We start from the raw sequence: 56627 nt of genomic DNA, 5'->3' as shown, positions 1-56627 counted from the left end.
ACTGGACCCACCGTACCGACGACTCCCGGCCACACGCCGGAACGCGTGAGTACGTTCTGGGGCATGTCGAGCCTCCAGACCTCCCTGCTCATCCTCGGTGCCAGCGGCGACCTGTCCAAGCGACTGCTGCTGCCGGGCCTCGCCACGCTCCTCGAGGTGAAGGACGACTGGGACGTCCAGCTCGTCGGCGCCGGTGTGGAGGACATCTCGGACGCCGACTGGAAGGCGCAGGTCCGGACGTCCTTCGAGAACGCGCAGGCGTCGAAGAACGAGGAGGACGAGGGGGCTGGCGACGGTGGCGAGCACCTCAGCAAGCGACTCCTCGACGTCATCGACGCGTCGAGCTACCGCAAGGCCGACGTCACCGACGCGGACGACCTGCGCGCCCTGCTCGGCGTGTGCGAGCACGACCCCGCGATCTACTTCGCGCTGCCGCCCGCCGTGACCGAGAAGAGCTGCGAGGTGCTGAAGGACCTCGACCTGCCGTCGGGGACTCGCCTGGCGCTCGAGAAGCCGTTCGGCACCGACGCCGAGAGCGCCGAGCACCTGAACGACGTCCTGCACTCGTTCCTCCCGGAGGAGCGGATCCACCGTGTCGACCACTTCCTCGGCCGCTCCACCGTCCTGAACCTGCTCGGCCTGCGGTTCGCGAACCGCATCATCGAACCGCTGCTGTCGTCCGCGCACGTCGCCCGCGTCGACATCGTCTACGACGAGACGCTCGGCCTCGAGGGGCGTGCGCGCTACTACGACAAGGCGGGCGCGCTCGTCGACATGATCCAGAGCCACCTGCTGCAGGTGATGGCCGTGGTCGCGATGGAGGCACCCGCCTCGATCGACGCGGACGACCTGCGCACCCAGAAGGAGCTCGTGCTCCGTGCCGTCCGGCCCTGGGGCGGCGACGTCGTCGCGGCCGGCAAGCGTGCCCGGTACATCGCGGGGACGATCGGCGACCGCTCGCTGCCGTCGTACACCGACGAGGACGGCGTGGACCCGGACCTCGGCACCGAGACGCTCGCACAGCTCACCCTCGAGATCGCGAACTGGCGCTGGGCCGGCGTGCCGTTCACACTCCGCTCCGGCAAGGCCCTCGCCGCGCAGCGCCGCGAGATCGTCATCACCTTCAAGGACTCGCCGCACGTGCCCGTCGGCCTCACCGGCGCCGAACTGCCGGACCGGCTCCGGATCTGGATCGCCCCCGACGAGATGCAGCTCGAGCTGAACGTGAACGGGGCCGGCGACCCGTACTCGATCGACCACACGAGCCTCGACGTCACCTTCAACCCCGGACGGCTGAGCGCCTACGGTGAGGTGCTGGCCGGCGTGCTCGAGGGCGACGCGACCCTCTCCGTCCGCGGGGACAGCGCCGTGCAGGGCTGGAAGGTCGTCGAGCCGTTCCTGCAGGCATGGCGCAGCGGGAAGACACCGCTGGACGACTACGCCGCGGGCTCCGAGGGGCCCGCTTCCTGGGACAACATCGACTGCTGACGGTCCGCGCGGCGTAGGTTCCGAGGCGTGACCACGATCGACGACGTCCTGCAGACCGTTCCCGAACCCGCCGGAGCCGACGTGCGCGTCGACCCCGTCCGCTACGACCACGAGGGCACCGCGCTGCTCGGCGTGCTGGCGAAGGACGCCGCGATCGCGGGCCGACGCCCGGCCGTCCTCGTCGTGCACGACTGGCACGGCGTGAACGAGCACGTCGAGGCCCGCGTGACGATGCTCGCCCGGCTCGGGTACGTGGCGTTCGGCGCCGACGTCTACGGCGAGGGCGTCCGGCCGGGCGACGACACGGCTGCGGAGGTCGCCGGGTCGTACTACCAGGACCTCCCGCTCATGCGCGCCCGCGTGCAGGCCGGCCTCGACCGTCTGCTCGAGGACCCCGACGTCGACCCGACCAAGGTCGTCGTGATGGGGTACTGCTTCGGGGGATCCGCGGCCCTCGAACTCGCACGCACCGGAGCCGACCTCGTCGGCGCGGTGTCGTTCCACGGTGGCCTCATCGTGCACGACCCCTCCGACGCGTCCGCGATCCGCGCGAAGCTGCTGGTGCTCACCGGCGCATCCGACCCGGTCGTCCCCGACGAGACCGTCGTCGCGTGGGAGGACGAGATGCGTGCAGTGCCCGAGGTCGACTGGCAGCTCGTGAGCTACGCCGGCGCCATGCACGCCTTCGCGGTGCCCGGGACGGACGCGCCGGACCACGGTGCCCAGTACCAGGCACGCGCCGACCGCCGCTCGTGGCGTGCGCTCGAGGTGTTCCTCGCCGAGGTCTTCGACGAGGAGCTCGCCGCGCATTGAGGCCGACACGCCGACGGGGGCGCTCGGGCGGCCTCGATTGGCGCCCGAGCCGCAGCTGTTGTAGAGTCTTCCACGGCCGCAAGGCCACGCGCTCGTAGCTCAATGGATAGAGCATCTGACTACGGATCAGAAGGTTGGGGGTTCGAGTCCCTTCGAGCGCACACTGTGTCGAGACACTAAGGGAAGCCCCGTCGTAACCGTCAGGTGACGATGGGGCTTCCCCGTTGTCCGCCACCCGAACGGCACACCCGTCCGCGTCGCGAAGAGGCGCGGCAACGCCAGCCGTGGTTCGTAGATCCCGTTGATCCAACCGCTGACCGAGTTCCGGGACACCCCGAGGTATTTGGCCATCTCGACGTTGCTGACGTTCGAGACGCGCAGCGCCTTCCGCATCCGGTCTGCCAAATCCCAGCCGAGCGGACTTAGCGGCGGCGTGATCAAAATTGACGTCGAGGGCGGCATGTCCGCCGACGTCGTGTACTTCGCCGGCACCGTGTTCCCCGGCGAAGTGCTCGTGAGCTGGGCGGAAGCCGTGGCGCGGGTGTCGTCCATCGTCACCGGCATCGCGATCACGCTCGTCGTCGGGCTGAACGTCGCGCTGCGAATCCGCGAGTTTGTCAACCGCGTCCGGCAGATCGCGTCCAACCTCGGCCTCGTCAAGCACGAGGTGAAGAACAACCACGACACGAACCTGCGCGAAGAGGCCGACGTCCGGCACGCGGAGGACGCCTTCTGGGGGATCACGCTGCCCGCGCAGATCGACCTCTGGTCCGGTCAGTACAACGCCGCGATGAACGTCGCGTCCGGGGCGGGCAAGTGATGGGCGTTCACGAGCGTGCCGTCGCCGTTGGCCCCATCTGGTGCACCGGTCAGCGGGCGATGCGAACCGTGCTGCAGACGCCGCTTGCGATCGCCGTCGGCCTCGGAAGCTCGGTCGCCGTGCTCACCGCCGTCGCGCCGCAAGTGCGCCGCGCGACATCCTGCCGCCGTCGTGGCTCGCGCGCTAACGGGGGCATTCGCGTTCGTGGTCGCGATTGCCACGACCCTGTCGAAGCTCACGGCAATCCCGGTTGTGAATCGGTGGCTGACGCGCGTGCATGTTGGATCGCTCCCGAAGTCGGCTGCGCTGGCGGAATCGGACGATACCGACGACGAGCTGCCCGAATCGAGCAGCGGGGGGGGTATCCCGACGATCGGACGTGGGAACCGTCCGACGCGCTCACCTGACGCAGCGATGCCTGCGACGCGGTCGTGTGTAGTGTCGCAGCGTGAAGCGAAATGCGGGCGTCATTACCACCATCGTGCTCGTCGGCGTGGCCCTCGTGATTTTCCTGACGGCTTTCGTGCCAATCGACACGAAGAGGATCACCGCCGTCGCCGGAGTTGCAACTGCCGTGGCGGCTTTGGCGTCGCTTGGGTCGGCGCTCGTCAGCGGAAGATCGGCGCGTGAGTCCGCATTCGCAGCACGGCAGTCTGTTCGTGCCCTGAGCTACGCAGCCAAACCCGCTTTCAATCTCTACGTCGGCAATCGGAAAGACGAGTGGTTCTTTGTCCTTGAGAACACCTCTATTCACAAGGCCGGCAGTGTGGAGCTGCGATGGCAGCGATCCGGCGTGTGGTCCACCGCGATGCAACTCACACCGATGAATGGCATGACTCTCACCTCTCGAGGGCTGTCTTTCGGGACGAGTGGCGTGCAGCAACGTGTGCCGATGCCCGGAGCGGTCAGGACTCCCGAAGAGATCACTGCACTGAGCGTGACCTATACCGGGGTCACCGGACCGACACGCTGGACGACGGTGGTCCGGGTTCTGCCGGGTGAAGCGGTCTGGGACGCCTTTGTGATGTTGGAGGCGCGTCCAACGGAGATCGTCGAGGACAGCGAGCAGCCCGACTCGCTGTCACGGACCGGACTCGAATAGGCTCGGGCCCGTGCACTGGGACGCGGACTTCATTCGGTGGCTGGTCACCACGCTGATCGCAATCGCCGCTCTGATCATCCCGCAGATTGATAAGCGCCGCGCTTCGCGCTACAAGCCCATCTGGGGTCGGGAGGGCACGATGCGCGGAGAAACACATCGAGTCTTCAACAACACGGGTGAGGATGCCGAGGAGGTGCAGGTGAACCTCGTGTATTGGAGCATGCCGGACGACGACCTGGGAGACACGCTCGCCCGTGCTAACCGAGTCGCCGCTGGTGACAGTCTTGCTTACACCTTCCCAACGGAGGGGGCAATATTCATGCGCGTTCGATGGAAGCGCTCGAGCACACAACATTGGTACACACAGGATCTCGTGGACCCGGATCGGCGGAGTTGGCGGCAGCGACTGGGCGATCGGATTTCCGGCACCTCGAGACCATCGAATGCCGGCCGGAGAATTCACTGACGGAGGTTCTACGAGGCGATTGCGTCGATCGTGCGACGCCGATCCGCATCGTCGGTAGCGACGTATACGCGCGTCGTTACGGGGGATGCGTGCCCGAGCAGGTATCGCACGACGGCAAGATCGCGGTTCACGCGGTTCACGTGGTTCACGCGGTTCACGCGGTTCACGCGGTTCACGCGGTGAGCGCGGGATGCGGAGCGGTGCCGCAGCGAGTGGATCTTAGTCGGCGTCTAAGAGCCCGATAATGAGCTTGCCCACCCAGCGCGGCGACAGGTGCCTGTCCTCATCGCCCGGGAAGAAGAATCCGTGGGGCTGGTCGCGAAGGACGGTGGCAAGCCCCCTCGTCAGCGACACGTTGCGGCGCCTGCCACCCTTGCTGTGCACGACGAGCGTCCACCCGAGTATGTCTCCGTACACGTCGTCGGAGTGCGCGACAGCGATCTCAGCGCGCCGCATTCCGCAGTCGGCCGCGAGGCGCATCATGAGCCGTTCGCGCTCGTCACCGCGGCGCTTGGCGACGTGGAAGACGGTATCGGGGCTGGGGAGCGGCAGCGGTACGGCGGGTTGACCCGGGGCAGCGTTGCAGCCGGGTTCGTCGTCGTGTGACCGGCCTCGCCCGCCCACAACCAGAATCCGCGGAAGGTCGTGCGGCGTCCGCGTCGTGTCTCGCTCGCCCATGGTTGAGAACCGGCCCATGTCACCAGCCTGTCGGCCGTGACGGCCCACGGTGTCGGTGTTCCGATCCTGCGGGCAAGGTGCTCGAGGTGTTGACGGCGGATGTAGATCGTGATGCGGGGGAGTCCGGCCGCCTGCTGCGCGGCCAGGAATCCGAGGATTGCCAGGCCCCAGGATTCGCGGATCGTTCGCATTGCGGGCAACGACTGTTGCATATCTGCAAACGAATCCTGTCCTCGGTGCGCGGATCGCGCTCGGTTCGCGACCCGGCGCGGCGTGGCCCTACGCGACCTTTGGCAGCGGCGCGGCGGCCGGGGGACGACGGCGGATCGGCGTCACATTGGGGTCACTGCGCGGGTTGTGTCGACCGCGAACTACAGAACAGAAGGTTGGGGGTTCGAGTCCCTTCGAGCGCACAGCACCACCGATCCGATCGAAGGCCCCGTCGCACCGCGACGGGGCCTTCGTCGTTCCGCCGCGCGCTCGTCGCGGACGGACGGACGGGAGGCGCGATGCCAGCTGGCACCGCGCCTCCCGTCCGTCACGCAGCCGCGTCGACTACGCGGCCTGCGCGCGCGCCTCGGCCAGCGTCGGGTAGTCGGTGTAGCCCTCGGCCGTCGCGCCGTAGAAGAACTCGGGACGCGGCTCGTTCAGCTCGGTGTCCTGCTCCCAGCGGTACGCGAGGTCCGGGTTCGCGATCGCCGCACGACCGACCCCGACGGCGTCTGCGTGACCGCCCTCGACGAGGGAGATCGCCTCGTCGCGGGTCGTCAGCGCGCTGAAGCCGGAGTTGGCGACGAGCGGAGCGCCCGCCGTGCGACGGATGTGCTGCACGAGGTCGCCGGTCGGCTCGGCGTGCAGGACGTCGACGAAGGCGAGACCGAGCGGTGCGAGGCCCTCGGCGATGGCGGTGTAGACCGCGCGGACGTCCTCGGGGTCGCTCTCGAGGACACCCTGGATCCCGTGCTCGGGCGACAGGCGGATGCCGGTGCGGTCGGCGCCGATGGCCTCGGCGACGGCCGTGGTGACCTCGATCGCGAAGCGCGCGCGGTTCTCGGCCGAGCCGCCGTACTCGTCGGTGCGGGTGTTGGACGCTGCCGACATGAACTCGTGCACGAGGTAGCCGTTCGCCCCGTGCACCTCGACGCCGTCGAGTCCGGCGGCGATCGCGTTGCGGGCGGCGCGGACGAAGCCCTGCACGGCCTCGTGGACCTCGTCGGTGGTCAGGGCGTGCGGGACGGGCATGTCGGCCTTCGAGCCGTCCGGCAGGTGGGTCTGCCCCGGAGCGGCGATCGCCGACGGCGCAACGATGCGCGGGGTGGCGGAGATGGCGGTGTGGGAGACGCGGCCACCGTGCATGAGCTGCATCACGATGCGGCCGCCCTCGGCGTGCACGGCGTCGGCCACGCGGCGCCAGCCGGCGATCTGCTCGTCGGTCTCGATGCCGGGCTGGCCGGGGTAGGAGCGGCCTTCCTGCACGGGCCAGGTGCCCTCGGTGACGATGAGGCCGAGGCCGGCGCGCTGGGCGTAGTGCTCCACGAGCAGGTCGTTCGGGATGCCGTGCTCGCCCGCGCGGGTGCGCGTGAGGGGCGCCATGACGATGCGGTTCGACAGGGGGAGTGCGCCGAGTTCGGCGGGTTCGAAGAGCTTCACGCGGGGATGGAACGAGGTGTTGCCGTGTGCAATTCCCGCTCCGTGCGGATCGTCAGGATCTGGGGCACACGAGCGTCGACGAGCGCACCTGGCCCTCGGGTCGGATCACCTGGTGCAGCGAGAGGGGCTGGCCGCAGATCGGGCAACCGCGGTCGACGGTGCGGTCGTCGATGCCCTCGGGGTGCCCGGCGCCGATCTGCGACGGACCCATCTTGGCGATGAGGGTGCTGTTCCACCGTTCGTACCACTGCCCGAAGCGACCCATGGTCATCCCTTTCGTTCGTACACGAACCATTGTGCCACGAACGGCTGCGGAGCACATCGCCGATCCCGGGATCGGTCACACTGCGTCGACGCGCTCGAGCAGCTCGGTGAGCTCGTCCTTCAGTGCTTCGAGGCGTTCCAGCGGCCAGTCGAGGCGGTCGGCGACTGCGAGGGGGACCGCCCGGGCCTGTTCGCGCAGGGAGCGCCCGGCGACGGTGAGGGAGACCTCGAGCTGGCGCTCGTCCGTGGTGCTCCGGATGCGGCGGACGTACCCGGACGCCTCGAGGCGCTTGAGCAGCGGGCTCAGGGTCGCGGAGTCGAGGCGGAGTTCGCGGGCGATCTCGCGCACCGATCGCGGGTCCTGCTCCCACAGGGTGAGCATCACGAGGTACTGCGGGTGCGTCAGGCCCATGGGCTCGAGCAGGTCGCGGTAGAGCCCGATGACGCTCCGGCTCGTGGCCGCGAGCGCGAAGCAGAGCTGGCGGTCGAGGGCGAGCGGGTCGACGTCGGTCTCGGTCATCCGTCCACTGTACCGTTCGTGCGCGAACGAGTGGGCGGTGCGGGGCTGGTTGCGTGAGAGGGGGGCGCGCGTGCAACCTGCGACATCGTCGGCGTCGTACGACATCGGTCCTGTCGCTCGTGGGCGGACGCAACTGTTGCACGCGCGGAGTGACGACATCGTCGCTGTCGTGCGACATCGGCGATGTCGTTCCGGCTCGGCAGACGGGCGCCGGCCGCGACGCACAGGAGGCGCGGGCCGACCCGTGTGGGTCGACCCGCGCCTCCTGGGTGGTCGCGCCGTGACTAGGCGCGGTGCGCCGGCGGGTGCCCCGACTCGTGCGCGTTCGCATCCGGCTCCACCGGCAGCGCGTGCGAACCGGTGTGGGTGCTCTCGCGCCCGCCGGTCGGGTGCGACCGCTCGAGCTTCGCGCCCTCGACGTCGACGTCCGGCACGATCCGGTCGAGCCACTTCGGGAACCACCACGCGCTCTCGCCGAGCAGGTGCATCGCGGCCGGGATGAGCAGCATGCGGACGACGAAGGCGTCGATGAGCACGCCGAACGCCAGCCCGAAGCCGATCGGCTTGATGGTCGAGGAGTCCGAGAAGATGAAGCCCGCGAACACCGAGATCATGATGATCGCGGCCGCCGTGACCACCGCGCGACCGGCGTGCAGTCCGCGCTGGACCGCGACCTTCGCGCTCGCGCCGTGGGCGTACGCCTCGCGCATGCCCGACACCAGGAAGAGCTGGTAGTCCATCGCGAGTCCGAACAGGATGCCGATCTCGATGATGGGCAGGAAGCTCAGGATCGGTGCGGGGTCGTGCACCCCGAACACGCTGCCGAGCCAGCCCCACTGGTAGATCGCAGTCAGGCCACCGAACGAAGCCAGGACGGACAGGATGAAGCCGGCCGTCGCGGTGATCGGGACGAGGAACGACCGGAACACGATGATGAGGATGATGAGCGAGAGCCCGACGACCACCACGAGGTAGAGCGGCAGCACGTTCGAGAGCTTCTCGGAGACGTCGATGTTCGCGGACGCGTTGCCGGCGACGCCGAGCGTGACCTTGCCGTCGTCGGTGGAGACGGTCTGCTCGCGGAGGTCCCTGACGAGGGTCTCGGTGGAGACGCTGTCCGGACCGCCGGCGGGCTTCACCTGGAACGCGATGATGTCACGGTCCTTCGAGGCGCCGATCGGCAGGACGGCCGTGACGTCGTCGTTCTTCGCGATCGCCTCGCCGATGGTGACCTCGGTCGCGGTGACGTCGTCCTTGCTGACCGCGTCCGGCAGGGTCGCGACGACGAGGAGCGGGCCGTTCTGCCCGGCGCCGAACTCGCTGTCGAGCGCCTTGTAGGCCTTGTACTGGCTGGAGTCGACCGACTCGGACGCACCGGTCGGCAGGCCGAGGCGCATCTGCGTGGCGGGGAGCGCGATCGTGCCGAGCACCGCGACGCCGGCGACGAGCGTGATGACCGCGCGCCAGGTCGACATCGGCTTGTTCGGCACCCGGGTCGAGTCGGTGTTGCCGATCTTCGCGCGCTCCTTCTTCCGGAGGATCCGCATGCCGATGAGCGACAGCAGCGCCGGGGTGAAGGAGGTCGCGATGAGGATCGCGAAGAAGACCGCGACCGCGCCGACGGTGCCCATGAGTCCGAGGAACGGGATGCCCGTGATGTTCAGGGCGAGGAGCGCGACGATGACGGTCGCGCCGGCGAAGACCACGGCGTTGCCGGAGGTGCCGTTCGCGAGCCCGATGGACTCGTGCACGCCCATGCCCTGCTTCAGCTGCGTCCGGTGTCGGTTGAGGATGAAGAGCGAGTAGTCGATGCCGACCGCCAGGCCGAGCATCACCCCCAGCACCGGCGTGACCGAGATGAACTCGACGAGGCTCGAGAACGACAGGGCCGCGAGGGACGCGACGCCGACGCCGAGCACGGCGGAGACGAGCGGGACGGCCGCGCCGATGATCGTGCGGAGCATCAGGAACAGCACGATGGCGGCGATGATCACGCCGCCGATCTCGCCCGGACCGAGGATCGACGGGACGCCCTGGGCGATGTCGTTCGAGACGTACACGTCGACGCCGCTGATGTCGGCCGCCTCGGCGTCGTCCGCGATCTGGGTCTTCGTGTCGGCCGGGACCTCGTAGGTCGACTTCGTGAACTGCACGGTGCCGATGACGGCGCTGCCGTTCGACGACACGAAGCGGATGTCCTTCGACAGGTCGAGGAGCTTCGAGCCCTGTTCGAGCTCCTGCTCGCTCGCGTCGAGCTTCTTCGTGTTGGCGTCGATCTGCTGCTGCGCGGCCTCGAGCTGCTGCTCACCCGAGGTGATCTGCTGCTGCTGCGCGTCGATCTGTGCCTGCGCCTGCGCGAGCTGCGTCTGGGCGGCGGCCGCGGCGGCGGCTCCGGCTGCCTCGGCCTGGGCCTTCTGCGCGTTCAGCTGGGCCTGCGCGCTGGCGATCTGCTCCTTGCCGGACGCCAACTGCGACTGCTGCGCGTCGAGCTCCTTCTGACCGCTCTCGATCTGCGCACGGCCGTCGGTGATCTGCTCGCGGCCGTCGACGATCTTCTGCCGCTGGTCGTCGAGCTGCTGCTGCGTGTCGAAGCCGCTCGTGGCGCCCTTGACGCCGTCGAGCTGCTCGACCTTCTGCAGGAAGTCCGCGACGTCGGACTTCTGGGTGTCCGTGAACGCCTTGCCGTTCGTCGTCTCGAAGACGATCGTGCCGGTGCCGCCGTTCGCCGACGGGAACTTGTCGGCGAGCTCGTCCTGCACCTGGCTCGTCTTGGTGTTCGGGATCGTGATCGACGACGAGATGGTGCCGGCGAACAGCGAGTACGTGACACCGGCGATGCCCATGATCACGATCCAGGCGATGATCACGAGCCAGTGGCGTCGCGCGGAGAACCGTCCGAGACGGTAGAGGAGACCGGCCATGCGGTTGCCCCGATCCTTTCGTTGTCAGCTGCTGTGGTGCGGGGTGCGCCGGTGGACCCCTGGGGAGGGAGGTGTCAGTCGTCGGCCATGTAGCCGCTGCGGACGCTGTGCACGAGTCGTGCGAGCAGGGCGTCCCAGGCGTCGATCGCGTCCGGGTCGAGGCGGGGTCCGGTCGTCGTGAGCCAGTGGTCGGCGATCACGACGATCCCGCTCATCAGGGACTCGACGAGGAGTGCGGCGTCGAGTGCGTCGGCGGCCGGGTGGCGTCGGGCGACCTCGTCACGGAGCCGTTCGGTGACCCGTGCGAAGGCGGTCTGGGTGAGCACCGCGGCCTTGGGGTCGTCCTTGCCGGGGTCGCCGAGGATCCGGTACATCCCGGCGATCGCGGGCGCCAGGTCGGCACCGCGCGCGGCGGACTCGAGCTCGTCGAACATCGACGAGCGGCTGCCGTCGCCGACCGGGGTCTTCGCCATGTCGGCGAGGAAGCGGTCGATGATGACCGAGAGCTCCTGTTCGCAGACGGCCAGCAGGACCTCGTCGAGGGACCCGAAGTGGTTGAAGACCGTCCGGCGGGCGATGTCGGCCCGGGACGCGAGGTCGTCGACGCTGAACTCGCGGCCGCCGCGCTCGTCGATGAGGTCGCGAGCCGCCTGCAGGATCGCCGCACGGTGCTTCGCCTTGAGGGCAGCACGGCGGTCGATCGACAGGGTCACGGCCACGACACTAGGTGCATCGATGCACTCGGTGCAACGACGTGGAGAGCATCTTCAGGTACGTACCCCGGCGGGAACCGTGGTTCTGAACAGATGTGCACGTGGTTGACTGGGCCGAGCACCTCCGCCGTACGAAGGAGTACCGATGCCCGTCCGCCTGTCCCCGGAGACCCTCGACGAGATCGCTGCGAGCGGTGTGGCCGTCCCGACCTACGACCGCGACGGGATCACGGCCGGCATCGTGCACTTCGGCGTCGGCGGCTTCCACCGGGCGCACCAGGCGATGGTGATCGACCGGCTGCTCCAGCGGGGCGAGGGCCGCGAGTACGGCATCTGCGGCGTCGGCGTCCTCGAGCAGGACCGCAGGATGGCCACGGCGATGGCCGAGCAGGGCGGGCTGTACACGCTCGTCCTCAAGCACGCCGACGGCACCCGCGAGTCCCGCGTGATCGGCAGCATCGTCGACTACCTGCTCGCCGTCGACGACCCCGACGCCGTCGTCGAGAAGATGGCGCACCCCGACACCAGGATCGTCAGCCTGACCATCACCGAGGGCGGCTACAACTTCGACCACGTCACCGGAGCGTTCGTCGCGGACGAGCCGGGCGTCGCGGCCGACCTGCGCGGCGACGGCCCGCCGCACACCGTGTTCGGACTCGTCGTCGAAGCCCTGCGGCGCCGGCGGGACCGCGGGCTGGAGCCCTTCACCGTGATGTCCTGCGACAACATCCAGGGGAACGGGCACGTCGCCCGCGAGATGTTCACCGCCTACGCCCGGCTGCAGGACCCGGCGTTCGCCGACTGGATGGACGAGCACGTCTCGTTCCCGAACTCGATGGTCGACCGGATCACCCCGGTCACCGCCGACGAGGACCGCGCCTGGGTCCGCGACGAACTCGGCATCGAGGACGCCTGGCCGGTCGTCGCCGAACCGTTCTTCCAGTGGGTGCTCGAGGACGACCACCCGGCAGGCCGCCCGCCGTACGAGCAGGCCGACGTCCAGATCGTCGACGACGTCGAGCCGTACGAGCTCATGAAGCTCCGACTCCTCAACGCCAGCCACCAGGGCCTGTGCTACTTCGGGTACCTGTCCGGGTACCGCTACGCGCACGAGGCCACGCAGGACCCGGCGATCGCGACCTTCCTGCGCCGGTACATGGACGAGGAGGGAACGCCGACCCTGCACCCGATGCCCGGCATCGACCTGGACGACTACAAGGCGACGCTCATCGAGCGGTTCCAGAACCCCGAGGTCCGCGACACCCTCGCCCGCCTCTGCGCCGAGTCGAGCGACCGCATCCCGAAGTGGCTGCTGCCGGTGGTGCGCGAGAACCTCGCCGCCGACCGACCCGTCACCCTGTCCGCGGGCATCGTGGCCTCGTGGGCGCGGTACGACGAGGGCACCGACGAGTCCGGCGAGCCGATCCGGATCGTGGACCGGCTGGCCGACGAACTGCACCGTATCGCGCTCACCCAGCGGGACGACCGGCTCGCCTTCATCCGGAACCGGCAGGTGTTCGGGGACCTGGTGGACGACGAGCGGTTCGTCGCGGCCTACCGCGACGCCCTCGACGGGCTGATCGCGGACGGCGCGCACGCGACGGTGACGCGCCTGTCGCGTTCCTGAGACGCGACCGTCCACGGGCCTGGAGGCGCGGTGCCGGCCCGCACCGCGCCTCCAGGCCCGTCCCGTGGTGCGTCCAGGGCGCTAGGGTCGCGTCGTGAACCGGACCGACCGCCTGTACGCGCTCGTCGAGGAGCTGCGCGCGGCGGCACCCGGCCGGCGGAGCGCTCGTCGCCTGGCCGAGCACTTCGGGGTGAGCGTCCGGACCGTCGAGCGGGACCTGCGCGCGCTGCAGGAGGCCGGCCTGCCGATCTGGTCCGAGCCGGGACGCACCGGCGGGTACACCATCGACGCCCGTGCGACGCTCCCGCCCCTCGGGTTCACCGTGGACGAGGCGCTCGCCGTGGCGATCGGCCTCGGGACCCTCGGTGCGAGCCCCTTCCGCGATGCCGCCAGGAGCGCGGCGCGCAAGGTCACCGCGGTCCTCGCCGAGGACGACGCCCGACGGACGGCCCGGCTCGCCGCACGGGTGCTCCTGCTCGAGGCGGGCGACCGGACCCCGGCACCCGTCGCCCTCGCGGGTGCGCTCACGGGCGGACGCGTGGTGCGGATGCGGTACCGCGACGCGAACGGCACCGAGACCGACCGCACGGTCGAGCCGCTCGGGTACGTCGGCAAGGGGGAGGACTGGTACCTCGTCGCCTGGTGCCGACTGCGCGACGGGGTCCGGGCGTTCCGCGGGGATCGGGTGCTGGCCGTCGAGGAGACCGACGAGGCCGCGCCGCCGCGGGTCGTCCGGATCGAGGAACTCGACATCTCGCACGGGGTGCTCCGACCCGTCCTCGGAGACTGACGGACCGATCCGCGGAAACACCGACAGGACGGTGTCGCGGACGGCGAGGATGCTCGTCCCCGGGTGGCCACGGTGGTCACCCGGGAAGGCACACCGTGGAGTTCGCATCGATCCGCATCATCACCGACGACCTGGAGGGGATGGTGGCGTTCTACGAGCGCGTCACCGGCACCACCGCCCGACGTCCGGCCCCGGTCTTCGCCGAGATCGTGACCGGCGGCCTCGTGCTCGCGCTCGCGACGCCGGCGACGGTCGCGATGCTCGGCGTCGACGCGCCACGGGCTGGTGTCGCGGGCAGTGCGATCGTCGAGTTCCTCGTGGCGGACGTGGACGCCGCCTTCGGTCGCCTGCAGGACGGGCTCGGCGACGTGGTGCTGCCGCCGACGACGATGCCGTGGGGCAACCGGTCCGCGCTCGTCCGGGACCCGGACGGCACGCTGGTGAACCTGTTCAGCCGTCCCGCGTGACCGTTCCGGTTCGGGGATCCCGGGGATCGCGAACCGGGACGGTCAGCGCTCGTCGTCGTCCCACGGCACCGGCGTGGTCGTGCCGGTCTCCCAGTCTCGCCGGAGCACGCCGTAGCCGACGGACGCGACGGGGCGTCCACCCTCGACTGGCCAGCCCTCGCGGTAGTGCGCCTCCTTCACCCAGCCCGCACGGACGAACACGCGCCGCATCGCGACGTTGTCCTCGCGCGTCTGCCCCTCGAAGCGCGTGACGGCGGGCAGGGTGGCGAACACGTGGTCCGTCGTCGCACGGAGCGCGGGCACACCGAGGCCACGGCCGCGGAACCGCCCGGCGATGCGGAGGTCGAAGAGCGGCACCGGATCCTCGAGGTCCTCGAGCCGGACGATCCCGACCCGCCCGAGCTCGGCGTGCTCGAGCCAGTACGTGTCGTGCTCACCGTCGCGGTAGGCGCCGGCGTCGACCGCGGCCTCGGCGTCGGCGCGGGCGATGGTGCGCCGGACGTGGAACGGGAACTCCTCGCTCGTGAGGAACGCGATCAGGTCGGCGCGGTCGGCGCCGGTCGGGTCGAGACGGACGAACGTGACGGCGGTCATGCAGGCCACGGTAGCGGCGGCTCGGTCAGCGGGGGAGGGACGCCGCCCAGCGGCCGATCGCGTCGTACGCGTGCTCCCGGACCTCGGGGACGGAGAGCACGACGTCGTGCAGGGCCCCGTGCAGTCGGCGGATTGTGACCTCGCTGCCGAGGGACAGTGCCCGGTGTGCGACGACGTCGACGTTGAGGGCGACGTCGGCCCGTGCCATGCCGTCGTCCCACCGGGGTTGCAGCATGCTCTTGTCGCTCAGGAGGACGAGCACGGGCACCTCGATGCCGAGGCCGTCCCCGACCGTGGCCTGCCCGTCGAACACCGCCGCGAGCCAGTTCGGGTGCAGGGGGAAGCCGCGGTCGGGTCGCCACTGCTGGTCGTACGTCCACGAGCCCTCGCCCGCGGCGGACACCGTGCGGGTGTAGAAGCCCGGGTCGACGGCGGGCATCGGCGCGAGCGGGTTCCGTCGGGCGCCGAGCCGGACGACCGGGGCGACGAGGGCACGGCCGACGGCCTTGGCCTGGAACTCGAGCCAGGGGCTGTTCAGGACGAGGCCGTCGACCCGGTCGGGGTGCCGTGCCGCCCAGAGCGACAGGGTGAGTCCGCCGGTGGAGTGTCCCATCGGCACGAGTCGTCGGCCCGTCTCACCGTGGTGCTCGGCGGCGATCGCGTCGAGCGCGGCGGCGATGTCCTCGTCGTAGGTGGCGAGGTCGTCGACGTTCCCCGGGGTCTGCCCGGGCCGCAGGCTCCGCCCGTACTTGCGCAGGTCGAGGGCGTGGAACCGGGCGCCGAGCCGCTCGATCCGATCCGCGAGCTCGACCTGGAAGAAGTAGTCCGACCAGCCGTGCACGTACAGCACGTCGACACCGTGCAACGGGCCGTGCGCGTGCAGCAGGAGGTCCGCCGGGGTGCGGCGTCGGCGGACGAGCGTCGCCACCACCGGTCCCTCGTGGTCGTCGCCGAGCGGGAGTTCGAGGCGTTCGAACGGCGCCCCGAGCACGTCCTCGCGCCAGCCCTGGTCCGCCATCCGTCGAGCGTATCCGCCCGCCTTCCGTAACGATCCGTACCGCCTCGGGACCTTCCCAGCCGCTCTGGTGGGATTCCCCGGCGAAGTCCCGGGAGTCGTCCGAACACGGCTGGGAGGGTCCGGGGACCGCAGCAGCGGGGATCCACACGAGGGGGAGGCCCAGGGGATGACGTTCAGACGTGCAGGAGGAGCCGCGCTCGGCTTCGTCGGCGGGAGTGTGCTCGCCGGTTTGTTGGTCGGGGTCGGCGTGACGCCGGTGCTGGCGGTGGCCGGGGTGGGGACGACCTCGGCGATCGGGGTGTTCGACTCGATGCCCGAGTACATCGAGATCGGCGAGCTGCCCCAGCGGAACGAGGTCTGGGCGTACCGCGGCGGGAAGCCCGTGCACCTGGCGAACGTCTGGGCGCAGAACCGTCAGGAGCTCAGCCTCGACCAGATCAGCGACACCCTCGAGCACGCGGCGGTGGACGGCGAGGACAAGCGCTTCTACGAGACCGGCGGGGTCGACGCGACGAGCATGGTCCGGTCCCTCGTGAGCGTCGTCGCCGCGGGTGGCAAGGGCGGCTCCGGCGGGTCGACCATCACGATGCAGCTGGTGCGGAACATCAAGATCCAGCAGGCGAGCGAGCTCCCGACGGCCGAGGAGCGCGACGCCGCCTACGAGGAGGCGACGAAGCGTTCCGCTCAGCGCAAGCTCGCCGAGATGAAGCTGGCGATCGGCCTCGCGAAGGAGTACTCGAAGCAGGAGATCCTGTCGGCGTACCTCAACATCGCGTACTTCGGCGACCAGACGTACGGCGTGCAGGCCGCCGCGCAGCGCTACTACGGCAAGGACGCCACCGACCTGTCCCCGGCCGAGGCCGCGTCGCTGATCGCGATCGTGCAGTGGCCGGAGCGGCGGGACCTGTCACGCCCGAGTCACTACGCCGACAACGTCGCCCGCCGTGACGTCATCCTCCGGTCGATGCGCGAGCAGGGGCACCTGAGCCGTGCCGAGCTCACCGAGGCGCTCGCGACGAAGCCAGCCGACTACGTCCGTCTCACGCCCCCGCAGCAGGGGTGCGAGGCCGTCGCCCGCGGCGCCGAGTTCTTCTGCCAGTACGCGGTCGAGGTCGCGAGGCAGCTGCCGCAGCTCGGCCCGACCGAGGACCGCCGCGACGACGCCTGGCGGAAGGGAGGGTACCGGGTGCAGACGACGCTCGACCTCGACCTGAACGGCCAGCAGAAGGCGCTGCTCGACCGCTACGACCCGGCAACCGAGGCTCGGTTCGCCCTCGGCGCGACACTGGACACGGTCGAGGCGGGGACGGGCCGCGTCCTGACCATGGCGCAGAACAAGGACTACGACCGCTCGTCGGACGCCCCGGCGAGTGCGACCTCGCTGAACTACGCGACCGACGAGGACAACGGCGGCTCGACCGGGTTCCAGGTCGGCTCGACCTACAAGATGTTCACGCTCCTGCAGTGGCTGGCCGCGGGCAGGAGCCCGGACGCGGTCGTCGACGGCACCAAGCGCGGCCGGAGCACCTGGACGCAGTGCGGGCAGACCATCGACTCCTACTGGAACCCGAAGAACGACTCTCCGGGGCAGACCGGCCCGTTCACGGTCCGGCAGGCCACGGCACAGTCGGTGAACGCCGCCTACGCGTCGATGGCCGAGCAGCTCGACCTGTGCGACATCCGCGACACCGCGGCGGCGCTCGGCGTGCACCCGGCCACCGGTGGCATCCTGCCCGCGAACCCGGCTGCGGTGCTCGGCACGACGAGCATCGCGCCCCTCACCATGGCGGCCGCGTACGCGGGTGTGGCGAACGGCGGGGTGTACTGCGCGCCGATCGTCATCGACCAGGTGACGTCGCGGGACGGCGAGGAGCTCGGTGGGCAGCCGCGGGCGTGCCGGCAGGCCGTGCCGACCGCCGTCGCGACCGCCGCGTTCGAGGTCATGCAGGGAGCGTTCCGCGGCGGCACCGCCAGCGGCGGGCAGACACCGGACGGCGCGACGCTCTTCGGCAAGACGGGCACGACCGACGCCGCCGACCAGATCTGGCTCGTCGGCGGGACGACCCGAGCGGTGACCGCCTACTGGCAGGGCAACACCGACGGCGGGAAGGCGAACCTGCGGCACTTCGCCAACGTCGAGGGGACGTACGCGAGCACCCGCGCAGCCGTGTGGCGGCAGGCGCAGACGGCCGTCAACGCGGCGGTGCCGGTGGGGTGACGGACTGACGGACCGACGGACGGGAGGCGCGGTGCCAGCTGGCACACCTCCCTCGCATGCTCGGTCGGCGCGCCCCGCGTGACGCTGGCGCGTCACCGCTGAGCGGGGCGCGCTCCCGTCCGTCGGCAGGTGTGGACTAGGACAGCTTCTTGCTGTCCTGGAGCCAGCCCGCGAGCTGCTGCATGTAGGCGGCCTGCGAGGTGTAGTCGAGTGCGGGGAAGGTCCAGCTGTGGACCTGACCCGCTTCGAGGGCCGCGTTGTCGGCGAACGTCGGCTGCTTCTCGAGGTCGGCGACCTGGTAGCCCTGCTGCGAGAGCAGGATCACGTCACCGGAGATCTGGCCGGCGTTCTCCCACGAGTAGATGCCCCAGTAGAAGCCCTTCGGCTTCGGGTTCACGAAGTCGACGCCGAACGAGGTGTACATCTGCAGCGTCGGCTCGTCGGTCGGCCGCGTCACGTAGGCGCCGTCGCCGTCGGCGTACATCGAGACGACCGAGAGGTCCGAGTCCTTCGCGACCTTCTCGAGGTCGTCGGCGGCGGTCTCGAAGCGGTCCTCGGCCTTGTCGACCGTCGACTCCTTCGCACCGAGCGACTCGGCGAGCTTCGCGATCGTCTCGATGACGTCCTCGCCCTTGCCGCCCCACTTGACCTGGGCGACCGGAGCGATCGCCTCGACCTGCTTCTGCTGCTCCTTGTCCTTGAACCCGTAGCCCGGCTGGGTGGTGTCGAGCGTGCCCTGCTCGTCGGTCGGGTAGACCGAGGTGACGACGAGGTCGGGCTTCAGCGCGGCGAGCTGCTCGAGGTCGATGTCGCCGTAGGCGGCGCCGAGCTGCGTGATGCCGTCGGTGTCGAGGTCGTCGAAGCGGGCGTCCTTCGCCATGGTGAGCTGCCCGAAGGTGCCGACCGGCTTGAGCCCGTACTCGATGAACGAGATCGCGATGTCGTTGAGCACGACGACGCGCTTCGGGGTGTGGTCGACCTTGATGGTCGTGCCGGTGGCGTCCTTGTACGACCAGGCGCCGTCGGCCGCGGCGCTGCTGCCGCTGCCGGCGCTGTCGTCGGAGCTGTTCGTGCTGGAGCAGCCGGCGAGGAGGAGGGCCGAGACGGCCACGGAGGTCACGAGGGCGGCGCGGAAGGAGCCGCGGCGGATGATCTTCACGTTAGGAGAGGCTAACCTAAGTTACGGGTGCCCGCCAGTTCGGATTCCGGACGGGTGGTGCCGGCCGGCGTCGCCTCGGCCCGGACCACGTCGTGCTCGTCGGCCTCGGGCACGATCATCGGCGCACCGGTCACCGGGTCCGCCACGACGCGGGCGTGCAGGCCGAACGCACGGTCCAGCAGCTCCGGGGTGAGGACCTCGGCAGGCGTGCCGTCGGCCGCGATGCCGCCGTCGTGCAGGACGACGAGCCGGTCCGAGTAGCGGGCTGCGAGGGTCAGGTCGTGCAGGACCATGACCACGGTCGACCCCTGCTCGCGGTTGAGGCGCCGGACGAGCCGGAGGACCTCGAGCTGGTGCGCCAGGTCGAGGTACGTCGTCGGTTCGTCGAGGAGGAGGGTGTCGGCCTGCTGGGCGACGACGAGGGCGATCCACGCTCGTTGCCGCTGGCCGCCGGAGAGGCTCGCGACGTCGCGGTGGGCGACCTCGGTCAGGCCGGTGGCCGCGATCGCCTGCTCGGCGATGTCCGCGTCGTCGGCCGTCCAGGGCTTCGCCCACGACTGGTGCGGGTTCCGGCCGCGCATGACCAGGTCGAGCACGCTCGTGCCGGCCGGGGCGACGGGGGACTGCGGCAGGATCGCGAGCTTCTTCGCGACCGCCCGGTTCGGCTCGCGGCGGATCGGCACGCCATCGAGGTGGACCTCGCCGGACTGCGGCTTCAGGACGCGGCCGAAAGCCTTGAGCAGCGTGGACTTCCCGCAGCCGTTCGCACCGAGGAAGGTCGTCACCGTGCCGCGTTCGATCCGCAGGTCGAGGTCGGCGAGCACGGGGTGCCGGTCGTAGCCGACGGCGAGTCCGCGGGCCTCGAGCACGGGCACGGCGGTGCCGGGCTGGGTGTCGGTGGTGCCGGGCCGGGTGTCGGTGCGGGTCATCGGGACATCTCCTTGCGGTGACGGATGAGGAGCCAGATCAGGTACGGGGCGCCGATCACGGTCGTGATGATGCCCACCGGGACCTGCCAGGGGAACGCCGAGCGGGCGAGCAGGTCGGCGGCGAGGACGAGGGCGGCGCCGAGCGCTCCGGCGAGCAGCAGGGGCGGACGGTTCGTGCCGGCGAGCCGGAGCCCGACCTGCGGGACGACGAACGCGACGAACCCGACCGGGCCGGCTGCGGCGACGGCCGCGGCGGTGAGGACGACCGCGAGCGCGATGACGACGAGCCGGTGCCGCTGGACGGCCAGGCCGACGCCGGTCGCGACCTCGTCGCCGAGCTGCCCGATGCCGAGGGCGGCGCTCGTGGCCAGCGCCAGGGGGACGGCGACCGCGGCGACGATCAGCAGCGGCCAGACGCTCGACCAGGACGTGCTCGACAGGCTGCCGACGAGCCACTGCGAGGCCGCGGCCGCGGCGGTGATCTTCGCGCGGACGAGCAGGTAGCTCGTGACGGCGTCGAGCGTCGCGCCCACCCCGATGCCGACGAGGATCAACCGGTAGCTCTGCACCCCGCCGCGCCACCCGAACCCGTACACGGCCGCAGCCGCGAGGAGCGCGCCGATCGTCGCGGCGACCGGGATGCCGCCGCCGAGGACGACCGCGGAGACCGAGTACGACCCGCCGCCGAGCACGATCGCGGCCACCGCTCCCACGCTCGCGCCGGAGGTCACCCCGATGATGTCCGGCGTCCCGAGCGGGTTCCGCGTGAAGGTCTGGGTCAGGGCTCCGGCGACCCCGAGCGTGAGGCCCACCAGCGCACCCGTCAGCACGCGGGGGAGGCGCAGGGTGGAGACGATGAAGGCGTCCGGTCCCGACTCGAGCCCGAACAGCGACCGGATCACCGTCACCGGGGCGATCCAGGTCGACCCGATCGCGACGCCGAGGACGATCAGGACACCGACGGTCCCGAGTGCGGCGACCGTGTACCAGAAGACCCGGGGGCGCCAGGCGAGCCCGACGGGGCCGATGACGACGCCGCGACGGCCCGCGGCGGTGTGTGTGCGGAGGTGCGTCTGCGTCTGCGTCTGCGCGTCCGTGCGCGTCTGCGTCTGCGCGTCCGTGCGCGTCCGCGCCTGCTCCGCCGCGCTCACAGCGACACCAGCGATCGGCGGCGTGCGACGGCGACGAACACCGGGCCGCCGATGACGGCGAGGACGATGCCGACCTCCACCTCGGCGAAACCGCCGATCAGGCGGCCGACCACGTCGGCGAGGACCACGAGCGCGGCCCCGACGAGCGCGGACACCGGCAGGGTCCAGCGGTGCCCCGTGCCGACGAGGGCCCGGGCGACGTGCGGCACGGTCAGCCCGACGAACCCGATCGGTCCGGCGGCGGCGGTCGCCCCGGCGGCGAGGAGCGTGATGCCGCCGAGTCCGACGAGTCGCGCGACGAGCACGTTCTCCCCGAGGCCCTTCGCCAGGTCGGTCCCGAGTCCGAGTGCGTCGAGCGCCCGCACGTTCAGCACGGCGAGCACCAGCCCGGCCACCAGGAACGGCCACACGGCTCCGAGGACGTCGAGCTGCCGTGCCGCGAGCGACCCGACGACCCACAGGCGGTACGCGTCGAGCGAGTCCTGGTCGGTGAGCACCACGAACGACGTCAGGGCGCCGAGGAGTGCCGACACCGCCGCGCCGGCGAGGGCGAGGGGCACCGGACTCGCGGTACCGCTCCCCGCGATCGTCACCGAGAACACGACGACGCTCGCCACGAGGGCCCCCACGAGCGCGAACCACACCGTGGCGCCCGTGCTCGTGATGCCGAAGACGTAGACGCCGATCACGACCGCGAGGCCGGCGCCCGACGAGACACCGAACAGGCCGGGGTCGGCGAGGGGGTTCCGGGTGTGGCCCTGCATGAGCAGCCCGGCGATCCCCAGGGCGGCGCCGACGGCCGCGCCGATGAGCGTCCGCGGGATGCGCGAGCCCCAGACGATGGCCTCGTCCGTGCTGCTCCCGGTGCGCAGGAGCCCGTCGAGCACCCGGTCCGCGCCGATCCGGTTGCTGCCGAGGAGCAGGCTCGCCAGCGCCACGAGCACGACCACCACGACGAGGCCGACGATCACGAGCGCCCGCCGCCGGAGCGCGGTGCGGTGCACACCGAGCGCGTCCGACGGACGCGCTCGGTGGGACTGCCGGACGGGAGCCGGAGCGGAGATCGGGGCTGGCACGGAGATCATCTTAGGTTAGCCTTGCCTCATGGCGAAGATCCCGCGGCTCCTGCCCGAGAACCCCCGGCTCTTCCGTGCCCACGTCGTGGGCAGCGCCCGGGTCACCCCGTCGATGCACCGCGTCACGATCACCGGGGACGACCTCGGCGAGTTCCGGTACCTCGGGTTCGACCACTGGTTCCGCCTCTTCGTGCAGCGCCCCGACCAGGACGCGTTCCGGATGCCCGAGCTCGACGGCACGAAGTGGTGGCCGACCTACCTCGCCATCCCCGAGGACGTCCGGCCGCACTGCGCGAACTACACCGTCGCCGCCTTCCGCCGACTCGCCGACGGCACGGCCGAGCTCGACGTCGACTTCGTCGTGCACACCGACGACGACGGCACCCCCGAGGGCCGAGCCGCGATCTGGGCCTGCGGTGCACGCCCCGGCGACGAACTCGCCCTGCTCGACCAGGGCTGCATCTTCGACTGCCCGCCCGACACCAGCGAGGTCCTGATCGCCGCCGAGGAGACCGGGCTCCCCGGGGTCGTCGGGATCGCGGCGTCGCTGCCGAGGGACACCGTCGGCCGCATCATCCAGGAGGTCCCCACGGTGGCCGACGTCCGCGCGCTCGACGCCCCGGCCGGGGTGCGCGTCACGTGGATCGTCCGCGACGAGGTCGACGAGCACGCGGTCCCGGGGCGGGCGGCGCTCGCCGAGCTCCAGCGGCACGTGCCGACCGACGACCGCGGCTACGCCTTCGTGGTGGGGGAGTCGACCCTCGCGACCGAGGGGCGTCGACACCTGCACCGGGCCGGGCTGCCGAAGTCGCGGATCACCTTCTCGGGCTTCTGGAAGCACCAGGCCCGCGAGTCCGTCCCCGCCTGACGCACATCCCCTCGCCTCAGGGTGTCCAACCCCGGGGCACCACGAACGCGTCCCACAGTGCTCGCCCCGACCGGTCCGCGGTGCTGACGTCGAGCACGATTCCGTCCGCGTCGGCGGGCACCGTGATGGACAGCCGCGTCGTGGCGCCGCAGACGATGTCGCCCTCGTCGAGGACCGAGCGCGGGTTCGTCGACTCGCCGCCGTGCTCCTTCTGGGTGGTGAAGTCGCGGATCGTCAGGTGCACGATCGCCGTCGAGCGGCACACAGCGAGGACGTCGTACGGGCCGGAGAGGTCGTACTCGAGCGCGGCGGACCCCGTGACCGCTCCACGCTCGTCGTCGTCCACGAGGAGCTGCCCACCGGCTCCGCCCGCTGCACTCTCGCCACCGCCGAGGAGCGAGGACATCCGGTCGAACCACGCGTGCCCGTAGTCCTTCGGGAACGCGTCGTGGCCCGAGCAGCCGGTCAGGGTCAGCATGACGCCGGTGGCGGCGATCGCGGACAGCAGCCGCCGGCGGGTCTTCAGCACCCCGCGATCATCCCGGAACACGCAGCGGTCCGGCGACCCCTCGTCCGGGGTACCGACAGACGGACAGGAGGCGCGGTACCAGCTGGCACCGCGCCTCCCGTCCGTCCCGGGGTCGCGTCAGCGTTCCCGCTGGCTACGCCCGTTCCCACCGGCTATGCCCGCTCCCGCCAGGTACGCCCGTTCCGACCAGGCGAGCCCGCGGTACCTGGTCGATTCGGGCGTACTGCCCCGAACGTTCCGACCAGGTACGCCCGTTCCCGTCAGGTGCGCCCGTTCCCGCCGGGTACGCCCGTTCCGACCAGGCGAGCGGGCGGTACCTGATCGATCCGGGCGTACCGCCTCGAAACTTCCGACCAGGTACGCCCGAATCCGCCAGGTACGACCGACCGACCGACCGACCGACCGACCGACCGCCCGGGCCGCGGGACCCCGCGACCACCGACCGTCGTGCGAGCCCGCCCGCTCGACGGACGGGTAGCGTCCGCGGCATGAGCAGCCGACTGAGCGAACTCGTCCTCAACTGCGCCGACCCCGAGGCGTTGTCGCGCTTCTGGTGCGCGGTCCTCGACTACGTCGAACTCGCAAGGGACGAGGACGGCATCGAGATCGGCCCAGCCGCTGGGTTCGGCGGCGCGACCCCGACGATCATCCTCGCGAAGGTCGAACACGCGAAGACGCAGCCGCTCCGGCTCCACCTCGACCTCAGTCCCGTGGACCGCGACCAGGACGCCGAACTCGATCGGCTGCTGGCGCTCGGAGCGCGGCCGGCCGACGTCGGACAGACGGGGGAGGAGTCCTGGCACGTCCTGCAGGACCCGGAGGGCAACGAGTTCTGCCTCCTCCGAACACGGCTCGCGCCGCTCTGAAGGAGCCCCCTCGCGAGGCGCGACCCGGAGACGGACAGGAGGCGGGGGGGCCGCCGGCCCCCCCCCCCCCCCGCCCGCGCCGGCGGCCGCCCCCCCCCCCCCCCCCGGGGGCGGGGGCCCCCCGGCCCCCCCGCCTCCCTGGCAGGCTCGGTCGGCGCGCCCCGCGCAACGCTTCGCGTTGCCGCTGAGCGGGGCGCGCCCGTCCGTCCTGTGGTTGCGTCAGCCCTTCAGGCCGGACCCCGTGACGCCCTCGACGATCTGCCGCTGGAAGATCAGGTAGAGGATGATCAGCGGCAGCGCCGCGAGGATCGCTCCGGCCTGGATGTCCGCGTAACGCTGGCCGAAGCTGCCCTGGACCGTGGCGAGCCCGACCGGGATCGTCATGAGGTCCGGGTTCGACAGCACGAACAGCGGCAGCAGCAGGTTGTTCCAGACCCCGACGAACGTCAGGATCGTCACCGCCGCGATCACCGGACGCGACAGCGGCAGGATGACCGACCAGTAGACCTTCCAGATGCCGGCGCCGTCGATCCGGGCGGCCTCCTCGAGCTCCCGCGGGATCCCGTCGAAGAACTGCTTGAAGATGAACACCGCGATCACGGCGGGCACCTGCGGGAAGATGACCGACCAGTAGGTGTTCAGCAGGCCGACGGAGTTGAGCTCCTGGAAGATCGGGATGATCAGCACCTGCGTGGGGATCATGATCCCGAGGATGATGAGCAGGAACGCGATGTTCCGCCCGCGGAAAACGAGTCGTGACAGCGCGAACGCGGCCATCGACGCGAACAGCACCGTCAGGAGCGCGGTGACCACGCTCGTGATGCCGCTCGCGAGGTACCAGTTCCAGATGTCGCCGGCCTGGAACAGTGCCGCGTACGAGTGCAGCGTCGGGTTCCAGTTGGACAGGATGGCGTTCGCGCCGAGGGCCGCGACGCCGTTGTCGGACAGCGACGTCTTCAGGGCGAACAGGCTCGGGATGAGCCAGATGATCGCGAACACCGTGAGGATGATCGCGGCCGTGATGTTGAACCCCTTGCCCGAGACGCCGATCTTCGCGGCGTTCGCGGGTGCCGCGGCGGAGACGCCGGAGCGGAAGCGGGGGCGGTCGGTGGTGATGCTCTCGGTGGCGGTCATGTCAGGCCCCGATCTCTCGCTTGGCGGCAGCGCGCTCGACGAGCTGCCGGATGACTGCGATCGCGACGATCACGATGAACAGGAGCACCGATGCGGCCGAGGCGGCACCGAGTCGGTTGTCGGTGAAGCCGACGCCCGTGATGAGCTGCAGCGAGACCTGGGTGGAGATGCCCGGTCCGCCGTTCGTCATCAGGTACACCTGGTCGAAGATCTTCAGGCTGGCGATGATCTGCAGCAGGATCACCAGCGTCGTGGTGCGACCGAGCAGCGGCAGCGTGATCGACTTGATCTGCTGCCAGCTCGACGCCCCGTCGACCGCGGCGGCTTCGTACAGTTCGCGCGGGATCTCCTGGAGCCCGGCGAGGTAGAGGACGAAGTTGAACCCGAGCGTCCACCAGACGGTGGCGATCGCAACGCCGATCATCGCGGTGTTCGGGCTCGCCAGCACGCCGGCGCCCGGCGTGATGCCGATCGCCTGCTGGACGGACGCGAACAGACCCGTCGCCGGGGTGAAGATGAACACCCAGATGAGCGAGATCGTCGCCGAGGGCAGGATGAACGGCAGGAAGAACGCCAGGCGGAAGAACCACTGGCCGCGGTTCATCCGGTTCGTCAGCACGGCGAACAGGAACGCCAGGATGACGAGCGGCGGCGTCGTGTACAGCGTGAACTGCAGCGTGTGCCAGAGCGACGACCAGAAGTCGGCGCGGCCGAGCATCTCGGCGTAGTTGGCGAACCCGGCGAAGCTGCCGAGCCCGGTGCGGACGGTCGAGGTGTTGAAGAAGCTCGAGACGATCATCCAGATCGTGGGGCCGAGCAGGAAGGCCAGGTAGAACAGGCCGAACGGTGCGAGGAAGAGCCACCCGCTGCGGCCCTGGCCGCGCGTGAGGCTGGTCCGGTAGGTGCCGGTTCGTCGAGGAGCGGTGGTCGCCTCCGTGGGACGGGTGAGGACTGGTGCTGCAGTCACGTCATCGTGCCTTTCGCGCGGTGTTCACGGTGGGGACGTGCCCGGTCACAGCGGGCTCGGGGTGTTGAGGTAGGTCGCGAGCTGGTCCTTGATCGCCGACATGGCCTGCGCGGGGGAGCTGCTGCCCTGCTGGACGAGGGCGAGCTGGGCGCCGACGGTGTTCTCGAACGTCGATCCGGAGCCGCCGTACCAGGCCGGGTCGTCGAACACCGCGCTCTCGGCGGCCGAGGCGTAGTTCGACTGCGGCGTGAGCTTCTTGTACGCGGTGCTGTCGTACGTCGGCAGGTACGCCGGGACGTGTCCGCCCTGGGCCCAGGTGAGGCTCTGCTCGAGCATCTGCTTGATGAAGAGCATGTGGGCCTTCCGCTGCTCCGGCGTCCGGTCCTTGCGGGGCAGGATGAACGTGTGCGAGTCGGCCTGCGTCGCCGGCTTGTCGAAGAGCTGCGGGATCGGCGCCATGCCGAACTTCAGCCCCTTGATCGACTGCGCCGTGCTGATCTCCCACTCGCCCTGCATGAAGAAGCCGGCCTTGCCGGTGAACATCAGCGTCTGCGCCGTGGCGTAGTCGAGGCCCTTGTTCAGCCAGCCGTTCTTGACCCACTTCTGGGTCATGTCGGTGACCTTCGTGTAGGCGTCCTCGTTCACGGTCAGCTTCGAGCCGCCGTCGCTGATGAACGGCGTCGCCCCCTCGATCTGGTTGTACATGGTCCAGAAGAAGCGCCACGGGGTCGCGACCTCGCTGACGTTGGCGACGTTGAGGGCCGTGCCGCCGGTGACCTTCGCGACCGCGGCCAGCGCGCTCTCGAAGGCGTCGATCCCGGTGAGGTTCTTGAGCTTGCCGTCGCCGTCGATCAGGCCCGCCTTCTGGCAGATGTCAACGTTGTAGAACAGGACGAACGGGTGGGTGTCGAGCGGGATGCAGATGTTCTTCCCGTCGGTCTTCTGCGCCGTCCAGGCCTTCTGGTTGAAGTCGCTGGCGCTCAGGCCGACGCTCGCCAGGTCGTCGCTCGTGATGGGGTCGAGCAGGTCACCGTCCCAGAGCGGCTTCGCACGGGTGAGGTGGGCGATCGCGACGTCCGGCGGCTTGTTCCCGACGGTGGCCAGTGTGACCTTCGAGTAGTACGGGTTGCCCCACGCGAAGGTGGTCGCCTGCAGGGACGACGAGCCGCCGTGCTGCTTGGCGTAGCCGGCCTCCATGTCCTGCATGCGGACGCCGTCACCGCCGCCGAAGAGGTTCCAGAAGACCAGGGTCTCCGGGTTGAGCGGGGCTCCGGCGATGCCGGCGGCGAGGGGGCTGGAGCAGGCCGCGAGCGGCAGCACCGTGGCGGCGGCTGCACCTGCGGCGAGGAGGCTCCTCCGCGTGAAGGCACCGCCTCGTGGGTGCGAGGTGGGTACGGGGATACGGTTCGGCATGGCATCACTCCATCGGGACGGGCCGAGTCGGAGCAGGGTCGGTGCTCCGTGAGCGCTCACGTTAGCGCGCGTCCCGGCGTGCCGCCACCCTTTCGGTGCGGGTGACGGCCGATCCGTGATGTTCGCGGGCGCCCCCTTTCGTGTCGCGCGGAAAGCCGCTAGCGTTTCGGGAACGTGAGCGCTCACTTTTGCCGAGCGCAGGCAGCCCCACGATCGAAGGAGATCCATGCCCCGCACACACCTCGTCCTCGATGCCGCGTTCACCGTGGGGCCGGTGCGACGTCGCCTGTTCGGCGGGTTCGTCGAGCACCTCGGACGCCACGTCTACGACGGCATCCACGAGCCGGCGCACGAGACCGCTGACGAGCACGGCTTCCGCAAGGACGTCGTCGAGCTCGTCAAGGAACTCGGTGTGTCCGCGATCCGCTACCCCGGTGGCAACTTCGTCTCCGGCTACAAGTGGGAGGACGGCGTCGGCCCGGTCGAGCAGCGTCCCCGTCGTCTCGACCTCGCCTGGCACTCGACCGAGACGAACGAGGTCGGCCTGCACGAGTTCCAGCACTGGCTCGACCAGGTCGGCTCGGAGCTCATGCTCGCCGTCAACCTCGGCACCCGCGGCACGCAGGAGGCCATCGAGCTCCTCGAGTACGCGAACATCGACGCCGGCACCGCGCTCAGCGAGTACCGGAAGTCGAACGGCCGCCAGGAGCCCTTCGCGATCTCGATGTGGTGCCTCGGCAACGAGATGGACGGCCCGTGGCAGCTCGGCCACAAGAACGCCGAGGACTACGGCAAGCTCGCCGCGATGACCGCCAAGGCCATGCGGCAGATCCAGCCGGACCTCGAGCTCGTGGCCTGCGGTTCCTCCGGAGCTTCGATGCCGACGTTCGGCGAGTGGGAGCGCACCGTCCTGGAGCACACCTACGACGACGTCGACTACATCTCCGCGCACGCCTACTACGAGGAGGGCGACGACCTCGCCTCGTTCCTCGCCTCCGGCGTGAACATGGACCACTTCATCAAGACGGTCACGACCGCCGCCGACCACGTGCAGGCGCAGAAGAAGTCCGACAAGCGGATCGACATCTCGTTCGACGAGTGGAACGTCTGGTCCATCTCGAAGTGGAACGAGCAGCAGAAGACCTTCGAGCTGCAGGACTGGCCGGTCGCCCCTCGCCTGCTCGAGGACGTCTACACCGTCGCGGACGCCGTCGTCGTCGGCGGCCTGCTCATCTCGCTGCTCCGCCACGCGGACCGCGTCGCCTCGGCGTCGCTCGCGCAGCTGGTCAACGTCATCGGCCCGATCATGACCGAGCCCGGCGGCCCGGCCTGGCGGCAGACGACGTTCTTCCCGTTCTCGCTGACCTCGCGCCTGGCCAACGGCACGTCGCTGCAGGTCAAGGCCTCTGGCGACACGGTCGACGGCGGCAAGTACGGCGAGGTCCCGGTCGTCGACTCGGCCGCCACCGTCGGCGAGGACGGCAAGGCCGCGGTCTTCCTGGTCAACCGGCACCCGTCCGAGCCGACCTCGGTGACGATCGACCTCGCCGGCCTGTCCGTCGAGGGTGACGTCCGCGCCGAGGGCGTCTGGGACGACGACCTGCACGCGGTGAACGACCTGGCGAACACCGAGCGCGTCGGACTGCGCACGAACGACACCGTCCGCCGCGAGGGTGACACCATCACGATCGAACTGCCGCCGGTCTCCTGGACCGCCGTGTCGATCGGCTGAGGCGCCTCGGCGCACGCTGCGGCGGGCGTCGAGTGAGCACAGAGGGCGTCGGGCCGCTTCGCGGTGCCGGCGCCCTCTGCCGTGCGCGGGGCATGTGGGGCGGCGTAGCGGCCGGCCGGCCGGTTGCGTGTTCACGGGGTGGGCGACAGTTCACGGGTTGGCGGGCGCGTGAGCTGTCGCTGGGCGCGTGAGGCGCGTTGCGGCGGTCGGGAGGCCGGGAGATCGGGAGGCGCGGGGCGGGCTGGTGCCGCGCCTCCTGTCCGGCGGGCGGTTGCGTGTTCACGGGGTGGGCGACAGTTCACGCGGTGGCGGGCGCGTGAGGTGTCGGTGGGCGCGTGAGGCGCGTTGCGGTGGTCGGGAGGCGCGGGGCCGGGAGGCGCGGGGCGGGCTGGTGCCGCGCCTCCTGTCCGGAGGGCGGTTGCGTGTTCACGGGGTGGGCGACAGTTCACGGGGTGCCGGGCGCGTGATGTGTCGGTGGGCACGTGAGGTGCCCGCGACGGCGCGAGGGCGCGGCGGCGCGGCGGCGCAGCAGCGCGACGCCTCAGGCGGGCGGCGGCGGGGTGCAGCGCACGGCCCGTGCCCGCCAGGTGATCTCCTCGACGAAGGCGGCCGTGTCGGGGCCGAGTGGATCGTCCGGCGCGTCCTCGACCAACAGTCCGAGCGCCGGGGCGAGCAGGAAGGACGTCGTGGTGGTGCTCCCGAAGGCGTCGACGGTCGGGACCGCCACGGTGTCCGCGAGTCCGGCGTGCGCGAGCGCTGCGGCGTAGTCCAGGACGGCGTCCGCTGCCTCGTCCGAGGTCAGGACGGCGCTCAGGCCGTACACGATGTTCTTCATGATCCGAACGCGCCGAGGTGGGGAGATGAGGACCGCAGCGGTGGCTCGTCCTCCGGACACACGGAAGTGGCGTACACCCGGGGCCGGGACAGCAAGCCGGCTCCGTGTGCACGGTACGCCCCGCTCGCTGACCGTGTGACGTGCAGCCACACCCTCCCCGGCGTCAGGCGGGTGGCGGCGCCGTGCTCGAGCGGACGACCAGGCGCACCGGGACGAGGTCGGCCTCGTTCCGGACGGGCTGCCCGTCGATCTGGGACAGCAGGTTCGTGACCGCACGACGACCGACCTCGTCGAAGGACTGGTGCACGGTGGTGAGCGGCGGCCAGAACGAGTCGGACTCGGGGGAGTCGTCGAAGCCCACCACGCTGAGGGTCCCGGGCACGGGTCGCCCGGCCTCGTGCGCGGCGCGGAGGACCCCGAGCGCGGTCTGGTCGTTCGCGGCGAACACCGCGGTGATCTCCGGGCGCCGGGCGATCTCCTGCCCGGCGCGGTACCCGGACTCGGAGCCCCAGCCACCGCGGAACACCGGCGGGACGGGCCGCCCGGCGGCTTCGAGCGTGGCCTGCCAGGCGGCGAGCCGTCGGGCGGCCGAGTAGGACGACTCGGGCCCGGCGACGTGCCAGACGGTCTCGTGGCCGAGGTCGAGCAGGTGCTGCGTGGCCCGGCGGGCGCCGTCGGCCTGGTCGGTGTCGATCGCGGGGTGCTGCGTGGTGCCGGTGGAGTCGACCACGACCATCGGCACGCCGTCGGGCAGGACGACCTCGGCCGTGTCGATGATGTGCGACTCGATGATGATCACCACGCCGTCGACGGCCTGCTCGTGCAGCCGCGAGAAGGCCGAGCGGACGCCTTCTTCGGTGCGTGAGGCCATCGGCAGCAGCGTGATGGTGAAGTCGGCGGCACCCGCTGCGTCGGCGATCGCCTCGAGGGTGCGCATGTTGCCGAACGACGCGAGCGTGAACATGATCACGCCGATCGTGCGGAAGCGCCCGGAGCGCAGTGCCCGGGCGGCGCGGTTCGGCCGGTAACCGAGGTCGTCCATCGCACGCCGGACACGGTCGCGGGTGTCGGGGGAGACGTTGTCGAACCCGCGGGCGACCCGGGAGACGGTCTGCATCGAGACCCCGGCGGCCTCGGCCACGGCGGCCATCGACGGGGAGCGACGTGCGGCGGCCGCAGCCGCCAGTTCGGTCGTCACGATGCCCCTCCGGTTCCGGGCGATCTGCCCTGCAGTCCCCAGACGGTAGCGCATGTTGACGTTGCCATGCTATCGTCGCGGCGTTCGATGTTGACGTCAACATCGACGGACCGGAACACCGCACGACAAGGGAGTCACATGAGCACGCTGGAAGCGCGCGCAGCCGGAGCCACCGCGCCGGCCGTGCCACCGCGGCGCCGCGCCAGGCCGCGCGGCCGCTACACGGGATGGCTCTTCGTCGGCCCCTTCGTCCTCGTGCTCGTCGCGATGCTCATCGTGCCGATCGGGTACGCGCTGTGGCTCAGTCTGTTCCGCGACCAGCTCATCGGCGGCAACCAGTTCGTCTGGTTCGCCAACTACGTGCAGCTCTTCCAGGACGCCAAGTTCTGGTCCGGTCTCGGCCGCGTCGCGGTGTTCCTCGTCGTGCAGGTCCCGATCATGCTCGGCCTGGCCCTCGTCGCCGCCCTCGCGCTCGACAGCGCCCGGCTCTGGGGGACGTCGTTCTTCCGCATCGCGGTGTTCCTGCCCTACGCGGTCCCCGGTGTCGTCGCGGCGCTCATCTGGGGCTTCATCTACGGCAACCAGTTCGGCCTCACCGGCACGGCGAACCACGCGATGGGCATCGACCTGCTGCAGCCGTTCAGCCCGGACTGGGTCCTCACGTCGATCGGCAACGTGGTCACGTGGGAGTTCCTCGGCTACAACATGCTGATCTTCTACGCCGCGCTCCGCACCGTGCCCGGTGAGCTGTACGAAGCCGCCGAGCTCGACGGCGCGGGCCCCATGCGCACCGTGTTCTCGATCAAGCTCCCGGCGCTCCGCGGCCCGATGGTGATCGCCACGATCTTCTCGATCATCGGCAGCTTCCAGCTCTTCAACGAGCCGAACCTGCTGAAGACGCTCGCCCCGAACGTCATCGGCAGCGCCTTCACCCCGAACATGTACGCCTACTCGCTGTCCTTCAGCGGCCAGCAGTTCAACTACTCCGCCACCGTCGCGATCGTCATGGGCGTGATCACCGCGGTGATCGCCTACGTCGTCCAGGTCCGCGGCACCCGCGAGGAGAACCGATGAGCACCCTGCAGCACCCGGCGACCGGCGCGACCGGCCCGGCCACCGTCACCGAGGCGACCACGACGCTCCGCGACCCGCGCACCCGGTCGACCCGCGCCTCCCGGCGTGCCGAGCGGAAGGCCGAGCAGCACGTCGACGGCCGCAGGCCGAAGCGCTCCGGCCTCCTCACCGCCGTGATGATCGTCTTCGTCGTCTACTCGTTCGCGCCGCTGTTCTACCTGCTCGTGAACAGCACGAAGACGCAGGCCTCGCTCCTGTCGACCTTCGGTCTGTGGTTCGGCGGGAAGTTCAACCTCTGGCAGAACATCGTCGACACGCTCACGTACAACGACGGCATCTTCGTCCAGTGGCTCGGCAACACGCTGCTCTACGTGGTCGTCGGCGCCGGCGGTGCGACGCTCCTCGCCACGATCGCCGGCTACGGCATGGCGAAGTTCCAGTTCCCCGGCCGCCGCGCGGTGTTCGCCGTGGTCCTCGGCGCGATCGCCGTCCCCGGCACCGCCCTCGCCGTCCCGACGTTCCTGCTCTTCTCGCAGTTCGGCCTGACGAACACCCCGTGGGCGATCATCCTGCCCTCGCTGATCAGCCCGTTCGGCATGTACCTCATCTGGACCTACGCGGTGGACGCCATCCCCGCCGAACTCCTCGAGGCCGCCCGCATGGACGGCGCCGGCGAGTTCCGGATCTTCTTCACGATCGCGCTCCGTCTGCTCGCTCCCGGTGTCGTCACCGTCCTGCTCTTCGCGGTCGTCGCCACCTGGAACAACTACTTCCTGCCGCTCATCATGCTGAGCGACCCGAAGTGGTACCCCCTGACCGTCGGCCTGAACCAGTGGAACGCGCAGGCCACCGGGTCCGGTGCCGAGCCGATCTACAACCTCGTCGTCACGGGATCGCTCCTCACGATCATCCCGATCGTGGTCGCGTTCCTCTTCCTCCAGCGCTTCTGGCAGTCCGGCCTCGCGGCCGGGTCCGTCAAGGCCTGACCCGTCAGGACGGGAGGCGCGGGGCGACCCCGCCACGCGCCTGCCGGCCCGGCACACAGCAGCTCCACCCCCTCTCCACGAAGAAGTGAAAGGCACCTCCATGAACAAGCGTCTCCGGCGCGGCCTCAGCGCCGTCGCCATCGGCGTCACCGCAGCCGTCGCCCTCGCCGCCTGCGCCTCCGGCGGCTCCTCGTCCGGCGGTTCGTCCGACGACATCTCGAAGGCCCTCAAGGACGGCGGCACGCTGACCTACTGGTCCTGGACCCCGTCCGCCAAGGACCAGGTGGCCGCGTTCGAGAAGGCCTACCCCAAGGTGAAGGTCAAGCTCGTCAACGCCGGCACCGGTGCCGACCAGTACACGAAGCTGCAGAACACGATCAAGGCCGGCTCCGGCGCCCCGGACGTCGCCCAGGTCGAGTACTACGCGCTCCCGCAGTTCGCCCTGTCCGACTCGCTCCTCGACCTGTCGTCGTACGGGTTCGGCGACCTCGAGGACAAGTTCGCGGCCAGCACGTGGAGCTCCGTCGACATGGACGGCAAGATCTACGGTCTGCCCCAGGACTCGGGCCCCATGGCGCTGTTCTACAACAAGGCCGTGTTCGACAAGTACGGCATCTCCGTGCCGAAGACGTGGGACGAGTACGTCGCCGCGGCGAAGAAGCTGCACACCGCCGACCCGGACGCGTACATCGCGGCCGACTCCGGCGACGCGGGCTTCACCACGAGCATGATCGCCCAGGCCGGCGGCACGCCCTTCACCACGAAGGGCGACAAGGTCACGATCAACCTCGAGGACGCCGGCACGAAGAAGTGGACCAAGACCTGGGACCAGCTCGTCGAGCAGGGGCTGCTGTCGAAGACCGTCGGCTGGAGCGACGACTGGTACAAGCAGCTCGGCAACGGCCAGATCGCCACGCTGATCACCGGTGCCTGGATGCCGGGCAACCTCGAGGCGAGCGTCGCGGACGCGAGCGGTGACTGGCGCGTCGCGCCGATGCCGACCTACGACGGCGGCACGGCCCAGACCGCGAACAACGGCGGCAGCGCCGAGGCGGTCATGAAGCAGTCGAAGAACCCGGCGCTCGCGGCGGGCTTCCTGAAGTGGCTGAACTCCTCGAAGGAGTCGACCGGCGTCTTCATGAAGTCCGGCGGCTTCCCGTCCACCACGGCGGACCTCGAGTCCTCGGCGTTCCTCGACGAGAAGCCCGAGTACTTCGGCGGCCAGCAGATCAACAAGGTGCTCGTCGACGCGTCGAAGTCGTCGACCAACGACTTCACCTACCTGCCGTACCAGGTGTACGCGAACAGCGTCTACGCCGACACCGTCGGCCAGTCGTACGAGAACGGCACCTCGCTCGAGAGCGGGCTCGCCGCGTGGCAGAAGGCCCTCGCGAAGTACGGCGAGGACCAGGGCTTCACGGTCTCGTCCAAGTAGTCACCACACCAGTTCGACCCGGGGCCGTGCGGATCCTTCCGCACGGCCCCGTCTCCTGAGAGAGTTCCCCCATGCGCTTCGCCATCGGCGACACCGACTTCCTGCTCGACGGCGAGCCGCACCGGATCCTGTCCGGCGCGATCCACTACTTCCGCGTCCACCCCGACCTGTGGGCCGACCGGATCCGCAAGGCGAAGCTGATGGGGCTCAACACCATCGAGACCTACGTCGCCTGGAACGCGCACGCTCCGTCGCCCGGCGTCTTCGACCTCACCGGCGGGCTCGACCTCGGCCGCTTCCTCGACCTCGTCGCCGCCGAGGGCATGCACGCCATCGTCCGCCCCGGTCCCTACATCTGCGCCGAGTGGACCAACGGCGGTCTGCCGTACTGGCTCTTCGCCGACGGCACCGTCGGGGTCCGCCGCGACGAGCCCGGCTTCCTCACAGCCGTCGAGACCTACCTGCAGCAGCTCGCCCCCGTGCTCGTCCCGCGGCAGATCGACGCCGGCGGGCCCATCGTCCTCGTGCAGGTCGAGAACGAGTACGGCGCGTACGGCTCCGACCCGGTCTACCTGTCGAAGCTCGAGCAGATGCACCGCGCGATCGGGCTGACCGTGCCGTTCACGAGCGTCGACCAGCCGATGGGCACCATGCTCGAGGACGGGTCGCTGCCCTCGCTGCACAAGACCGGTTCGTTCGGCTCGCGGTCCGTCGCGCGGCTTGCACGCCTCCGCGAGGCCCAGCCCACCGGCCCCCTCATGTGCTCGGAGTTCTGGGACGGCTGGTTCGACAGCTGGGGCGAGCACCACCACACGACCTCGGCCGCCGACAGCGCCGCGGACCTCGACGACCTGCTCGCCGCCGGCGGCTCGGTGAACATCTACATGTTCCACGGTGGCACGAACTTCGGCTTCACGAACGGTGCGAACGACAAGGGCGTGTACCGCCCCATCGCGACGTCGTACGACTACGACGCCCCGCTCGACGAGGCCGGGCGTCCGACGGAGAAGTTCCACGCCTTCCGCTCGGTCATCGAGCGCTACGCGCCCGTGCCGCCGCTGCCCGACTCGATGCGTCCGGGTGGATCCGGACGGCTCGCGTCCGACCCGTCCGGCGGGTCCGTCGCGTCCGGCGGTTCCGACGCGTCGGTCCAGGAGGCGCGGCCCACCCCCGCCGCGGACGTCGCCGTCCGCCTCGACCGCGTCACGTCCCTGCGCGCCCTGCTCCCGGCGCTCACCGACTGGTCCTCGCACGACGTCCCGCCGACGTTCGACGCGCTCGGCGCCGCCTCGGGCTTCGTCGTGCACCGGACCGAGGTCGACCTGCCGGCCGGCGGCGTGCTCACCGTCGGCGAGGAGGTCCGCGACCGCGCCGTGGTCTCCGTCGACGGCACCGTCGTCGGCGTGCTCGAGCGGGAGCACCACGACCGCGCGATCGCGCTGCCGCCGGTCACCGGCACGCTCGAGCTCCTCGTCGAGGACCAGGGCCGCGTCGACTACGGCCCGCGCATCGGCGAGCCGAAGGGCCTGATCGGCGGGGTCGCCGTCGACGGTGTGCCGCTCGCCCGGTGGACCGCGTCGCCGCTCGCCCTCGACCCCCTGCCCGAGTCGGCCCGGACGATGCTCAGCGACGCACTCGCGACCGACGGCGACGTGCTGGCCGGACCGACGTTCGCCACGGGGTCCTTCGACCTCGCGGAGCCCGACGACCGGTACCTGTCGCTCGACGGCTTCCGGAAGGGCGTCGCCTGGGTCAACGGGTTCTGCCTCGGCCGGTACTGGTCCCGCGGGCCGCAGCGCACCCTGGCCGTCCCCGGACCGGTGCTCCGCGCCGGGCGGAACGACGTCGTCGTCCTCGAGCTGCACGCCGCCGCGTCCCGCACGGTGTGCCTCCGCTTCGAGCCGGACCTCGGCCACACCGAGGCCTGATCGGGCTACGCTGAGCGGACGGACAGGGACCGAGGGGGTCGCGATGGTGCAGGTACTGCGTTCGGTGGGGCGGGTCGTCGCGACGGCACTCCAGGTGCTGGCGGGGGTGCTGACCTCGTTCGGGTCCGGCGGGGTCGTCGGCGCGGGCGCACCCCCGACCCCCACCCCGAAGCAGCCCGACGACTACCGCCCCTGACCTACGGCGCGCGACGGAGTCCGTCGAGCGCGTCGAGTTCGGCCAGGGCCGCTCGTGCGTCGGCGATCCGGTCGGCCTCGGGGCGACTCCACCACTCGGGCCCGCGCTCGCCGAGCCCGTGCTTCGCCAGGCCGTTGCGGTGCCGCGCGGCCGCGAGGGCGTCCTCGTCGCCCGATCGCCTGGCCTGCCCGACCGCGTTGCGACCCCGGCCGAGATGGGACCGGAGCGCTGCGGCGACGTCCTCCGGGAGCGCGGGATCGGTCCGTCGCCACCGCCGGCCGTCGACGACGAAGAAGTGGTCGTCGGGGGTCGCGGTCATGTCCTCGAGTCTTGCAGCGGACGCCGCGTTCGTCCGGGGTGGTGACCGTACCGGTTCGAGATCCCCGGGGATCGCGAACCGGAACGGTCAGCGCGCGGATCCGGTGGGCGGTGTCAGGGGCGCACGGTAGACCGGCGGGGATGCCCGCACCCCACCCGCGCCCCCTGCTCGACGTCCGCCGGATCTACGCCGAGCCCGCCGCCCTTGAGCTGCAGCGCGGGCAGGAGGTCGTCGGACGCTGGCCCGACGCCGAGATCGTGCCCGTCGCCTCGCACTGGAACATCCCCGAGGTGCACGGCGACGAGCGCAACGTCCAGCGGTGGGTGCGCATCAAGACCGAGGCGCTCGTGCTCGGCGTGAAGAAGTCCCTCGTGACCCGGCCGAACGGGCGTTCCGCCGACTTCATCGCCCCCTCGACGGCGAACGGCTGCGCCATGGCGTGCGCGTACTGCTACGTCCCGCGGCGCAAGGGCTACAGCAACCCCGTCACGGTCTTCGCGAACATCGACCAGATCACGAAGCACGTCGCCCGGAACATCGCGAAGCAGGGGCCGAAGACCGAACCGAACCAGTGCGACCCGGACGCGTGGGTGTACGACATCGGGGAGAACAGCGACTGCTCGGTGGACGCGATGCTGAGCGACAACGTCCGCGACCTCTGCGACCTGTTCCGGATGTCGCCCACGGCGAAGGCGTCCTTCGCCACGAAGTACGTGAACCGCGACCTGCTCGACTGGGACCCGGTGGGACGCACCCGGATCCGGTTCTCGCTGATGCCGCACGAGACCGCGAAGGTCACCGACATCCGGACGAGCCCGGTCGCCGAACGGATCGCCGCGGTGAACGACTTCGTCGACGCCGGGTACGAGGTCCACCTCAACTTCTCACCCGTCGTCCTCACGCCGACGTGGGAGGCCGACTGGACCGAGCTGCTCCGACGGGTCGACGACGTCCTGTCACCGGCGGCGAAGGCGCAGCTCGCGGCCGAGGTCATCTTCCTCACCCACAACGAGGCGCTGCACGAGGTGAACCTCGGCTGGCACCCGAAGGCCGAAGAACTCCTCTGGCGTCCGGACCTGCAGGAGCAGAAGGTGTCCCAGAACGGTGCGGTGAACGTCCGGTACCGCTCCGGGATGAAGGGGGCGCTGGTCGAGCGCTTCCGCGAGCTCGTCGCGGAGCACCTGCCGAGCTGCCGGATCCGCTACGCCTTCTGACCGCACGGAACGACGAACGCCCGCGCCGGACGGCGCGGGCGTTGCGTGGTTCGACGGGCTCAGTGACCGTCGAGCTTGTCCTTGGCCTTCTCGGTCTCGAGGCGTGCCTCGCCCATGGCCTGGTCCTTCTGGCCCTGGTGCTTGAGCTCGGCGTCGTCGGTGTGCTTGCCGACGGCCTCCTCGACCTTGCCGACGATCTTCTGGGTGGCGTCCTTGGCCTTGTCTCCGAGCGACATGGTGTCTTCCTTCCTCCGGGAACCGCCGAGGGTCCCCGGCGCCTGTGCCACGAAGACAACCAGGCGCCACCGCGGGGTTCGCGGCCGAGGCGCAGGTTGGTGTACCCCGGTTGCTTCCGTCGGGGTACGGATCAGGGGACGAGGCGGTCGGCCCGGTAGCGGTCGAACAGCTCGGCGAAGGCGCGCTCGGTCCGACGGAACGCGGTGAAGCCGGCGTCGCGGCTCTTGCCCATGTCCGTCACGACCTCCATCGCGCGACCGAGGTCGGCGTCGGTGTGCCACCACGAGGCGAGGCGGGTGATGTCCGGCTCGGCGAGACCGTGGCGCTCGGCGATCCCGGCCCACGCGGACTCGTACGGAGCCATCTGCGCTTCGAGTGGGCGGGGCTCGCCCTCGAAGCCGACCACGCGGGCCGGGTCGACGCCGAGGTGCGCCGCGAGCCGGGGCCACATCCAGCGCCAGCGGAACACGTCGCCGTTCACGATGTTGAACGCCTGGTCGGCTCCCGCCGGGGTCGTCGACGCCCACACCATGTGCTCCGCGAGGAGGCCGGCGTCCGTCATGTCGGTCAGGCCGTTCCACTGCTCAGCGCTGCCGGGGAAGACGAAGTCGAGGTCGAGCTCCTTCGCCAGGGTCGCCTGCACGGCGATGGTCAGGCCCATGTTCATGGCGTTGCCGACCGCGTGCCCGATGACCGTGTGCGAGCGGTGCACCGACCACGTGAAGCCCTGTCGCCCGGCGGCCGCGAAGAGCTCGTCCTCCTGCGCGTAGTAGAAGTTCGGGGTGTCGAGCCGCGGCTCCTCCTCGTGGAAGGGCGTGTCCGGCATCTCGCCCGCCGCGTACGCCTCGAACGGACCGAGGTAGTGCTTCAACCCGGTGACGAGGGCGACGTGCGCGAGCGGCGCGTGGTCGAGTGCGGCGAGCAGGTCTCGGACCATGCCGCCGTTCACGCGGATGTTCTCGGCCTCGGTCTCCTGGCGCTGCCAGGCGGTGAAGAACACGTGCGTCGGGCGCTCGCCGGCGAGGGCGGTGCGGAGCGAGTCCGGGTCGCGCAGGTCGGCGGCCACGGTCCGGACCCCGTCGCGGGGGAGCGGGCGCCGGGAGAGCGCGGTGACGGCCCAGCCGAGGCCGAGCAGGTGGTCCACCAGTGCGGAGCCGGTGATGCCGCTGGCGCCCACGACGAGGGCCTCGGGACGGACGTCGGTCGGTGCGGTGTCGGTCGGTGCGGTGTCGAGTGTCATCCCCGGGTGCAACGCCCACGCCCGACAGGTGTTCCCTACCGGGGGCGTCGGATCCGGATCGGGCCCTTCGCCGTGGACGGATCGACCACGCTGCCGTGCTGCGTGATCTCGACCTCGCCGCGCGCGACCATGCGGCGGGCGGCACGTCTCGCCGGTTCCATCAGGTCGCGCCAACCGTCCGGGTCGAGTGCCCGAGCGGCATCCGACGGGCAGATGCTGGACGACCGGGAGCGCGCTGCGAGCAGCTCGTCGATCCGCTGTTCGAGCGCCCGGTCTGTCGCGTCGACGCCGTGCTTCCGGCACGCGGCCGAGCAGTACTTCGCGTCCGGAGCCGCGGACGCGGGCATCCGACGCCCGCACGACGCGCAGGTGCGTTCGGCGTGCTCGGCCGCGTTCGCCGTCGCGTCCGCCTCGGTCCTGATCGCGCGTCCCATGCGCCCATCCTCTCCCCGCTGTCCGGTTCCGCACCCAGCCCAGGCACGGCTGGCAGCATCGGGTCGGTGAACCCCGTTCCCGATGCCGCCCGCCCGCACGAACCCGCCTGGGTCGAACACGTGATGTGGTGGCACGTCTACCCGCTCGGGTTCGTGGGCGCCGAGGTCCGTCCGGACACCGCCGTCGCGGACCGGCCCGTCGAGCACCGCCTCGAGCGCATCGAGGCCTGGCTCGACCACGTCGTGGACCTCGGGCTGAACGGGCTGCTGCTCGGTCCGGTCTTCAGGAGCTCGACGCACGGGTACGACACGGTCGACCACTTCCGGATCGACCCGCGGCTCGGCGACGACGAGGACTTCGACCGCCTGGTGGCGGCGGCGCACGCGCGCGGCGTGCGGGTGCTCCTCGACGGGGTGTTCAACCACGTGGGGCGGGAGCACCCGGCCTTCCGCGCGCTCGAGGAGCAGGGCCCGGACGCACCGACGACGGATCTGTTCGCGATCGACTGGGCCGGCTGGTCGCCCGGAGACGACGTGCCGGTGGGACTGTTCGAGGGGCACGACATCCTGGTCGCGCTCGACCACGGCAGCCGCGCCACCGAGGACCTCGTCGTCGAGGTGATGACGCACTGGCTCGGTCGGGGCGTGGACGGCTGGCGACTCGATGCGGCCTACGCGGTGCCGACGGCGTTCTGGGCCCGGGTGCTGCCGCGCGTCCGGGAGCGCTTCCCGGACGCCTGGTTCACGGGCGAGGTCATCCACGGCGACACGGCTGCGTTCGTCCGTGCCTCGACGGTCGACTCCACCACGCAGTACGAGCTCTGGCAGGGCATCTGGCACGGCATCGCCGACCGGAACTGCTTCGAGCTCGCGCACGCCGTCGAACGGCACGACGCACTGCTGGCCGCGCAGGCGCCGAGCACGTTCATCGGCAACCACGACGTGACGCGCATCGCGAGCGCCGTGGGGGAGCGGTTCGCCGGGCACGCCGCCGCCGTCCTCTTCACGGTCGCCGGGACCCCGAGCGTCTGGGCCGGTGACGAGTACGGCTGGACGGGGGTGAAGGAGGAGCGCGTCGGCGGGGACGACGCCGTCCGCCCGGAGTTCCCGGCCGGTCCGCTCGAGCCCGTGGAACTCACGCACGCGTACGAGGCGCTCATCGCCCTCCGTCGCCGCGAGCCCTGGCTGCACCGGGCGCACACCGACGTCGTCCACCTCACGAACACGGCGGTCGTGCTGCGCACCGCGACCTCGGAGCGGGCGGTGGTGACCGCCCTCAACCTGGCCGACGACCCGGTCGACCTGCCCACAGCGGGTGCGACGCGCGTCGAGGCGGGCGGAGCCGACGTCGGGGACGGAACCCTGCGCCTCCCGGCTGCCGCCTGGGCCGTGCTCTCCGGATCGTGAGCAGAAATGGTCGGGTCCCCGGAGAGGACCCGACCATTTCTGCTCACGAAGCGAACGCGCGCGACGCGCGCCCTACTTGCGGGCGGACGCCGCCCGGCGCTTGTTGAACACGTCGAACGCGACGGCGGCGAGCAGCACCAGGCCCTTGATGAGCGACTGGTACTCGGTACCGACGCCGAGGATCGACATGCCGTTGTTCAGGATGCCGATGATGAGACCACCGACGATGGCTCCCGGCACCGTGCCGATGCCACCGGTGACGGCGGCGCCGCCGATGAACACGGCCGCGATGGCGTCGAGCTCGAACCCGTTGCCGGCACCCGGCGCCGCGAGGTTCAGCTGGCCCGTGAAGACCACGCCCGCGAGGGCCGAGATGACGCCCATGTTCACGAAGAGCAGGAACGTCACGCGCTTCGTCTTCACACCGGACAGCTGCGCGGCGAGGGCGTTGCCACCGATCGCGTAGATGTGGCGGCCGAACACCGCGCTCCGCATGACGACCGAGTAGATCACCACGAGGGCGCCGAGCACGACGAGCACGATCGGGGTGCCGTTGTAGCTGGCGAGCAGGAGTGCGACGTAGATCACGAGCCCGGCACCGAACGCCGTCTTCACGATGAACCAGACGAACGGCTCGCTCTCGAGCTGGTACTTGCGACGGGTGATGCGGCCGCGGAACGCCGCGATCACCATCACCGCGGCCGCGGCGAACCCGAGGATCATCGTGAGCGGCTCGTACCCGGTCGTGCCGAAGGACGGCAGGAAGCCGGAGCCGAGCGACCGGAAGCCCTCGGGGAAGGGCGAGATCTGCTGGTTCCGCAGGACGATCTGCGCCGCACCGCGGAAGGCGAGCATGCCCGCCAGGGTCACGATGAAGGCCGGGATCCCGAAGTAGGCGATCCAGAACCCCTGCCAGGCCCCGACGAGCGCACCGACGACGAGGCAGAGCACGACGGCGATCGGCCAGGGGAGGCCCCACTGCGTGATCATGACGCCCGACATGGCACCGGTGAAGGCGACGACCGACCCGACGGACAGGTCGATGTGCCCGGCGATGATGACCATCACCATGCCGATCGCGAGGATCAGGATGTAGCTGTTCTGGACGACGATGTTCGAGACGTTGATCGGGGCCAGCGTGATGCCGTTCGTCGTCACCTGGAAGAAGATGACGATGACGATCAGCGCGATGAACAGGCCGATCTGTCGGAGCTGCCCGGTGAGGTAGCCGGCGGCGGACTTAAGCGCGTTCATTGACAGGGGTCTCCCGTTCCTGGGTCATGTACTGCATGAGGACCTCGGGCGTGGCCTCGGAGCGGGGCACGTCGGCGGTGATCGTGCCCTCGGAGAGCGTGTAGATGCGGTCGCAGATGCCGAGGAGTTCGGGGAGCTCCGACGAGATCACGATGATCCCCTTCCCCTGGTCCGCGAGCTGGTTGATGATCGTGTAGATCTCGTACTTCGCGCCGACGTCGATGCCGCGCGTGGGTTCGTCGAGGATCAGCACGTCCGGGTCGGCGTACATCCACTTCGACAGGACGACCTTCTGCTGGTTGCCGCCGGAGAGCTTGCCGGTGACGACGTCGACGTTCGGTGCCTTGATGTTGAGGCTGCGGAGGAACCCTCCGGCGACGGTGGTCTCCTCGGACGCGTTGACGAAGCCCCAGTGCGCGAGCTTCCCGAGCGCCGACCCGGAGATGTTCCGCTTGATGTCGTCGATGAGGTTGAGGCCGTAGCGCTTGCGGTCCTCGGTGACGTACGCGATGCCGTTGTCGATGGCCTGCGTCACGGTGTGGGTCTTGATCGGCTTGCCGCGCTTGTAGACGGTGCCGCTGATCCCCGACCCGTACGACTGCCCGAAGACGCTCATCGCGAGCTCGGTGCGTCCGGCGCCCATCAGCCCGGCGATGCCGACGACCTCGCCGGCCTTCACGTCGAGGTTCGCCTGGTGGATGATCTCGCGGGAGCCGTCGAGCGGGTGGTGCACGGTCCAGTCCTCGATGCGGAGGAGCTCCTCGCCGATGACCGGGTTCTCCCGCTCGGGGTACCGGTTCGACAGGTCGCGGCCGACCATCCCGCGGATGATGCGGTCCTCGGAGACCTCGTCGGCGCGCATGTCGAGCGTCTCGATGGTCTTGCCGTCGCGGATGATCGTGACCTTGTCCGCGATCGCCTTGATCTCGTTGAGCTTGTGGCTGATGATGATCGCCGTCATGCCCTCGGCCTGCAGCGACCGGATGAGGTCGAGCAGGTGCGCCGAGTCGTCGTCGTTCAGCGCCGCGGTGGGCTCGTCGAGGATGAGGAGCTTCACCTTCTTCGACAGCGCCTTCGCGATCTCGACGAGCTGCTGCTTGCCGACGCCGATGTCGACGATCTTCGTGACCGGGTTGTCCTTGAGGCCGACGCGCTGCAGGAGCTCGGCGGCCGCCAGGTTCGTCTTGTTCCAGTCGATGAAGCCGCCCTTGGACTGCTCGTTGCCGAGGAAGATGTTCTCGGCGATCGACAGGAACGGGCTGAGCGCGAGCTCCTGGTGGATGATCACCACGCCCGCCGCTTCAGAGTCGTTGATGTTCGAGAACGCGACCGGATCGCCGTCGAGCAGGATCTCGCCGTCGAAGGAGCCGTGCGGGTAGACGCCCGACAGCACCTTCATCAGGGTCGACTTGCCGGCGCCGTTCTCACCGCAGATCGCGTGGACCTGGCCACGCTCGACCTCGATCGAGACCCCCTGCAGCGCCTTGACCCCGGGGAACGTCTTGGTGATGTCCCGCATCTCGAGGATGGTGTCCGCCATGCGGACCGCCTTTCCGTCGTGCGCGCGGGGGGGGGCGGGGGGTGACGGGGGGGGGGGGGGGGGGGGGCGCCCCCCCCCCCCGCCTCCAGTCCCGAAGGTGAAGGGGACTACTTCAGGTCGGCCTCGGTGTAGTAGCCGGAGTCGACGAGGACTTCCTTGTAGTTGTCCTTGGTGACGATCGTCGGCTGGAAGAGGTAGGTCGGGACGACCTTGACCTTGTTGTCGTAGCTCTTCGTGTCGTTGACCTCGGGCTTCTTGCCGGTGAGCAGGTCCTCGGCCATGGTGACCGACTGCTTGGCGAGCTTGCGCGTGTCCTTGTAGATGGTCGAGTACTGCTGACCGGCGATGATCGACTTCACGCTGGCCTGCTCGGCGTCCTGGCCCGTGATCGTCGGGAGCGGTCGGTCACCCGAGCCGTACCCGGCGCCCTGCAGGGCCGAGATGATGCCGATCGAGATGCCGTCGTAGGGCGAGAGGACGCCGTTCAGCGTCGTGCCGCCGGAGTACGACTTCGCGATGAGGTTCTGCATGCGGGCCTTGGCGGTCGCCGGGTCCCACTGCTGCGTCGCGGCCTGCGAGAGCTGGTCCTGACCGGACTGGATCTTCAGCGTGCCGTCCTCGAGGTACGGCTTCAGGGTGTCCATCGCGCCGTTGAAGAAGAACCCGGCGTTGTTGTCGTCGAGCGAGCCGGCGAAGACCTCGATGTTGAAGGGGCCCTTCTCGCTGGTCTTCTTGCCGTCCGCGTCGAGGACGCCGAGGCCCGTGAGGAGGCTGGTGGCCTGGTCGACGCCCACCTTGTAGTTGTCGAACGACACGTAGTAGTCGACGTTCTTGTTGCCCGTGAGGAGGCGGTCGTAGGAGATCACCTTGATGCCGGCCTTCGCGGCGGCGTCGAGCTGGTCGGAGAGCGCTCCGCCGTCGATGGACGCGATGATCAGGACCTTCGCGCCCTTCGTGATCATGTTGCTGACCTGCTGCGCCTGCTGCTGGACCTTGTTGTCGCCGTACTCGAGGTCGACCTTGTAGCCGGCCTTCTCGAGGTCGCTCTTGACGGCGTTGCCGTCCTTGATCCAGCGTTCCGAGACCTTGGTCGGCATCGCGACGCCGACGAGGGCGCCCTTGTTGTCGCCGCCACCGTCACCGCTGCCGGTCGCTCCACGTCCCCCTGCGGAGCATGCGGCCAGGCTGACTGCCAGCCCGACGGCCACGATCCCCGCTGCGATCTTGCGCTTCATCATCGAAGTACCTCTTGTTCCTCTCACGTCGTCCTCGACGCGCTGGGTGTGGGCTGCTGTGGCCCGTGGGTGCTGCTCAAAGTGAGCGCTCACATCATGTGGGTTGTTTCACGGGGTGTCAACTCGTCGTGATCGTTTCGCGACCTTTCGTCGGTTCCGAGTGCCGGGGGTACGGTTGCGACGTGACGAACACGACGGCCCCCGGGGGCAAGCGCCACAAGGCGCCGACGATCTTCGACGTCGCCGAGCGCGCCGGGGTGTCGCACCAGACCGTCTCCCGCGTCATCAACGGCGACCCGACCGTGCGTGACCAGTTCCGGGAGCAGGTCGCGGCCGCCGTGACCGAGCTCGGCTACCGTCCGCGAGCAGCGGCCAGGGCACTCGCCGGCGGGCGGAGCCGGGCGCTCGGGATCGTCAGCACCGGCGACGCGCTGTACGGTCCGTCGAGCACGGCGATCGGCTTCGAACGTGCCGCACGCACCGCCGGGTACCACGTGCTGCTGTCCACACTGCCCGAGGACCCCGTGCCCGCCGACCTCTCCGGGGCGCTCGCCTCGCTCCTCGCGCAGGACGTGGCCGCGGTCGTGCTGGTCGCCGCCGACAACCGCGTGCTCGATGCGCTCGCCTCACTCGTCGTCCCCGTGACGGTCCCCGTCGTGGTGGCGAACGCCGTGCAGCCCGACGCGGTCAGGACCGGAGCGGCGCCGAACGTCGCCGCGGTCGCCATCGACCAGGCCTCCGGGGCGGTACTCGCCCTCGACCACCTCTTCGCACGCGGGCACCGGCGCATCGTGCACCTCGCCGGTCCGTCCGTGTCGCAGGAGGCCGAGGTCCGCCGCGCCACCTACGAACGGGTCATGACCGACCGGGGGCTCGAACCCGTCGTCCTCGCTGGCGACTGGACGCCCGCGAGCGGCTTCCGTGCGGCGCAGTCGATCGACGTGCACACCGTGGACGCCGTCTTCGCCGGGAACGACCAGATGGCGCTCGGCGTGCTGCACGCCTTCGCGGAGGAGGGGCTCCGCGTCCCGGACGACATCGCCGTGGTCGGCTTCGACGACATCCCGGAGGCGGCGCACTTCACCCCGCCGCTCACCACGGTGCGGCAGGACTTCATGGCCATGGGGGAGCGGGTGCTCGACTCCGTCCGGGCGCTCGTCGAGGGGCGGTCCCACGACGACCGGCTCCTCGCGCCCGAGCTCGTGGTGCGCCGGAGCGCGTAGGGCGCGCGGGCGCTGGGGCGCCGGGGCGCTGGGGCGCGGGGTTGGGGAGCGCGGGCTGCGGAGCGCGGGCTGCGCCGGGCGCGGCGTACGGTGCGAGGTCCGTCGGTCGGTGCGAGGTTCCCCCCACCGTGCGTGCTTGTAGCGCCGCACGCAGCGGCCAACCTCGCACGGACTGAGCAGTGCGGCACCGTGCGAGGCCGGCCCTGCGCAGCACGGAGCGGACAACAGCGCACCGTGCGCTTTCGTCCGCCCGGTGTCAGCCGCCGGACGTCCTCCGTGGGAACGGCACGGTGCGGAGTTCGTCGGCCGGTGCCGGGTGTGTCGGCCCGTGCGCGGTGGATCAGTCGGGAGGGCGTCGGCCGGTGGCCGCACGGTGCGAGCTCCGTCGGCCGGTGCGAGGTTGCCCGCTCCGTGCCTGCTCGTAGCGCAGCACGGAGCGGGCAACCTCGCACGGACTGGGTAGCGCGGCACCGTGCGAAGCCGGCCCTGCGCCGCACGGTGCGAGGTCGGCCCCGCGCAGCACGGTCCGAGGTCGGCCCCGCGCAGCACGGAGCGGGCAACCTCGCACGGACTGGGCAGCGGAGCACCGTGCGAGGTCGGCGCCGCACAGCACGGGCGCGTCAGGGCGCCCGCGGGCGTCAGCCCTTCAGCGCGCCGGAGGACAGGCCCGCGACGTAGAAGCGCTGCAACCCGACGTAGAGCGCGATGCACGGGATCATCGCCACGACCGACCCGGCGACGAGGTTCCCGTACGACACCTGCCCGTACGCCCCGGTCTGCAGGTTGAGCAACGCGACGGGCAGCGTGTAGAGCGAGTCCTTCGTGAGGAAGGTGAGCGCTCCGAGGAACTCCGTCCACGACGCCAGGAACGCGTACAGCGCAGCGGTCGCGGCACCGGGCAGGAGCAGCGGGCGGAGCACGGACACGACGACCCGGAAGCGTGAGGCGCCGTCGACGAACGCCGAGTCCTCGAGCTCGGTGGGGATCGACTCGAACGCGTTCCGCATCACGAACACCCCGAACGGCAGGTTCACCGTCGTGTAGAAGAGCACGAGCCCGACGAGCGAGTTCGTCAGCTTCATCGCGTTCATCTCGAGGTACAGCGGCGTGAGGATGGCCTGGAACGGCACCATCATCGTCAGCAGCACGAGCCCGAAGACGATGCCGGACCCGCGGAACCGGAACCGCGCGAACCCGTACCCGGCCATCGTCGCGATCACGGCGGTGAGCACGGCCGTGGCGATCGAGACGACGAGCGAGTTCACGACGCCGGTGAGCAGGTGGGACGAGGGGCTGAAGACGGCGGCGAAGTTCTGCCACCCGAGCTGGAAGAACGTCGCGGGGTCCGCCGCCTGCGTGATGACGGCCTCGGACTGGAACGCGCGCAGGATCGACCAGATGAGCGGGACCCCGAAGACGAGGGTGCCGCCGACCCCGGCGATGACGTACAGCGTGCGCTTCACCGCGGTGTCGCGGGGGTGGCGCACGCTGCCCTGGTGGCGACGACGTCGGCCGTCCCCGGAGGTGGTCAGCGTCCGGGTGGACAGGTCCGGGGCCGCGAGGTCGGCACGGGAAGCGGTGGTGCTCATGGCTCAGTCCTTCTCTCGCAGTGCCCAGAACTGGAACACGGTGACGGCGGCGATGACGACGACGAGGGCGATCGACTCGGCGGTCGCCGCGCCGAGCTGCAGGTTCACGAAGCCGCGGTTGTAGATCGCGTTGACGATCGTCGTGGTCTCCGTCCCCGGCCCGCCCTGGGTCAGGATGTAGAACTGGTTGAACGCGAGGAGCGACCCGATCACCGAGATGATCGCGCTGAGGGCGAGGGTCGACCGGATCATCGGCATCGTGATGAGTCGCTCGGTCTGCCACCACGAGGCGCCCTCGAGCTGCGCGGACTCGTAGACCTCGTCGGGGATGCCCTGCATGGCGGACATCACGAGCACCATCGTCAGACCGGACACCGCCCAGACGACGAGCACGCAGATGAGCAGCGTCGCCAGGGGCCCGTTCACGAGCCACGCGGTGCTGCCGTCGGTGATGCCGAGCCAGCGCATGACCATGTTCACGGCGCCGGAGTTGGGCTGCGCCTCGAGCACGAGCATGAACGACAGCGTGGTCAGCCCGACGACGTACGGCAGGAAGAACACCGTGCGCAGGAAGGTGCTCCCGCGTCGGCGGGCCCGGATCAGCACGGCCAGGAAGTACCCGAGCGCCAGGATCGGCACGGTGACGATCGCCGTGTAGAGCAGCGTGTACCCGATGGCGTGCACGAACGTCGGGTCCTGGAACAGCGTTAGGTAGTTCTGCAGCCCGATGAACCGGTACGGCCCGATCAGGGGCCAGTTCGTGAACGAGATGTAGAGCGCGAAGACGAGCGGCGCGAGGACGAACACCGCGACGAACAGGATCGCCGGGGTGACGAGCACGGCGCCGGTGCGCGGCGGGTGCGTGAGTGAGTTCCGGGACGGACCCTGGCGGCTGGTGCCACGGCCGACGGTCGGGCGGCCAGCGCCGGTCCGTCGGTTGGAGATGGTGGTCATGTCTGCACCTCTCTGTGCAACGAGCGAGCGAACGAGCGGGCGAGCGGGCGAGCGGACGAGCGGACGAGCGGACGAGCGGACGAGCGGGCGAGCGAGCGACCGACGCTCAGGCCTGGACCTGGTCGAGGATCCGCGTGTAGTCGGACTGGGCTGCCCGCATCGCGGCGCTGACCCCGGACCCGAACACCGCCTCGCGGAACATGGCGAAGTACGGCGACGAGGGCTGGTTGACGAGCAGGTTGTAGGCGAGCGTCCGCGGCGCGTACCCCTTGTCGATCGCGTCGAGCGGGCCGAACGCGAGTGGGTACTTCTTGCGGTACGCGGGCGTCGCGGCGTCGGACCGCGTCGGGAAGTACCCGCCGTCCGGCAGCGCCTGCTGCTGCTGCAGCCCGTTCGCGTACTGCATGAACGCCCAGCCCCCAGACGGGTTCGCGGCCCCGTTCGGGATGCACATGTTGTCGCCACCGTCGAAGAACGACCGCTTGCCGTCCCACGACGGGATGAGCACCGTCTGCATCTTCGCCCGCAACGCCTTGGTGGCCGCGGGCACGGTCGCACCGTACGAGGTCGGGAAGATGCCGACCTTGCCGGCGCGGAAGTCGGCACCCCACGTGGTCCCGGCGTCCGCGAAGGTCGCCTTCGACAGCGCGCCGTCCTTCCACAGCTGTCGGTAGAACTCGAGCATGCGCTCGAGTGCCTCGTTGCCGGTGATGTTCGCCGTCTGCTCGCCGACCTCGCCGGACATCATGTCGACACCCGTGGCCCAGACGTGCGGCTGCGTGACGAACCCGATGATCCCCGCCGAGTTGCCGGCGATCGACCACCCGTACACGTCGTCGCCGGTCTTCCGGATCGCCGTCGCGGCGGCGAGCAGCGAGTCGAGGTCCTTGGTCGACTCCTCGACGTCGAGGCCGGCCCGGTCGAACAGCTCGGTGTTGACGAACAGCTGCGAGTTGTCCGCCAGGTACGGCAGCCCGTAGTACCGGTCGCGGTACTCGAGCAGCCGCAGGTGGCCGGGCGAGATGGCGTCGAAGTAGTCGAGCCCCTTCACGACGTCGGTGAGGTCGGCGAAGGCCTCGCGGAAGATGAACAGCTGCGAGTTGATGTCGTCGATGTCCACGACGTCCGGCGGCTCGCCACCCCGGATCGCGGTCGCGAGCTTCGTGACGTACTGCCCGTCCGGCACCGGCGTCAGCTCGACCTGGAGCTTCGGGTTCGCCTTGTTGAACCCGGCGACCGCCGCCGTCAGGCCAGCCTGCGTCGCGGACCGGCACCAGACGTGCACGGTGCCGGTCGCGTTCCGCCCGAAGCTCGCGACCTGCGCGTCGACCTTCGGCAGGGTGCCGGAGCACCCCGCGAGGGCGAGGGCCGCCCCGCCGACGAGACCGCCGACGAGGAACGCTCTGCGGTCCATCGGGTCACCGCGCCAGCGGGAGCCACACGCGCATCGGCGCGGCTCCGCGGTTCGCCCAGGCGTAGTACGGGACCGCGGTCGCGGTGACGTCCTGGAGGGACGGTGCGGCCGCCGTGGACCCGGCCGCGTCGTCGACGCTGGTCGCGTCCACGGCGCGATCCGTGCCTCCCGGCCCGTCCAGTCGACGGTACGGCCACGCTGCCTGCACGTGCTCGGCCGGGGCATGCCCGGCGACGCGCAGCGTGACGACGCCGTCGAGGAGATCCTCGTGGCGTTCCTCGATGATCGGCGCGTCCGCGTCGACCGTCAGGTCGTCGACCGTGAACCCCTGCTGGTCCGCCTGCTCGACCGCGTACACGAGCGGGCCGCGCTCGATGGCGACCTGCCCGCGTGCGGCGTCGATCCTGGCGTCGGCGACGTACCGGTGCGGGGTCGTGTCGAAGACGAGCTCGACGGTGTCGCCGGCCGTCCACTCGCGGTCGATGACGTGCAGCGTCCCCGCGGCGGGGCTGTCGGTGCCGTCGGGACCCTGCACGGTCGTGGTGTCCGACCAGGCGGGGATGCGCAGGCCGAGGGCGAGCGGGCCGTCCTCGGTGACCGTCACGCGGACGCGGCCGTCGTGCGGGTACCCGGTCTCGACGTCGACGCGGCCGAGCGAGGCCGTGGCGTACTGGTGCAGCTGCAGGCCGCCGTCGGTCTGGGTCGCGAGGTAGCCATCGAGGCTCGCGAACGTCCGCATGATGTTCGGCGGGCAGCAGGCGCAGTCGAACCAGCCGCGACGCCCGTGCGCGGGGGAGCGGTTCTCGTCCTGGTGCGCGTGGTCCCGCTGCTGCAGCGGGTTGACGTAGAAGTACTCGGTGCCGGCGAGGCTCACACCCGCGAGGAACGCGTTGTACAGCAGGCGCTCGATCGCGTCGGCGTAGACGGGCTTGCCGGTCGCGAGGAGCAGGCGCCAGGCCCACTGGATCCCGCCGATCGCCGCGCAGGTCTCGGCGTACCCGCGGTCGGTGGGGAGCTCGTACGGGTCGCCGAACGCCTCCCAGTCCCAGCGCGCCCCGAGGCCGCCGGTGATGAACGCCTTCGTGGCCATCATGTCCGCGAACTGCGTCTCGCTCGCGGTCAGGAGCTCGGTGTCGCCGGTCTCGATCGCGACGTCCACGGCCCCCGCGGCGAGGTAGACCGCGCGGACGGCGTGGCCCTCGACGGTCGTGGCCTGTCGGCTCGGCACCCGGTCGGAGAAGTACGTCGGCTCGCCGCCGGCGCGCTCGATGATCCCGGTCCCGCGGGCGTCGACGAACCAGTGCGCGAGGTCCAGGTAGTCGCGGTTCCCGGTCTCGCGGTAGAGCTCGACGAGGCCCATCTCGACGACCGGGTGCCCGTCGATGTCCTGCTCGTGGTCGTCGCCCGGGCCGAACGTGCGGACGAGGTGATCGGCGCTCTTGATCGCGACGTCGAGCAGCCCGGTGTCGCCCGTCGCCCGGTGCTGTGCCACGGCCGCCTGGTACAGGTGCCCTGCGCAGTACAGCTCGTGGCTCCACTTGAGGTCCGTGTAGCGCTCGCCCTTCCCGCGGATCTGCTGGACGGAGTCGAGGTAGCCGTCGTCGGCCTGCGCCTGTGCGTACAGCGCGGTGACCTCGCGCTGGAGTGCCAGCAGGTCGTCGGCGGGAGCACGGCCGTACTCCCACGCCACGGCCTCGAGCCACTTCGTGACGTCCGAGTCCATGAAGATCGGGCCCGTCGCGTCGCCCTCCTCGAGGCCGGCGGCGATGCGGAGGTTCCGGAAGTTGCCGGCCGCCTCGAGCAGGGCGTACCCACCACGGATCGCGTCGCGGCCGTTCCGTTCCTGCCGCAGGGCCCAGAAGCCGCCGGTGATGCGGGCGTCGCCCGTCGGCAGCGGACGGAGCGTCAGGTGCGCGGCGGCGGTCGGGAGGACCGGGGTCGCGGTGTGCGCGCGGCTGTCGGTCGCGAGCGTGGTGGTCATGTCGCCTCCTTGCGATGTGACTGCGGTCCGTGTCCGATCGCGTGGTGCATGCGGAAAACGGTTTCTGCGGAGGACGTTACGACACGACCTGGAGGCGCGCAAGGGCTTTGTCCCGCATCTTGCGTATAGTCATGGTCAGTTTCCTGCGTCCGTACCCATTTTCGGAAAGGGGTTTGCCGTGACTCTCGAGCGCGCTGGGAGGACCGTCCGGATCACGGACGTCGCGGCGCTCGCCGGCGTGTCGATCGGTACCGCGTCGAAGGCCCTGAACGGCACCGGACAGCTGCGGGACGCGACGCGCGAACGGGTGAAGGACGCCGCCGAGAAGCTCGGGTTCGTCGGCGATGCTCGTGCCCGCGCGCTGTCCTCGGGACGCACGTACACGGTCGGGATGATCACGACGGACTCGTTCGGCCGGTTCTCGATCCCGGTCCTGCTCGGCGCCGAGGACGCCCTCTCCGCCGGGCAGATGGCCGTGCTGCTGTGCGACACCCGCGACGACCACGTGCGTGAAGCCCACTACCTCCGGTCGCTCGCCGCCCGTGGGGTCGACGGCATCATCGTGACCGGACGCTCCGCCGACGCCCGGCCGCCGATCGACGTGCCGATCCCGGTCGTGTACGCGTTCACGCCCTCGACCGACCCGGACGACGTGTCGGTCACCCTCGACGATGCCGCCGGCTCGGCACGGGTCGCCGAGCACGTGCTGTCGACCGGACGGCGCCGGGTGGCGATCGTCACGGGGCCGGAGCGCCACCGCTCGGCGGTGCGTCGGGTGTCCGGTGCCGCCGAGGTGCTCGGTGCGCACCTCGTCGCGGAGCCGATGTACGGCGAGTGGTCGGAGCGGTGGGGGCGGCAGGCGGTGGACCTGTTGGCCCGAGGAGCGGGGCTCGGATCGACCGGGAGCGGGGCCGGGACCGGGGCTGGGATCGGGACCGGGGTCGGGGTGGGGTCTGCCCCGGATGGGCCCGGCGTCGACGCGATCGTCTGCGGCAGTGACCAGATCGCGCGCGGCGTCTGCGATCGGCTGCGCGAGCTCGGGCTGGCCGTGCCGGACGACGTCGCCGTCACCGGGTTCGACGACTGGGACGTGATGGCGCTCGCGAGCCGGCCGCCGCTGACCACGGTGGACCTGCGGCTCGAGGAGCTCGGGCGGGTGGCCGGTCGCGCGCTCCTCGACCTCATCGAGGGTGGCGCGCCGGTCTCGGCGACGGTGACGCCGTCCCTCGTCGTCCGCGAGAGCACCGTCGGGGCGTAGGGGACGCGGCGCTGCCCGGCCGGTCCGCCCCGGGCGCCCGTCCCTGGCCTGGCGCGCCGGGCGTCGGTCCCGGTGTCGCTTCGAGCGGGCGAAGTACGTCCTCCTCGACGGGTCCACCCGGCGTTGTCTGCCCGCTCGGCGTCGCACGTGCGGCGCGTCCTGCCCGATCGCGGCGGCGCAGCGCGGCTCCGGGATCGGATGCGGCCGTGCGACGCGCTGCCTCGGGGTGCCGTGCTTCGACGTGCCCGACGTGCCCGACGGGCTCCAGTGGGCGGAACACGCCGTCGGTCGGAAGCCGAGTGGGCGTGACACGCCGGTCGAGGTCAGCGAGTGTGACGTATTTCGCCCGCTCGCCCGAGGGGTCGGTGCCGCGCGGCGGTTGCAGGCGTGAGCGCTCACGTACTAACGTGTGAGCGCTCACTCAACGATGAGAGCAGGAGAGAACATGGACGCCGACGAGCGCCGACGACAGGTCGTGGACGGCCGGACGACCCTGGGGATCGAACTCGGCTCCACCCGCATCAAGGCCGTGCTCGTCGACGAGTCGCTCGTGCCGATCGCCTCCGGCGCGCACGAGTGGGAGAACGCGTACGTCGACGGGCGCTGGACCTACTCCCTCGACGCCGTCGAGACCGGACTCCGCGCCGCCTACGCCGACCTCGTGGCCGACGTCGAGCGGCAGTACGGCGTGACGCCGACGACCTTCCGCGCCGCCGGTGTCAGCGCGATGATGCACGGCTACCTGGCCTTCGACGCCGACGGGCAGCTGCTGGTGCCGTTCCGGACCTGGCGCAACACGTCGACCGGGCCAGCTGCCGAGCGCCTCAGTGCGGCCCTCGGGTTCAACATCCCGCAGCGCTGGTCGATCGCGCACCTGGCCCAGGCCGTCCTCGACGACGAGCCGCACGTCGCCGAGCTCGCCGGCATCACGACCCTCGCCGGGTACGTGCACCGCCGCCTCACGGGTCGCGACGTGCTGGGCGTCGGTGACGCCTCCGGCGTGTTCCCGATCGACAGCACGCCGGCCGACAGCGGCCCTGGCGACCCGGGCACGCGCGACTGGGACGACACGATGCTGCGGACCGCCGAGGACCTGATCGGGCTCCGGGACCTGCGTGCCCTGCTGCCCGAGGTGCTCGTCGCGGGGGACGACGCCGGGACCCTCACCCCCGAGGGCGCAGCCTGGCTCGACCCGACCGGCACCCTGCAGCCGGGCGTCCCACTCTGCCCGCCCGAGGGCGACGCGGGGACCGGCATGGTCGCGACGAACGCCGTCGCGCCCCGCACCGGCAACGTCAGCGTGGGCACGAGCATCTTCGCCATGGTGGTGCTCGAGCACCCGCTCAGGACCCCGCACGAGGAACTCGACGTGGTCACCACGCCGTCCGGGGACGCCGTGGCGATGGTGCACTGCAACAACGGCGCGAGCGAGATCGCGAGCTGGGCGCGGGTGTTCGGCCGGTTCGCCGAGGCCGCGAGCGAGCGCACCGGCAGCGCGGCGATCGACATCGACACCGTGTACGCGACGCTGCTGGCCGAGGCCGAGCACGCGGACCCCGACGCCGGCGGCCTGCTGTCGTTCAACTACCTCGCCGGCGAGCCCGTCACGCACGTCGAGGACGGCCGACCCCTGCTGCTCCGCACGCCCGGCGCCCGCTTCACCCTCGGCAACCTCGTCCGCTCCGAGGTGCACGGCGCGTTCG

General features: G+C 70.6%; 52 protein-coding genes and 1 tRNA gene (1 of these 53 running past the window's edge). 23 read left to right on the top strand and 30 right to left on the bottom strand.

Translation table 11 applies throughout. From position 1 onward, the window contains the following. The first annotated feature begins 63 nt into the window (after window positions 1-63). From ACNQOV_RS06680 to ACNQOV_RS06670, 3 genes are all read left to right on the top strand, one after another. Entirely contained in the window at window positions 64-1488 is a 1425-nt protein-coding gene (locus ACNQOV_RS06680) for a glucose-6-phosphate dehydrogenase (protein ID WP_416393884.1), read from the top strand. A 27-nt stretch (window positions 1489-1515) separates the two neighbouring features. Continuing rightward, window positions 1516-2301: a dienelactone hydrolase family protein gene (locus ACNQOV_RS06675; RefSeq protein WP_416393883.1), complete on the top strand. Its 786-nt coding sequence runs from the start codon at window positions 1516-1518 to the stop codon at window positions 2299-2301. 88 nt (window positions 2302-2389) lie between these two features. Then, a tRNA-Arg gene (locus ACNQOV_RS06670) sits at window positions 2390-2462 on the top strand. Here the strand turns inward: ACNQOV_RS06670 and ACNQOV_RS06665 are convergent. Then, window positions 2428-2652, bottom strand: a complete 225-nt coding sequence (locus tag ACNQOV_RS06665; protein ID WP_416393895.1) for a helix-turn-helix domain-containing protein — start codon at window positions 2650-2652, stop codon at window positions 2428-2430. The genes ACNQOV_RS06670 and ACNQOV_RS06665 overlap by 35 nt on opposite strands. Between ACNQOV_RS06665 and ACNQOV_RS06660 the strand changes: the two genes are divergently transcribed. The 3 genes from ACNQOV_RS06660 to ACNQOV_RS06650 all read left to right on the top strand — a co-directional run bounded on the left by ACNQOV_RS06660 (window position 2603) and on the right by ACNQOV_RS06650 (window position 4689). After that, complete coding sequence (locus ACNQOV_RS06660) at window positions 2603-3121, top strand: hypothetical protein (RefSeq protein WP_416393896.1); 519 nt, start codon at window positions 2603-2605, stop codon at window positions 3119-3121. The two genes, ACNQOV_RS06665 and ACNQOV_RS06660, sit on opposite strands and share 50 nt — an antisense overlap. A 448-nt stretch (window positions 3122-3569) precedes the next feature. Continuing rightward, complete coding sequence (locus ACNQOV_RS06655) at window positions 3570-4223, top strand: hypothetical protein (RefSeq protein ID WP_416393882.1); 654 nt, start codon at window positions 3570-3572, stop codon at window positions 4221-4223. Window positions 4224-4233: 10 nt separating this feature from the next. Next, window positions 4234-4689, top strand: coding sequence for a hypothetical protein (locus ACNQOV_RS06650; protein ID WP_416393881.1), 456 nt, complete (start codon window positions 4234-4236; stop codon window positions 4687-4689). 219 nt (window positions 4690-4908) lie between these two features. Here the strand turns inward: ACNQOV_RS06650 and ACNQOV_RS06645 are convergent, their stop codons facing one another. From ACNQOV_RS06645 to ACNQOV_RS06620, 6 genes are all read right to left on the bottom strand, one after another. After that, window positions 4909-5385, bottom strand: coding sequence for a hypothetical protein (locus ACNQOV_RS06645; protein ID WP_416393880.1), 477 nt, complete (start codon window positions 5383-5385; stop codon window positions 4909-4911). 537 nt (window positions 5386-5922) lie between these two features. After that, window positions 5923-7017 (bottom strand): alkene reductase, encoded by a 1095-nt coding sequence (locus tag ACNQOV_RS06640; RefSeq protein ID WP_416393879.1) that lies wholly within the window; start codon window positions 7015-7017, stop codon window positions 5923-5925. Between the two features lie 52 nt (window positions 7018-7069). After that, window positions 7070-7288, bottom strand: a complete 219-nt coding sequence (locus tag ACNQOV_RS06635) for a hypothetical protein (protein ID WP_416393878.1) — start codon at window positions 7286-7288, stop codon at window positions 7070-7072. A 69-nt stretch (window positions 7289-7357) separates the two neighbouring features. Further along, window positions 7358-7801, bottom strand: coding sequence for a MarR family winged helix-turn-helix transcriptional regulator (locus ACNQOV_RS06630; RefSeq protein ID WP_416393877.1), 444 nt, complete (start codon window positions 7799-7801; stop codon window positions 7358-7360). A gap of 284 nt (window positions 7802-8085) precedes the next feature. After that, window positions 8086-10722 (bottom strand): MMPL family transporter, encoded by a 2637-nt coding sequence (locus ACNQOV_RS06625; protein ID WP_416393876.1) that lies wholly within the window; start codon window positions 10720-10722, stop codon window positions 8086-8088. Between the two features lie 74 nt (window positions 10723-10796). Then, a complete protein-coding gene (locus ACNQOV_RS06620) occupies window positions 10797-11435 on the bottom strand; it encodes a TetR/AcrR family transcriptional regulator (RefSeq protein WP_402267397.1) in 639 nt (212 codons plus the stop codon). A 145-nt stretch (window positions 11436-11580) separates the two neighbouring features. Between ACNQOV_RS06620 and ACNQOV_RS06615 the strand changes: the two genes are divergently transcribed. The 3 genes from ACNQOV_RS06615 (at window position 11581) to ACNQOV_RS06605 (ending at window position 14319) form a co-directional block, all read left to right on the top strand. Then, window positions 11581-13062 carry a mannitol dehydrogenase family protein gene (locus ACNQOV_RS06615; protein ID WP_416393875.1) on the top strand — a complete coding sequence of 494 codons (1482 nt, stop codon included), beginning with the start codon at window positions 11581-11583 and terminating at the stop codon, window positions 13060-13062. Between the two features lie 94 nt (window positions 13063-13156). After that, window positions 13157-13852, top strand: coding sequence for a helix-turn-helix transcriptional regulator (locus ACNQOV_RS06610; protein ID WP_416393874.1), 696 nt, complete (start codon window positions 13157-13159; stop codon window positions 13850-13852). Window positions 13853-13947: 95 nt separating this feature from the next. Next, window positions 13948-14319 (top strand): VOC family protein, encoded by a 372-nt coding sequence (locus tag ACNQOV_RS06605; RefSeq protein ID WP_416393873.1) that lies wholly within the window; start codon window positions 13948-13950, stop codon window positions 14317-14319. A 42-nt stretch (window positions 14320-14361) separates the two neighbouring features. On the opposite strand, the gene ACNQOV_RS06600 is transcribed toward ACNQOV_RS06605, so the two are convergent. Further along, a complete protein-coding gene (locus ACNQOV_RS06600) occupies window positions 14362-14913 on the bottom strand; it encodes a GNAT family N-acetyltransferase (protein WP_416393872.1) in 552 nt (183 codons plus the stop codon). 25 nt (window positions 14914-14938) lie between these two features. After that, window positions 14939-15931 (bottom strand): alpha/beta hydrolase, encoded by a 993-nt coding sequence (locus ACNQOV_RS06595; protein ID WP_416393871.1) that lies wholly within the window; start codon window positions 15929-15931, stop codon window positions 14939-14941. Window positions 15932-16097: 166 nt separating this feature from the next. On the opposite strand from ACNQOV_RS06595, the gene ACNQOV_RS06590 reads away from it, so the two are divergent. Further along, window positions 16098-18149, top strand: a complete 2052-nt coding sequence (locus ACNQOV_RS06590; RefSeq protein WP_416393870.1) for a transglycosylase domain-containing protein — start codon at window positions 16098-16100, stop codon at window positions 18147-18149. A 136-nt stretch (window positions 18150-18285) separates the two neighbouring features. Here the strand turns inward: ACNQOV_RS06590 and ACNQOV_RS06585 are convergent, their stop codons facing one another. From ACNQOV_RS06585 to ACNQOV_RS06570, 4 genes are read right to left on the bottom strand one after another with little or no spacing between them, the layout of a single operon-like run. Beyond that, window positions 18286-19308 (bottom strand): ABC transporter substrate-binding protein, encoded by a 1023-nt coding sequence (locus tag ACNQOV_RS06585; RefSeq protein ID WP_416393869.1) that lies wholly within the window; start codon window positions 19306-19308, stop codon window positions 18286-18288. A gap of 11 nt (window positions 19309-19319) precedes the next feature. After that, on the bottom strand, window positions 19320-20237 hold the full coding sequence (locus ACNQOV_RS06580; protein ID WP_402267381.1) for an ABC transporter ATP-binding protein: 918 nt from the start codon (window positions 20235-20237) through the stop codon (window positions 19320-19322). Continuing rightward, on the bottom strand, window positions 20234-21388 hold the full coding sequence (locus ACNQOV_RS06575; protein WP_416393868.1) for a FecCD family ABC transporter permease: 1155 nt from the start codon (window positions 21386-21388) through the stop codon (window positions 20234-20236). Before ACNQOV_RS06575 ends, ACNQOV_RS06580 begins: the two co-directional genes overlap by 4 nt. Beyond that, window positions 21385-22473, bottom strand: coding sequence for a FecCD family ABC transporter permease (locus ACNQOV_RS06570; RefSeq protein WP_416393867.1), 1089 nt, complete (start codon window positions 22471-22473; stop codon window positions 21385-21387). Before ACNQOV_RS06570 ends, ACNQOV_RS06575 begins: the two co-directional genes overlap by 4 nt. Before the next feature lie 19 nt (window positions 22474-22492). On the opposite strand from ACNQOV_RS06570, the gene ACNQOV_RS06565 reads away from it, so the two are divergent. Beyond that, window positions 22493-23332, top strand: a complete 840-nt coding sequence (locus ACNQOV_RS06565) for a siderophore-interacting protein (protein WP_416393866.1) — start codon at window positions 22493-22495, stop codon at window positions 23330-23332. Window positions 23333-23348: 16 nt separating this feature from the next. Here the strand turns inward: ACNQOV_RS06565 and ACNQOV_RS06560 are convergent, their stop codons facing one another. Next, window positions 23349-23861, bottom strand: a complete 513-nt coding sequence (locus tag ACNQOV_RS06560; RefSeq protein WP_416393865.1) for a hypothetical protein — start codon at window positions 23859-23861, stop codon at window positions 23349-23351. 488 nt (window positions 23862-24349) lie between these two features. On the opposite strand from ACNQOV_RS06560, the gene ACNQOV_RS06555 reads away from it, so the two are divergent. After that, window positions 24350-24727 carry a VOC family protein gene (locus ACNQOV_RS06555; protein ID WP_416393864.1) on the top strand — a complete coding sequence of 126 codons (378 nt, stop codon included), beginning with the start codon at window positions 24350-24352 and terminating at the stop codon, window positions 24725-24727. A 219-nt stretch (window positions 24728-24946) separates the two neighbouring features. On the opposite strand, the gene ACNQOV_RS06550 is transcribed toward ACNQOV_RS06555, so the two are convergent. Genes ACNQOV_RS06550 through ACNQOV_RS06540 form a run of 3 tightly spaced genes read right to left on the bottom strand, consistent with a single transcriptional unit; the run spans window position 24947 to window position 28241 of the window. Further along, complete coding sequence (locus tag ACNQOV_RS06550; RefSeq protein ID WP_416393863.1) at window positions 24947-25861, bottom strand: carbohydrate ABC transporter permease; 915 nt, start codon at window positions 25859-25861, stop codon at window positions 24947-24949. Between the two features lies 1 nt (window position 25862). After that, on the bottom strand, window positions 25863-26828 hold the full coding sequence (locus ACNQOV_RS06545) for a carbohydrate ABC transporter permease (protein ID WP_022905760.1): 966 nt from the start codon (window positions 26826-26828) through the stop codon (window positions 25863-25865). Between the two features lie 45 nt (window positions 26829-26873). Then, window positions 26874-28241 (bottom strand): extracellular solute-binding protein, encoded by a 1368-nt coding sequence (locus ACNQOV_RS06540; RefSeq protein ID WP_416393862.1) that lies wholly within the window; start codon window positions 28239-28241, stop codon window positions 26874-26876. A 226-nt stretch (window positions 28242-28467) separates the two neighbouring features. On the opposite strand from ACNQOV_RS06540, the gene ACNQOV_RS06535 reads away from it, so the two are divergent. After that, complete coding sequence (locus tag ACNQOV_RS06535; protein WP_416393861.1) at window positions 28468-29973, top strand: alpha-N-arabinofuranosidase; 1506 nt, start codon at window positions 28468-28470, stop codon at window positions 29971-29973. Window positions 29974-30514: 541 nt separating this feature from the next. On the opposite strand, the gene ACNQOV_RS06530 is transcribed toward ACNQOV_RS06535, so the two are convergent. Beyond that, entirely contained in the window at window positions 30515-30808 is a 294-nt protein-coding gene (locus tag ACNQOV_RS06530) for a hypothetical protein (RefSeq protein ID WP_022905757.1), read from the bottom strand. Between the two features lie 163 nt (window positions 30809-30971). After that, window positions 30972-31958, bottom strand: a complete 987-nt coding sequence (locus ACNQOV_RS06525) for a LacI family DNA-binding transcriptional regulator (protein ID WP_402268008.1) — start codon at window positions 31956-31958, stop codon at window positions 30972-30974. Window positions 31959-32144: 186 nt separating this feature from the next. On the opposite strand from ACNQOV_RS06525, the gene ACNQOV_RS06520 reads away from it, so the two are divergent. The 5 genes from ACNQOV_RS06520 (at window position 32145) to ACNQOV_RS06500 (ending at window position 37625) form a co-directional block, all read left to right on the top strand. After that, window positions 32145-33080: a carbohydrate ABC transporter permease gene (locus ACNQOV_RS06520; RefSeq protein ID WP_022905755.1), complete on the top strand. Its 936-nt coding sequence runs from the start codon at window positions 32145-32147 to the stop codon at window positions 33078-33080. Beyond that, window positions 33077-34066: a carbohydrate ABC transporter permease gene (locus tag ACNQOV_RS06515; protein WP_022905754.1), complete on the top strand. Its 990-nt coding sequence runs from the start codon at window positions 33077-33079 to the stop codon at window positions 34064-34066. The genes ACNQOV_RS06520 and ACNQOV_RS06515 overlap by 4 nt, the downstream gene beginning before the upstream one ends. 100 nt (window positions 34067-34166) lie before the next feature. After that, window positions 34167-35501 (top strand): ABC transporter substrate-binding protein, encoded by a 1335-nt coding sequence (locus tag ACNQOV_RS06510; protein WP_416393860.1) that lies wholly within the window; start codon window positions 34167-34169, stop codon window positions 35499-35501. Between the two features lie 71 nt (window positions 35502-35572). Continuing rightward, window positions 35573-37429 (top strand): glycoside hydrolase family 35 protein, encoded by a 1857-nt coding sequence (locus ACNQOV_RS06505; protein ID WP_416393859.1) that lies wholly within the window; start codon window positions 35573-35575, stop codon window positions 37427-37429. A gap of 43 nt (window positions 37430-37472) precedes the next feature. Next, complete coding sequence (locus ACNQOV_RS06500; protein WP_416393858.1) at window positions 37473-37625, top strand: hypothetical protein; 153 nt, start codon at window positions 37473-37475, stop codon at window positions 37623-37625. Window position 37626: 1 nt separating this feature from the next. Here the strand turns inward: ACNQOV_RS06500 and ACNQOV_RS06495 are convergent, their stop codons facing one another. Beyond that, the gene (locus ACNQOV_RS06495) at window positions 37627-37944 is read right to left on the bottom strand and encodes a hypothetical protein (RefSeq protein WP_022907428.1); all 318 of its coding nucleotides are present in this window, start codon (window positions 37942-37944) and stop codon (window positions 37627-37629) included. Window positions 37945-38084: 140 nt separating this feature from the next. Here ACNQOV_RS06495 and ACNQOV_RS06490 point away from each other — a divergent pair, with 140 nt between their 5' ends. Continuing rightward, the gene (locus ACNQOV_RS06490) at window positions 38085-39158 is read left to right on the top strand and encodes a spore photoproduct lyase family protein (RefSeq protein ID WP_416393857.1); all 1074 of its coding nucleotides are present in this window, start codon (window positions 38085-38087) and stop codon (window positions 39156-39158) included. A gap of 59 nt (window positions 39159-39217) precedes the next feature. On the opposite strand, the gene ACNQOV_RS06485 is transcribed toward ACNQOV_RS06490, so the two are convergent. The 3 genes from ACNQOV_RS06485 to ACNQOV_RS06475 all read right to left on the bottom strand — a co-directional run bounded on the left by ACNQOV_RS06485 (window position 39218) and on the right by ACNQOV_RS06475 (window position 41069). Continuing rightward, window positions 39218-39394 carry a CsbD family protein gene (locus ACNQOV_RS06485; RefSeq protein WP_022907426.1) on the bottom strand — a complete coding sequence of 59 codons (177 nt, stop codon included), beginning with the start codon at window positions 39392-39394 and terminating at the stop codon, window positions 39218-39220. A gap of 131 nt (window positions 39395-39525) precedes the next feature. After that, window positions 39526-40635 carry an SDR family oxidoreductase gene (locus ACNQOV_RS06480; RefSeq protein ID WP_416393855.1) on the bottom strand — a complete coding sequence of 370 codons (1110 nt, stop codon included), beginning with the start codon at window positions 40633-40635 and terminating at the stop codon, window positions 39526-39528. A 35-nt stretch (window positions 40636-40670) separates the two neighbouring features. After that, window positions 40671-41069 carry a DUF3253 domain-containing protein gene (locus ACNQOV_RS06475; protein WP_022907424.1) on the bottom strand — a complete coding sequence of 133 codons (399 nt, stop codon included), beginning with the start codon at window positions 41067-41069 and terminating at the stop codon, window positions 40671-40673. A gap of 123 nt (window positions 41070-41192) precedes the next feature. Here ACNQOV_RS06475 and ACNQOV_RS06470 point away from each other — a divergent pair, with 123 nt between their 5' ends. Continuing rightward, window positions 41193-42476 carry an alpha-amylase family glycosyl hydrolase gene (locus tag ACNQOV_RS06470; RefSeq protein WP_416393894.1) on the top strand — a complete coding sequence of 428 codons (1284 nt, stop codon included), beginning with the start codon at window positions 41193-41195 and terminating at the stop codon, window positions 42474-42476. Window positions 42477-42548: 72 nt separating this feature from the next. Here the strand turns inward: ACNQOV_RS06470 and mmsB are convergent, their stop codons facing one another. The 3 genes from mmsB to chvE form a co-directional block, all read right to left on the bottom strand. Further along, complete coding sequence (gene mmsB / locus ACNQOV_RS06465; protein ID WP_022907422.1) at window positions 42549-43730, bottom strand: multiple monosaccharide ABC transporter permease; 1182 nt, start codon at window positions 43728-43730, stop codon at window positions 42549-42551. Further along, on the bottom strand, window positions 43717-45270 hold the full coding sequence (mmsA, locus tag ACNQOV_RS06460; protein WP_416393853.1) for a multiple monosaccharide ABC transporter ATP-binding protein: 1554 nt from the start codon (window positions 45268-45270) through the stop codon (window positions 43717-43719). Before mmsA ends, mmsB begins: the two co-directional genes overlap by 14 nt. A 107-nt stretch (window positions 45271-45377) precedes the next feature. Further along, window positions 45378-46508 (bottom strand): multiple monosaccharide ABC transporter substrate-binding protein, encoded by a 1131-nt coding sequence (gene chvE, locus ACNQOV_RS06455; RefSeq protein ID WP_022907420.1) that lies wholly within the window; start codon window positions 46506-46508, stop codon window positions 45378-45380. Window positions 46509-46687: 179 nt separating this feature from the next. Between chvE and ACNQOV_RS06450 the strand changes: the two genes are divergently transcribed. Further along, window positions 46688-47728 carry a substrate-binding domain-containing protein gene (locus ACNQOV_RS06450; RefSeq protein ID WP_022907419.1) on the top strand — a complete coding sequence of 347 codons (1041 nt, stop codon included), beginning with the start codon at window positions 46688-46690 and terminating at the stop codon, window positions 47726-47728. Window positions 47729-48366: 638 nt separating this feature from the next. Here the strand turns inward: ACNQOV_RS06450 and ACNQOV_RS06445 are convergent. From ACNQOV_RS06445 to ACNQOV_RS06430, 4 genes are all read right to left on the bottom strand, one after another. Beyond that, complete coding sequence (locus ACNQOV_RS06445; protein ID WP_416393851.1) at window positions 48367-49317, bottom strand: carbohydrate ABC transporter permease; 951 nt, start codon at window positions 49315-49317, stop codon at window positions 48367-48369. A gap of 3 nt (window positions 49318-49320) precedes the next feature. Next, complete coding sequence (locus tag ACNQOV_RS06440; RefSeq protein WP_416393850.1) at window positions 49321-50271, bottom strand: carbohydrate ABC transporter permease; 951 nt, start codon at window positions 50269-50271, stop codon at window positions 49321-49323. A 106-nt stretch (window positions 50272-50377) separates the two neighbouring features. Next, window positions 50378-51685 (bottom strand): ABC transporter substrate-binding protein, encoded by a 1308-nt coding sequence (locus ACNQOV_RS06435; RefSeq protein ID WP_416393849.1) that lies wholly within the window; start codon window positions 51683-51685, stop codon window positions 50378-50380. Between the two features lie 4 nt (window positions 51686-51689). Beyond that, window positions 51690-53666: a glycoside hydrolase family 127 protein gene (locus tag ACNQOV_RS06430; RefSeq protein WP_416393848.1), complete on the bottom strand. Its 1977-nt coding sequence runs from the start codon at window positions 53664-53666 to the stop codon at window positions 51690-51692. A gap of 178 nt (window positions 53667-53844) precedes the next feature. Here ACNQOV_RS06430 and ACNQOV_RS06425 point away from each other — a divergent pair, with 178 nt between their 5' ends. Both ACNQOV_RS06425 and ACNQOV_RS06420 read left to right on the top strand, forming a co-directional pair. Next, window positions 53845-54924 carry a LacI family DNA-binding transcriptional regulator gene (locus ACNQOV_RS06425; protein WP_416393847.1) on the top strand — a complete coding sequence of 360 codons (1080 nt, stop codon included), beginning with the start codon at window positions 53845-53847 and terminating at the stop codon, window positions 54922-54924. Between the two features lie 445 nt (window positions 54925-55369). Further along, on the top strand, window positions 55370-56627 hold the 5' portion of the coding sequence (locus tag ACNQOV_RS06420; protein WP_416393846.1) for a xylulokinase. The gene runs 521 nt beyond the window's last position; the window shows 1258 of its 1779 coding nt (coding positions 1-1258); its start codon is at window positions 55370-55372; its stop codon lies off the right edge, out of view.

Source organism: Curtobacterium sp. LFS084, assembly GCF_047977705.1.
In the GTDB taxonomy this organism is placed as follows: domain Bacteria; phylum Actinomycetota; class Actinomycetes; order Actinomycetales; family Microbacteriaceae; genus Curtobacterium.
The sequence above is the reverse complement of the archived record's forward strand: the minus strand, read 5'-3'. Positions and strand labels throughout refer to the sequence as shown.

Coding starts and splice junctions, on each gene's coding strand:
- ACNQOV_RS06665 (WP_416393895.1), bottom strand. CDS start 2,652: ATGGCCAAATACCTCGGGGTGTCCCGGAACTCGGTCAGCGGTTGGATC.
- ACNQOV_RS06480 (WP_416393855.1), bottom strand. CDS start 40,635: ATGACACTCGACACCGCACCGACCGACACCGCACCGACCGACGTCCGT.
- ACNQOV_RS06520 (WP_022905755.1), top strand. CDS start 32,145: ATGAGCACGCTGGAAGCGCGCGCAGCCGGAGCCACCGCGCCGGCCGTG.
- ACNQOV_RS06510 (WP_416393860.1), top strand. CDS start 34,167: ATGAACAAGCGTCTCCGGCGCGGCCTCAGCGCCGTCGCCATCGGCGTC.
- ACNQOV_RS06490 (WP_416393857.1), top strand. CDS start 38,085: ATGCCCGCACCCCACCCGCGCCCCCTGCTCGACGTCCGCCGGATCTAC.
- ACNQOV_RS06630 (WP_416393877.1), bottom strand. CDS start 7,801: ATGACCGAGACCGACGTCGACCCGCTCGCCCTCGACCGCCAGCTCTGC.
- ACNQOV_RS06555 (WP_416393864.1), top strand. CDS start 24,350: ATGAGCAGCCGACTGAGCGAACTCGTCCTCAACTGCGCCGACCCCGAG.
- ACNQOV_RS06645 (WP_416393880.1), bottom strand. CDS start 5,385: ATGGGCCGGTTCTCAACCATGGGCGAGCGAGACACGACGCGGACGCCG.
- ACNQOV_RS06680 (WP_416393884.1), top strand. CDS start 64: ATGTCGAGCCTCCAGACCTCCCTGCTCATCCTCGGTGCCAGCGGCGAC.
- ACNQOV_RS06535 (WP_416393861.1), top strand. CDS start 28,468: ATGCCCCGCACACACCTCGTCCTCGATGCCGCGTTCACCGTGGGGCCG.
- ACNQOV_RS06570 (WP_416393867.1), bottom strand. CDS start 22,473: ATGATCTCCGTGCCAGCCCCGATCTCCGCTCCGGCTCCCGTCCGGCAG.
- ACNQOV_RS06595 (WP_416393871.1), bottom strand. CDS start 15,931: ATGGCGGACCAGGGCTGGCGCGAGGACGTGCTCGGGGCGCCGTTCGAA.
- ACNQOV_RS06565 (WP_416393866.1), top strand. CDS start 22,493: ATGGCGAAGATCCCGCGGCTCCTGCCCGAGAACCCCCGGCTCTTCCGT.
- ACNQOV_RS06430 (WP_416393848.1), bottom strand. CDS start 53,666: ATGACCACCACGCTCGCGACCGACAGCCGCGCGCACACCGCGACCCCG.
- ACNQOV_RS06500 (WP_416393858.1), top strand. CDS start 37,473: ATGGTGCAGGTACTGCGTTCGGTGGGGCGGGTCGTCGCGACGGCACTC.
- ACNQOV_RS06470 (WP_416393894.1), top strand. CDS start 41,193: ATGTGGTGGCACGTCTACCCGCTCGGGTTCGTGGGCGCCGAGGTCCGT.
- ACNQOV_RS06525 (WP_402268008.1), bottom strand. CDS start 31,958: ATGGCCGCCGTGGCCGAGGCCGCCGGGGTCTCGATGCAGACCGTCTCC.
- ACNQOV_RS06530 (WP_022905757.1), bottom strand. CDS start 30,808: ATGAAGAACATCGTGTACGGCCTGAGCGCCGTCCTGACCTCGGACGAG.
- ACNQOV_RS06475 (WP_022907424.1), bottom strand. CDS start 41,069: ATGGGACGCGCGATCAGGACCGAGGCGGACGCGACGGCGAACGCGGCC.
- mmsB (WP_022907422.1), bottom strand. CDS start 43,730: ATGAACGCGCTTAAGTCCGCCGCCGGCTACCTCACCGGGCAGCTCCGA.
- ACNQOV_RS06590 (WP_416393870.1), top strand. CDS start 16,098: ATGACGTTCAGACGTGCAGGAGGAGCCGCGCTCGGCTTCGTCGGCGGG.
- ACNQOV_RS06550 (WP_416393863.1), bottom strand. CDS start 25,861: ATGACCGCCACCGAGAGCATCACCACCGACCGCCCCCGCTTCCGCTCC.
- ACNQOV_RS06615 (WP_416393875.1), top strand. CDS start 11,581: ATGCCCGTCCGCCTGTCCCCGGAGACCCTCGACGAGATCGCTGCGAGC.
- mmsA (WP_416393853.1), bottom strand. CDS start 45,270: ATGGCGGACACCATCCTCGAGATGCGGGACATCACCAAGACGTTCCCC.
- ACNQOV_RS06580 (WP_402267381.1), bottom strand. CDS start 20,237: ATGACCCGCACCGACACCCGGCCCGGCACCACCGACACCCAGCCCGGC.
- ACNQOV_RS06495 (WP_022907428.1), bottom strand. CDS start 37,944: ATGACCGCGACCCCCGACGACCACTTCTTCGTCGTCGACGGCCGGCGG.
- ACNQOV_RS06625 (WP_416393876.1), bottom strand. CDS start 10,722: ATGGCCGGTCTCCTCTACCGTCTCGGACGGTTCTCCGCGCGACGCCAC.
- chvE (WP_022907420.1), bottom strand. CDS start 46,508: ATGATGAAGCGCAAGATCGCAGCGGGGATCGTGGCCGTCGGGCTGGCA.
- ACNQOV_RS06515 (WP_022905754.1), top strand. CDS start 33,077: ATGAGCACCCTGCAGCACCCGGCGACCGGCGCGACCGGCCCGGCCACC.
- ACNQOV_RS06540 (WP_416393862.1), bottom strand. CDS start 28,241: ATGCCGAACCGTATCCCCGTACCCACCTCGCACCCACGAGGCGGTGCC.
- ACNQOV_RS06505 (WP_416393859.1), top strand. CDS start 35,573: ATGCGCTTCGCCATCGGCGACACCGACTTCCTGCTCGACGGCGAGCCG.
- ACNQOV_RS06635 (WP_416393878.1), bottom strand. CDS start 7,288: ATGACCATGGGTCGCTTCGGGCAGTGGTACGAACGGTGGAACAGCACC.
- ACNQOV_RS06485 (WP_022907426.1), bottom strand. CDS start 39,394: ATGTCGCTCGGAGACAAGGCCAAGGACGCCACCCAGAAGATCGTCGGC.
- ACNQOV_RS06440 (WP_416393850.1), bottom strand. CDS start 50,271: ATGACCACCATCTCCAACCGACGGACCGGCGCTGGCCGCCCGACCGTC.
- ACNQOV_RS06445 (WP_416393851.1), bottom strand. CDS start 49,317: ATGAGCACCACCGCTTCCCGTGCCGACCTCGCGGCCCCGGACCTGTCC.
- ACNQOV_RS06600 (WP_416393872.1), bottom strand. CDS start 14,913: ATGACCGCCGTCACGTTCGTCCGTCTCGACCCGACCGGCGCCGACCGC.
- ACNQOV_RS06435 (WP_416393849.1), bottom strand. CDS start 51,685: ATGGACCGCAGAGCGTTCCTCGTCGGCGGTCTCGTCGGCGGGGCGGCC.